A 41,631-nucleotide genomic window follows, 5' to 3' on the forward strand; every position below is an offset into this window, starting at 1 on the left:
GCAGCTCGCCGCGTGACTCGACGACCACCGCGCGGATTCCGGCTTCGACGCAGGCCAGCAGCTCGTCGTCGCTCTTGCCGGGGCCGAGGAAGATCGTCTGCTCCGGCCCGGCCCCGGCCGCCGCGGCCGTCTGCAGCTCGACGAGCGAGGAGACCTCCGCTCCGGCGCCCGCGTCGATCAGCTCGGCGGTGACGCTGATGTTCGGGTTGGCCTTGAGCGAGTAGTAGAGCTCGATGGCAGGGTGCAGCACCCGCCGCAGCGACGTGTACGTCGCGGCGATGACGTCGGCGTCGTAGACGTAGAGCGGGGTGCCGAAGACGTCCGCGATCGTCGAGATCGGGATGGACTGCATGTGCAACTCGGTCATGCGCCCTTCCTGGTCCAGCGGCTCAGCCGGGCGGCGGCCTCCAGCCGGATGTGTGCGACGGCGGCCCGGTCCGGTCCGACCGCGAGCGTGAACAGGCGGCCCTCGAACGGTGTGCCGGCGCCGGCGAGCGCGTTGACCGTGCCGAAACAGGTGATCACCAGCCCGCCCGCGGTGGGATCGATGCCGAGCAGCGGCCCGAGGGCAACCTGGACGTCCGCGAACGCGAGCGGCGCGTCGAGCCGCAGCACGTGCCGGCCGGCCAGCGCCGCGGGCAGCTCGCCGGCGAGCGTCTCCAGCACGCCGCCCTGGTAGGTCGACATGTTGAACCGGGCGTTGATCTCCAGCAGGGGGTGCAGCTCGCCGGCGGTGGTCACGATCGCGTCGACGCCCGCGATGCCGACGTACCCGTCGGCGTGCAGCGCGGCGCCGATCGCCTGCGCGGCCGAGGTGATCTCGGTGTGCTGCTGGGCGGTCAGCTCCGGCGGCGAGACGTGCCCGATGTGCACACCGTCCGCCGTCAGTGCCTCCTTGACGAAATCGAGGTGGACGGCGCCGTCGACGTCGACGGTGAGCTGGTAGTTCAGATCGGCCCGGCGCGGCAGCCAGCGCTCGACGACCACGTGCAGCCGGGTGTCGCCGGTACGTCCGGCCCGCCTGGTCACCTGGCGCACGATCCGCTCGGCCAGCTGCGGGCGGTCGACGACCAGCAAGCCCTTGCCCGAGACGCCGTACGCATCCTTGACGACCAGCGCCGAGGTCGGGGAGCAGTCCGGCCCGATCCGCGTCATCAGCGCGGTGAACTCCTCGACGGTCTCGCAGCACCACCCCGGCACGGTCCGCAGGCCGGCGGCCTCGGCGAGCCGGCGCCCGTAGATCTTGCTGTTGACCCGCGTGACCACGTCGAGCGGCGGGGTGGCCGGGACGAGCCCGGTCGCGCGGGCCAGCTGGCGCTCCGGTCGGGCCAGGCCCATCGGGAGCAGCCGGGCGCCGTCCCGGGCGAGCTCCTGGAGCCGGGCGAGAACGGCGGGCGTCGCCGCGGCGCGGTCCGCCGTCGGGGCGCCCGCGGCACCGCGGTCGGCGACCAGGACGGTGGGCAGCCCGAACCCGAGCGCCTTGACGTACGCCAGGTAGCCGGCGTCGACGGGCTGCTGCACGAGCAGGTGGTCGTCCGGGCCGGCGAGCAGCAGCCCGAGCTCCTCCATGCGCGAGACGATCGCTGCCGTGGGCGAGACCGGCGGGGCCGGCAGCCCGACGAACCCGGTGGCCCAGTGCGTTTCCACCTCGAGGTTGCAGAGCAGGACGAGCGGGGTGTCCGAGTCGCCGGTGACACGTTTCTTGAGATCCCGCAGATACGTGGTGGTCACGTTGCTCCTCCGTGCCGGACGACCGTTGCCACATAGGTGGCACCGAGCCCCACGGCGGTGAGCAGGTAATGCCCACCGGCGCGCAGCAGCCCGCGGTTGCGCATGGTCGTGTAGTTCAAGAACGGATCGGCGCAGAAGCAATGTCCCGATTCCGCGATGTTGTCGAGGAACACCTGCGCCGCGTCGATCCCGAGCACGTCGAGCGTGCGCCGCCACGACGAGCGGTTGACGTTGTGCGGCACGATCCGGTCGATCTCGGCCATCGTCAGCCCGGCCGCGGACACCGCGGAGGCCATGACGTCGGCCAGGCGCTTCGGGTAGTCGGCCGCGAAGTCCTGCGCATCCTGCGGCGACAGGCGCAGGCACCCGGCGTACCGGCCGTCGGTCTGCACCACGTGGCTGCGCACGGCGTCGCCGCTCCCGGAGAGCCCGACGAGGCACGCGGCGGCCACCTCGCCCATGACGGCGGTGTTGGGGATCAGCCGGCTCATCGGCGAGAACGCCAGCTCACCCGTCACGACCAGTGCCAAGGCGTCGGGTACAGCATCGAGCGCGAGCAGCTCACCGGCGGTGGCGACGGCGGCCAGCCCGCTCGCGCAGTACTGCTGGGTGAGCGCGAACGCCGTGGCCGCGGGCAGCCCGAGCCGGGTGCGCAGCTGCGCCGCGATCGACACTCCGAACGGCGCAACGTCCTGCATCGTGTGCGCGTAGATCAGGTACCGGACCCGCGAGGCCACCGCCGGATCGGCGACGAGGCCTGCCGCCGGTTTCGCGACCAGGTCCAGCACCCCGAGCCCGGGGGCGCGGTGCACCCGCTCGACACCGTGCATCCGGCGGAACAGCCGCACCTTCGCCCTGGAGAGCCCGAGCTCTGCTCCGATCTCCTCGATCGTGGCCGAGCCCGCGGGTACGAAGGCATCAACCGCCTCGATGCAAAGTCCGTCGACGGTCACCTTTCGGCGGAGCGGACTCGGGGCATTTCCGGACTCATGCGACCGAAGCTAGCCAGCCCGATCAACGGCTTCCAGGCCCATATTTACCCAGGCCCACATTTACCCACACCCATTTTACCCAGGCCGGTCCGCTGGACTGGACGCAAATGCGGGCGCTGAACCAACCTGGATCGGTGACCGTTCCTGAAACCGAGCTCGCCGTCCCGGATCTCCCATTGATGCGCGAATGCCCGTACGTCCTGCCGGACGGGCAGGCGCAGCTGCGGGAGCAGGGTGCGGTCACCGAGGTCCGACTGTTCGACGGGCGGATCGTCTGGGCCGCGACCAGCCTCGCGGCCGCCCGGGCGCTGCTCGCGGACGACCGCCTGAGCGTCGACCCGGACGTCGGGGACATCCCGAAGCTCTCCCGCGTGCTGGCGCTCGGCCGCCCGGAGCGCAGCCGCACCATGCGCACCCTGCTGCGGACCGACCCGCCGCAGCACCTCGACCAGCGCCGCGCGATGCGTGCCGCCTTCGCGCTGAAACGCACCCACACCCACCGGCCGGCCCTGGAGGCCGCCGCCGACGCCGCGCTGGACCGGATGACGAGCCGGGAAGAGCCGGCCGCCGAGCTGCTTACCGCATACATCCGCCCGCTGGTGACGACCGGTGCCGCCGAGCTGCTCGGCGTCGCGGTGGACGAGCGGCCCGACATCGACACCGTGCTGCACAACCTCAACACCGCGGCCGCAGTCACCGCATACCTCACCGACCGGCTGGCGCGGCCCGACCGGCCGCGGCGCGGTCTGCTCGGCGACCTCGCAGCGCAGGTCGAGGCCGGGGTGATCACACAGGAGGAGATGGTCGAGTACGCCACGGTGGTGCTGGTCGCGGGCGTCGACGCGACGGTGAGCACGATCGCCGTCAGCGTGCTCGCCCTGCTCACGCACCCCGCCGAGCTGAGCCGGTTGCTGGCGGGGGAGGTGTCGTGGCCGGGCGCGGTCGAGGAGCTGCTGCGGTTCGTCGCGCTCACCGCCGGCCTGGTGCGGGTGGCGCGGGCCGACATCGAGATCGCCGGCGTGCGGATCGCCGCAGGCGACGGTGTCGCGGTGCTGAACCCGCTGGCCAACCGCGACCCCGAGGTGTTCGAGCGGCCGGACGAGCTGGACCTCGGTCGCCGCCCCCGCGGCCATCTGACGTTCGGCTTCGGTGGGCACCAGTGCCTCGGCCAGCACGTCGCGAGGCTGGAGGTCGAGGTGGCGCTGCAGCGGTTGCTCGCCAGGATCCCCGGCCTGCGGCTCGACGTCGCACTGGCCGACCTCACCCCGCGTCGCGGGACGATCTCGGGGGTGGGAGCGCTGCCGGTCGCCTGGTGACCGCCCGGTGCCCGAGCGTCAGCCGCGTTGACCATCACCCCGGGCGCATGAATACTCCCGGCGGTGTCGAAGCCTGAGATGTCTGTGAAGTCCGGATACGCGCCGGTCAACGGCCTGCAGATGTACTACGAGACCCACGGCGAGCCCGACAGCGCCGGCGGCACGCCGCTGCTCCTGCTGCACGGCGGCCTCTTCAACATCGACCTGCAGTTCGGACAGGTGCTGCCGGGGCTGGCGGCGGGCCGCCAGGTGATCGCCGCCGACTTCCAGGGCCACGGGCGCACCAACGACATCGACCGGCCGCTCGGCACCGAGGCGCTGGCGTCCGACGTCGTGGGCCTGCTCGCGCACCTCGGCGTCCAGAAGGCCGACGTCTACGGGTTCAGCGTCGGTGGCGCGGTTGCGCTGCACCTGGGGATCAAGCACCCGGAGCTGGTGCGCAAGCTGATCGTGTCGTCGGTGTCGTACCACCCCGACGGCGACCGGTCGGAGAACGCCGATGCGGTCGGCGAGATGACCGTCGACATGATCGCCGGCACCCCGATGGAGGCGGAGTACCTCGCGAAGTCGCCGAACCCCGACAAGCTGCAGGACCTGCTGAACAAGCTCGGCTCCTACGACATCGGCGGCGGGTGGGCCGACGAGGACATCTCCGGCATCGCCGCACCCACGCTGATCACGGTCGGCGACTGCGACGCGGTGAAGCTCGACCACGCCGTGAAGTTCCTGCGGCTGCGCGGCGGCGACGTCAACGGCGACTTCCACGGCGTGCCGACCTCGCAGCTCGCGGTGCTCCCCGGCAGTACCCACTTCTTCGGCATGGCCCGCACGGCCCTGGTGCTCGACATCGTCACGACCTTCCTCGACGCGCCGATGCCCACGTCCTGACAACTTCCCCACCGTTTTGCCAATCCACACGCCCTCGAGGGTCTGCAGATGGGCAAAACGGTGGGGAAGTTTCACAGCTCGTCGGGTGCGAGCCGCGCGTTCGCCTCGGCGCTGCGGGCGACGAGCCTGCGGTCGAAGCGGATGAGGTACGGCATGCAGAGCCAGAAGATCGCGAGTCCGAGGTAGAGCGCGGCGAACAGCCAGTCCTGATCGAGGACGTGCAGGACCGCGCTGACGAGCTGTACGGCGGCCACCGCCCGCCACACCCAAACCGTCCATCCTGCGGTGGCGGCCAGGTAGCTCTGCGCTGCCTCGCCGCGCTGTGCCGCGAGCGCCGCGAGCCGGACGTCCTGCACCGGCAGCCCCGTCGAGTTCGAGCGCAGGATCGCGATCCGGTCGCGCCACGGCAACGTGGCCGCGACACGGGTCCACGCGTCCCAGCCCGACTCCACACGCTGCGTACGCAGCAACCGCCGCGCAACGAGCACGACGATGGCGGCGAGCAGCAGCCCGCCGATCACGGCGAGCAGACCGATCAACCAGGCAGACACGTCACCCTCCAACCCCCAAGTTCCCCACCGTTTTGGGTGGATGCGCGCCCCCACGGCGCGCAGGTGCCCAAAACGGTGGGGAAGTTGCGCTCCGGGACCCGTCGATGACGCTAGGAAGGCGGCGTTTCACCGGGAGAGCACGGACATTTCTCGCCCGCCATCTTTTGACAAACGAGTTTTCCTAGTGGAGGCTGGCGGCATGGCCGAGGCACTGGACGTCCTGCGTGAAGCGGACATGCGCGGCACGCTCTCCCCGCTGCGGCGACAGATCCTCGCCGAGCTGCAGGAGCCGGCGTCGGCGACCGTCGTGGCGGCCCGGATCGGGGAGACCCGCCAACGGGTCAACTACCACCTGCGCGAGCTGGAGAAGGCCGGGCTCGTCGAGTTGGTGGAGACCCGGCAACGGCGGGGGCGCACCGAGCGGGTCGTGCGGGCGACGGCGCGCACGGTCGTCGTCGCGCCGCAGGTGCTCGGAGAGGCCTCGACCGACGACCAGGACCGCTTCGCCGCCGAGACCCTGCTGGCCACGACGGCGCGAGCGTTCAGCGACGTCGCCGCGCTCCGTGACGGTGCCCGCGACGCGGGCAAGCGCCTGGTCACCTTCACGATCACCGCCGACGTCGGGTTCGCGGAGCCGGCCGACATCGCCCGGTTCGCCGACGAGCTGGCCGGCCGGGTCGCGGAGCTCGCCGCCGCCTACGGGTCAGCGCGATCGGAGCGCCGCTACCGGCTGGTGATCGCCGGACATCCCGCAACCCAAACACCGGCACCGACACCGACACCGACACCTGAGGAGGAACCCGATGAGCAGCACAAAACGACCGATCCTGGAGCTGGTGGTCACAGCACCCCGTGAAGAGGTGTGGCGGGCCGTCAGCACCACCGACGGCCTGCGCGAATGGTTCGGCTACGACTACGACGCCCGCGACGGCGGACGCCCCGAGCGGCCGGCGGCCGGGTCGGAGGACGAGCTGCGCTCGTTCGTCGACGACTCGGAGCTGCACCCGCCGGAGCGCATCGCGTTCGACGACGACACCGAGCTCCTGCTCGCCGCCGACGGCGACCGCACGGTCGTGCGGCTCGTCGTGCCGGACGTCTCCGACGCGAACTGGGAGGACCTCTACAGCGGGGTTGCCGACGGCTGGCGCTTCTACCTCGAGCAGCTGCGCTTCTGGCTGGAGGCGGCGCCGCCCGGCCACCGCCGCACCGTCCACATGCAGGGCGAGGCGACCGGACCGCAGGTCGTCGAGCTCGTCGGCGAGGGGGCACCTTGGTACGACGCCAGCATCGTGACCGCCGACGGCTGGCTGGTCTCCGTCGGCGCCGACCCGACCAGCACCGACGTCGGCCCGGTCAACGTGATCGTCTCCACCTACGGGCTCGACGACGAGGCGTTCGCCGCCGTCCGCGACGACTGGTCGGCACGCTGGCACGCCGTGGTCGGCAAGGCCGAGGTGATCACCGCGGAGCGAACGAGCGCATAGAACCCAGAGTTCGGCCTGGCCGTCAGCCCGGCGCCCGGAACCGCTCGTGCGGGACGACCGCGACGGGCACGACCTCCACGAGCAGGTCGGGCGAGACGAGCCCCACGACCTGGATGAGGATGCTCGCCGGCGCGGTTGCGGCCGGGAAGTGCGCGGCGCGCACGCGCTGGATCGCGGGCAGGTCGGCGGGGTCGAGGTAGTAGATCGTCTGCGTCACGATGTCGTCGAGGGTGCCGCCGACCGCCTCCAGGATCAGGCGGACGTTCCCGATCGCCTGCTCCAGCTGCGTGCCGGCGTCGCCGATGCCGACGACGGCGCTGTGCTCGTCCCAGGCGACCTGCCCGGTGATGTGGACGACCACGCCGTCGCCCTGCACGACGCCGTGCGAGAACGCCCGGCCGTTCTGCGGCCAGAGGCCGGGTGGGTTGAATCCGTTCGCCATGCCACCACCTTGCCGCACCCCTGCCGCACCCCTGCCGCACCCCTGCCGCACCCCTGCCGCACCCCTGCCGCACAGGTCGGAGGTGTGTCCGGCTTGAAGGTGGCTGGCGGATGGGTCAACCTTGGCGGGTGGACGCAAGCGAGGAGCCCGTCGTCGAGCTCGACCTCGACGAGGCAGGTGTGGCAACCGAACTTCCCCGGCCGAGCAACAGCGGCGACGCTGTGCAGCAGGTCCCGTACCGGCCGGTCCAGTTCGTCGACGACGACCTGCCGACCGCACTGGAAAGATCGGCCGCCTGGCTGCGCAGCGTCCAGGACTGGCTGGGGGAGCCGGTCGACGTGATCGCCGTGCACCTCGACTACGACGACCGCGACGGTCGCCCGTACTACGACCTCAAGCTGCTGTGCAACGAGGAGGACCTGGCGGGCGCGCCCATCGCCGTGCGCGCGCAGCAGGGCCAGCCGACCGCGCCTTAAGAACCCCACCGGATCTGCGCCGCGCCCCGTCACGGGGCGCGGCGCAAGTGTGGGGTGGTCACCCCTTGACGCTGCCGCCGAACGTGAACGCCCCGCTCAACCGCCGCGACAGCACGAGGTAGAGCAGCACCGCCGGCAGCGAGTAGAGCATCGAGTACGCCGCCAGCTGCCCGTAGATCACGCCCGCGTACTGGCTGAAGAACGTGTAGATGCTGACCGAGGCCGGCAGCTGGTCGTTCGACTGCAGCAGCACGAACGGGACGAAGAAGTTCCCCCACAGCCCGATGAACGTGTAGAGGGCCACCACGGACAGCCCCGGCCACATCAACGGCAGCACGATCGTGCGGAGCGCCTGCATCGCGGACGCGCCGTCGGTCCAGGCCGCCTCCTCGACCTCGATCGGCACCGAGTCCATGAAGTTCTTCGAGAGCCAGATCGCGATCGGCAGCGCCGTCGTCGACATGAACAGGATCGTCCCGGTGTAGGTGTCGATCAGGTTCAGCTGCACGAACAGCCCGTACACCGGCACCATGATCGCGGTGATCGGTAGGCCGGTCATGAACAGGATAGTCAGCAGGAACGGCCGCCGGAACCGCGACCGGTACCGCGAGAGCGGGTAGGCCGCGAGCACCGCGCACAGCATCGTCAAGAGCGTGGCGCCGCCGCAGAGGATGAACCCGTTGCGCATCGGCCGGAAGGTGGTCTCCTCGTCGAGCACCGCGCTGAAGTTCTCGAGTGTCCACGGGTCCGGCCAGCTCACGGAGAGGCCCGCGGTGGCGTTGAACGCCGCGAGCACCACCCAGAGCAGCGGGATGACGTAGCAGGCGGCGATGACGATCAGGGCGGCGTTGACCGCACCCTTGCCGACCATCGCCGTCCCTCGGCCACGCCGGGGTGCCGGCGCGGGCAGGGTCGCGCTCGGCGCGGGGACGCGCACGTCGGTGGTCATGACGTGTTCTCCTCGAGCCGGAGGATCCGCAGGTAGAACAGCGAGAAGATGCCGCCGATCAGCAGCAGGATCAGCGCGATCGCCGTGCCGTAGCCGAGCTGTGAGAACGAGAACGCCTGTTCGTAGGCGAAGATCGGCAGCGTCGTGCTCTTGCTGCTCGGACCGCCCTTCGTCATCGCCCAGATCAGCCCGAACACCGAGAGCGTCTGCAGCGTGATGAGCATCAGGTTGGTCGCGATCGAACGCCGGATCATCGGCAACGTGATCGAGAACAGCGTGCGCCACGTGCCGGCGCCGTCGACCTTCGCGGCCTCGACGATCTCCGTCGGGACGTCGGAGAGCGCCGCCGAGTAGACGAGCATCGAGAACGCCGTGCCCCGCCAGATGTTGGCGATCGCCACCGCGAGGATCGGGGTGGTGTACAGCCAGTTCTGGGTCGGGACGCCGATGGAGGCGAGGATGGCGTTCAACGAGCCGTCGGGGCCGAGGAACGTCAGCCACAGGTAGCCGGCGACGACCTCCGGCAGCACCCAGGCGCCGACGACGATCGCGCTGACGGTCGCCCGCACCGGAGCGCTGCCCGAGCGCATGAGCAGCGCCAGGATCATGCCCAGCACGTTCTGCCCGATGATTGCCGAGACCACCGTGAAGAACAGCGTGTAGAGCACGGCCCGGCCGAACTCGGGGCTGGTGAACGCCTTGGCGAAGTTCTCGACGCCGACGAAGTCGATGCCGGACGAGCCGGTGAGCGCCATGTCGGTGAACGCGGCGTAGATGCAGTAGAGGATCGGGCCGCCGAGGAAGACGGCCAGCAGGATCACCGCCGGACCCAGCGGCAGGCCGCGCAGGAGCGCGCGCCTGCCGCTGGAACGCCGAGGGGTGCCCGCCTCGAGCGTCATGGAGGTCACGAGCCGGGAGCCTCCGCGACCTCGCCGTCCGTGATCGAGCGGACCGCCTCGTCGTACTCGGCGGCTGCCTGGTCGACGCTCGCCGCGCCGGTGATCACCTTCTCGGTGGCGACCTGGATCTCGCTGGAGACCCGCGGGTACTTCGAGTACGCAGGGCGGTACTTCGTGTCCTTCACCAGGCCGGCGAAGAACGCGTTGGTCGGGTTGGCCTCGAGGTAGGTCGGGTCGGCCGCGACGTCGTTGCGCACCGGGATCTGGACGTTCTCGATCGCCCACTTCAGCTGGTGCTGCTTGTCGGAGAGCATGGTGATCAGCTCCCACGCCTTGTCCTGGTTGTCGGAGTTCTGCGGGATCGCCCACGTCCAACCACCGGAGAGGCTGATGCGGCCGGCGCCCTGCCCGGTCTGCGTCGGCATCGCAGTCGGGGACATGACCGTGCTCCACTCCGGCCACGGCACCGCGCCGGTCGGCTGCCAGTTCAACGCGGTGAACGAGCCGTCGACGGCGATCGCGAGCTTGCCCTCCGGGATCAGCTGTTGGCCGACCTTGCTCGTCCAGGTGGGGTCGAGCACCTGCTGCGGGCTGGCGGCGAGGCCTTCCTTGTAGATCGTGTCGAGGAAGGTCAGCGCGTCCTTGAAGCCCTTGCTCCCGATGATCCACTTGCGGGTGGACTCGTCGTAGAGGGTGTCGTTGGTGCCGTAGAGCAGCATCTCGAAGCCCTGCATCGACGCGGCCTCGCCGACGCCCTTGCCGGCGTAGACGTTCAGCGGCTGCACGTCGGGCACAGCCGCCTTGACCGCACGGGCCGCGGTGAGGATGTCGTCCCAGTTCTTCGGCGCCCAGTCGGCCGGGAGACCGGCCTTGGCGAAGATCTGCTTGTTGAACCAGATCCCGCGGGTGTCGGTGCCGTCCGGGATGCCGTAGACCTTCCCTTCGAGCGAGGTGCCGCCCTTCTTCGCGGTCGCGTTGAAGTTCTGCCAGTCGGCCCAGCCGGCGATCTTGTCGTCGAGCGGGCGCAGGTAGCCGGCGTCGATGTCGGAGTTGATCTGGAAGGTGTCCTCGTAGATGAGGTCGGGAGCCGTCCGCGGTGAGCGCATCTGCAGCTGCAGCTTCGTCGGGTACTCGGCCTCACCTGCGACGATCGGTTGCAGATCGACCGTGAGACCGGGGTTGGCCGCCTCGAACTCGGCCTTCACGCCGGTCAGGTAGTTCTTCTGCACCTCCGACTTGCCGAACTGCCGGTAGGTCACGGTGAGGGTGTTCGTATCGCCCGAGCTGCTGCCGCCGCCGCACGCCGTGACCGCAACAGCGGCCAGACCGGCTACTGCGGCCGCGGCGAGCACGCGACGTCTCGTGACTTCGGGTGCGGACCTCGTTGTCTGCCGTGCTTCCATCAGGCGCCAGCCTTTCCTGGGCGGGGGTGTGGGACGGGAAAGATCAAGCGAGCGGGAACCGCAAGGTGAGGATCTGGAACGGCCGCAGCGTGAGCGCGACCGATCCGTCGTCGAGCACGGGAGCCTGGTCGTCGAGCGTGCGCTCCAGCAGGTCGGTCACGACGACCGACGCGGCGTCGAAGCCCAGCGCGAGCGAGCCCTGCGCGCGGGCGCCCAGCGACTCGTAGACACGCACGACCACGTCGCCGGAGCCGTCGTCGGCGAGCTTGACCGCAGAGACGACGATGCCGTCGTGGTCGCAGGTGACCAGCGGCGCCACCGCGGCCGAGCCGGTGACCTGCCGCTGCGGCAGGTTGATCCGGAAGCCCTCACGGGTCGCGCCGTCCACGTCGACGCCGGGCACCAGCGCGTAGCGCAAGGTGTGCACGCCCTGGTCGGTCTCCGGGTCGGGGTAGCGCGGCGCGCGCAGCAGCGAGAGCCGCACGGTGGTCGTCGTGCCGCCGTCCGCGCGGACGGTGCGGGAGACGTCGTGGCCGTAGGTCGAGTCGTTGACCACCGCGACCCCGAAGCCCGGCTCCGCGACGTGCAGGAAGCGGTGCGCGCAGATCTCGAACTTCGCCGCCTCCCAGCTCGTGTTGGTGTCGGTCGCGCGGTGCAGGTAGCCGAACTGCGTCTCCGCCGTCGACCGCTCCGCGCGCACGTCCAGCGGGAACGCCGCCTTGAGGAACAGCTCCGACTCGTGCCAGTCGACCTCGGTCTCGATGTCGACGCGCTGCGCGCCCGGCGCCACCGATGTCACCTGCGTCGCGGTGGACGCACCGAACCGGCGCACCACGCGGACTGCCGCCACGCCCGTTGCCGCATCGACGTCGTGCTCGATCGACACCAGGTCGACGAGGTCGGTGACGGTGTTGCGGTAGGTGTGGTCGATGTCCCACGCGTCCCAGTGGGCCGGGAGGTCGGGGTGGATCTGCAGCAGGTTGCCGGCCTGGCCGGGGGCGATGGTCTCGCGGCCCGATGCCAGCTCGACGACGGACGTGAGCAGGCCACGCGCGTCGACGGTGGCCCGCACGAGGCCGTTGTCCAGCACGAACCCGCCGTCGGCCGCGGTGACGCCGACGGCCTCCGGCGCGTCACCCGCGACGATCGCGCCACCGGCGGCGACGCCGTCGCGGGCGTGCGGAGCGCCGTTGAACACGACCGTGCCGCTGCCCTCGCCGGCCAGCGCCCGCTGCGCGCCGGTGATGATCGTGTCGAGCTCGCCCGTGATCCGCTCGTACGTCTCGCGGCTCTCGCGGTGCACCCAGGCGATCGAGCTGCCGGGCAGGATGTCGTGGAACTGGTGCAGCAGCGCCGTCTTCCAGATGCGGTCGAGCTCGGCGTACGGGTACTCGGCGCCGGTGCGGACCGTCGCGGTGGCGCACCACAGCTCGGCCTCGCGCAGCAGGTGCTCGGTGCGCCGGTTGCCCTGCTTGTTCTTGGCCTGGCTGGTGTACGTGCCGCGGTGCAGCTCCAGGTAGAGCTCACCGACCCAGACCGGGGCGTCGGGGTAGTCCTCGTGCGCCTTCTCGAAGAACCGCTCGGGCGCCTCGATCTCGACCCGCGCGGAGCCTTCGAGGTCGCGCAGGCGCGCGGCGCGGCCGAGCATCTCCCTGGTGGGGCCGCCGCCGCCGTCGCCCCACCCGAACGGCACGAGCGAGCGGTTGGCGCGGCCCTTGTCGGCGAAGTTGCGCACGAGGTGCGCCATCTCGTCGCCGGAGAGCTCGGAGTTGTAGGTGTCGACCGGCGGGAAGTGGGTGAAGACCCGCGATCCGTCGAGGCCCTCCCACCAGAACGAGTGGTGCGGGAACTTGTTGAACTGGCTCCACGAGATCTTCTGCGTGAGGAACCACTTCGACCCCGAGAGGTGCACGAGCTGCGGGAACGCCGCTGTGTAGCCGAACGAGTCGGGCAGCCAGATCTCCTGGGTGTCGATGCCCAGCTCGTCGAGGAAGAACCGCTTGCCGTGCACGAGCTGGCGCGCCAGCGCTTCGCTGCCCGGCATGTTGGTGTCGGACTCGACCCACATGCCACCGACCGGGACGAGCTGCCCGGCCGCGGCCTTCTCCTTCATCCGCTCCCACAGGTCGGGGCGGTGCTCCTGCATCCAGGCCCACTGCTGCGCCGACGACATCGCGAACACGAGGTCCGGGTCGTCGTCCATGAGCGCGGTGACGTTCGCGATGGTGCGCCCGACCTTGCGGACGGTCTCGCGCAGTGGCCACAGCCAGGCCGAGTCGATGTGCGCGTGCCCGACGGCGCTGACGCGGTGCGCGCTGGCGACGGCAGGGGCGGCGAGCGCGGGGGCGAGCACGGCGCGGGTGGCAGCTGCGCTGCCGGAGACGTCCTTGAGGTCGAGGGTGCGGTCGACGGCGTCCTCGAGGGCGCGCAGCAGGTTCCACCGGCGCGGGTTGCCCATTTCGAGGTTGCGCATGAGCTGCGCGAGCACCTCGACGTCGCGGACGAGCTGCCACACCTCGTCGTCGTAGACCGCGAGGTCGATGCGTCGGACGCGGTAGAGCGGGTGATCACCGGCGGTGCGGACGTCGCCGAGGGGAGTGACGGCGTTGTCGGAGACGTCGGGGTTCGCGGCGGCCTCGACGTACAGATCGATCTGCTCGCCGCCCTCGGCCTTGTCGGCGATGCGTACCCACGTGTTGGTCGGGTTGAGGCCCTTGATCGCGGTGCCGTCGGGGCGGTGCACGAGCCCCTCTGCGGAGAACCCGCTGTGCGACTGGGAGAAGCCGAGGTCGATGACGGCCTCGACAGCGCGGCCGGCCCATCCGGCGGGGACCGTGCCGGTGATGTGGAACCAGCTGGTGCCCCACGCGGGGCCCCACGCCTCGTTGCCCTGCAAGGGGCGGTAGTCGGCGGCGATGCCTTCGGCCGCCGGGACCGGCTCGCCGGGCGCGTGCCACACCTCGACCGTCAGGGGCGCGGTCTCGCCGTGCACTGCCGGGCGGATGCGCTCGCGCAGGATCCGGTCGATGCGCTCTTCGACCAGCTGGCGATCGTCGTGCATGCGGTTTGCTCCTCGTCGAGACCCGGATGAAGGACCGCGCAAACCGTTTCATCAATGCTTTAATGCGTCAATGTCTGGCTGTCGGTGAGGGCGCATATGGTTTGCGTGACCAGAGGGCCGATACCGAAGGGGAGTGATGGGAGCACCGCAGGACCGGCCGCAGCCGGCATCGGGTGTCGCGCTGTTCGCGTGGGTCAAGCAGGAGCTGCTCGACTCGATCGCCCGTGGCGAGTTCACCGCTGAGCAGCCGTTCGTCACCCAGCGGGAGATCGTCGAACGCTACGGCGTCTCGACGACGACGGCCGTGCGCGCGCTGAACGAGCTGGTGAGCGACGGTGTTGTGGTGCGCCGCCGCGGCCGGGGGACGTTCGTCGCCGAGCGGGTGCCGCAGCCGGCCGCGCCGCGCACCGCGTCGAACGGGCAGCCGGTGGTCACCTACGTCAGCGCCGACGCCAACAGCCCGCACGAGACGTCGCTGCTCAACGGCCTCGCCGCCGAGTGCGCCCTGCTCGGCTACCGCGTGGGCGTCGAGTACAGCCGCGGCGTCGCGCACGAGGAGGAGGTGCTGCGAGGCATTCACGAGAGCGGCGCCTCGCAGGCGGTCGTGCTGTTCGCCCGCGAGGGCACGACGTCGATGACGGCGATCGACGAGCTGCGCCGCGCCGGCGTCGCCGTCGTGTTGGTCGACCGCTACGTGCCGGGCCTGCCCACCGACGCCGTGCTCTTCGACGACTTCGCGATCGGCTACGAGATCACCGAGACCATGATCGCCCGCGGCCACGGCTCGCCGGTGGTGCTCTGGAGCGAGTCGGACGTGACCTCCGTGCGCGACCGGCTGTCCGGCCACTACCGGGCGCTGCGCGCCAACGGCCTCGCCGAGCTGCCCGAGCGCTCCGCGCTGCGCGGCTACGACTCGCTCGACCCCACAATCCGTCGGTCGCGGCTGCGCTCGTGGCTGGAAGGCGACCCCCCGCTCACCGGCCTGATCTGCGGAAACGCCCCCACCCTCGCGCTGGTCGTCTCCGACATGCTGGCCATGGAGACCGGCTTCACCGGCTCCGTCGAGTTCGCCTGCATGGATCAGTCGCTCGTCGAGGTCTCCCCGCTCGCCGTCGCCTCCGCCCGCCTCCCGACCCGCGAGATGGGCCGCCAGGCCGCCCGCCTCCTGCACGAACGCCTCACCGGCCACGCCGGCCCCCTGCGCCACATCGTCCTGCCCGTGCAGGTGGACGCCGCCGACCGCGGGCAGAACCGCCTCGGGGTGATCGGGACGCCGAGCTGACGAGTCGGTTGGGCCATTTGCGCGTTCCGTAACTGTTCGACAGCGCACCGCGATGTTGTTGTTCGTGACCCAGGCACTGCTCCCCAAGGGAGCCAACATCGCGTTGGTTGATCGTGCGGCAGTCGACGACAGCCGTCTCCAGGCCGTCGTTCGGTGGTCGGACGCCGCAGGTGTCGGAGAGGTCGACGTCGCCGCGCTGCTGCTCGGTCCGGACGGCCGGGTGCGCTGCGATCAAGACTTCGTGTTCTACAACGCGCCGACTGGGGGCGACGGCGCGGTTCGCCTGCTGGGTAAGCGGTCGGAGGAGGACGCCACGGAAGATCGCGTGGCGGTGGACCTCGAGGCGCTCCCGTCCGATGTGTCGACCGTGGTCATCGTGGCCAGCCTCGACGCGCCGGACGGTGTCGGGTTCGGCGACGTCCGGGATCTCACGCTCGACCTGGTTGATCCGTCAGGCCGGTCGCGGGCCCGGTTTCCTGTAGCCGATGCTGGGCCGGAGACGGCGATGGTCCTGGGCGAGGTCTACCTGCGCAACGAGGAATGGAAGTTCCGTGCCGTCGGGCAAGGCTGGGCGTCGGGCCTGGCCGGGTTGGCGACGGACTACGGCATCGACGTGGATGACCCGGTCGAACCGGATGGATCCGGCGATGAACTTGCGAGCGCGATCGTCGACGTCGTTGCTGCGGCGCCGGACGGCGATCACCTTGTGGAGCTGGCGCCGAGCGTCGACATCGAGGAGATCGTGTCGGCCGTGACGGAGGAGCCGCCTGCTGCCGCAGCGGCCGACGCGGCGCCGGCGAAGCGTGCCCGGGCGGGCGTGCGGACCCGCAAGAAGCGCACCAAAGCAGCGACCTTGCCGGCCCTGACGTTGGCGGTCGATCCGAGCTGGCAGCCGTCCCGCCTGTTCTCGATCTCCGGAGTGGGCAGCGCTGAGGAGCAGGAGCGCCGCGCGACCTCGACCTTGCTGTCGATGATGATGGCCGTGCGGGAGTTCGGACGGGCGCTGGTGGCGCGCTTCGGCGGTCCGGCAGGCTCGATCGAGACCTACCTGGAAGTGCCGTTCACCCTGGAGGATCGTACGGCGATCCCGGACGGCGTCATCCGCGTCGCTCGCGCCGGCAGGATCTGGACGGCGCTGGTGGAAGTGAAGACCGGCGCCAATACACTTCGCGCGGACCAGGTCGAGCGGTATCTCGACCTGGCGCGGCAGCAGGGCTACGACGCAGTCGTGACGTTGTCGAATGATCTTGCGCCGGTCGGGGGCGTGCATCCGGTACCTGTGGACGGGCGCAAGCTCCGCAAGGTTGCGCTGCATCACATCTCGTGGTCGGAGATCCTTCACGAAGCGCAGATGCAGCTGGCGCATCGTGGGCTCGACGACCGGCTCCAGGCGTGGCTGCTCGCGGAACTGGTGCGCTACCTGGAGCACCCGAGGTCGGGGGCGGCCGGGTTCGACGACATGGGTGCGGCGTGGGTCCCTGTGCGGGAGGCGGTTGCCGCCAACACGCTGCGGGCCGGGGACGGCAAGGTCGGCACGGTCACGACGGCGTGGGAGAAGCTGGTCCGCCACCTCTGCCTGCAGATGACGAGCCGGCTGGGCGTCACCGTTGCGCCGGTGCTTCCGCGCAGGCTCGCGAGCGACCACGCCGCACGTGCGCAGGCCGCGGCTGCCGAGCTCTCGACGTCCGGGACGCTGTCGGCAAAGTTGCGGGTGCCTGGTGCGGCGGGTCCGGTCGCTGTCGTGGCCGACCTGCGCACAGCGCAGATCCGCGTCTCGATCGAGGTCGAGGCGCCGCGGGCGGGCGGCAACACGCGGCGGGTCAACTGGATGACGCGACAGCTGGCCGAAGCTCCGGACAGTCTGGCGGTCGAGGTGCTGTTCGTGCGCCGCGAGCAGACGTCCTGCGAGCTGCTGAAGGACGTCCGCGACAACCCAGCGCTGCTCCTGCCCGACCCCGCCGCTGAGGTCCGCGCGTTCCGCCTGACCGCGACTTCGCCGATGGGCACCAAGCGCAACGGCCTCCGGAAGGCGTTCGTGCCGAGCGTCAACGACGCGGTAGACGCGTTCTACGCGCGAGTCGTCCAGGTGCTCCGGCCGACGCCACCCCGGATGCCGAGCGAACTTGCCGCAGACGCCATTGATGCCGTCGACCGCGCGGTCGACGCCTAATTCAGAAACCGCCCGCTCCATATCTCGGGACGCAAGAAGGCGATCGGGGAACGTTCCCGTGGCAGTCTCGACTTGCAACTCGGCGATACCATCGAGTGTGGCCGTCGAGACCTGCGGACATGGCTCCATTTTAGTCGAGACGAAGATCATCGGCCAGTCCACTTTCGACTTGCGATGACAGGAGGCCACATTCCAGGCGGCCTCGCCGCACCCCTGGACAAAGCGTCGACAACGACGTTATGGCTGTTTGTGAGCGCTAACAACAGCCAAAACGTCGTTGTCGACGCCCAAGCCCGGCCTGCGCCGACGGCGTGCCGCCACCCATAGGTGGGGCTGAGAGCCGTGGTGGAGGTGTCGACTCGCCCGCCCCACCCCGACCCGCGCAGGGTGGTGCCGCGACTCGCGCATGGTGGTGCCCCGGCTCGCCCCGGCCCCGCGCTCCCTGGTTGCTCGTATAGGATCCTGGTTGTGCATTCAGGAACCCAGGCCGACGCTGCAGGTTCCTTCATCGAGCAGGCGCGGCGGGCGCAGATCGTGCGGGCGACGATCGAGGTACTCGCCGCGCAGGGGTTCGGGGCGGCCTCGTTCGTGCGGATCGCGGAGCGGGCCTCGATCAGCCCCGCCCTGATCAGCTACCACTTCCGCACCAAGGACGCGTTGATGGGCGGCGTGCTCGCAACGATCGAGAAGCGCCTCGACGAGGCGATGGCGGGCGGCGGCGAGGAGGAGCCTGCGTCGTATCCGGACGCCCTGCGGGGGATGCTGGAGCGTTTTGTCGCGCACTGCTCCGCCCACGGCGACGAGATCAGCGCCATGACGGAGATCCGGCGGGCGGCGAGCATGCGCGCGACGGTCGCGAAGAGCCACGAGCGGGGCGCGGCGGAGCTCGTCGCCTTCATCGAGGAAGGTCAGCGGTACGGCCAGTTCCGCGCGACGGACGCGGCTCTCTTCGCATCGGTGCTGATGTCCGCGATGGGCGAGGTGCCCCGGCTGCTGCGGAACCGCCCCGACGAGCACCGGCGGATCGCCGTCGAATGGGCAGCGCTCTTCGTGCACGCCATCTCCGCCGACACCACACCAGCCTGGAGCGAAGAACCATGACCAAGGCCGTCCATCCCACCGTCGTGCGCCACACGGCCGGCATGCACGTCTTCCTCTGGACCGCGTTCCCGCTCGCCGGCGCCGTCGCGGGCTTTGTGCTCGCCCACGTCCCGGAGTGGATCGCCGCGCTGCCGTGGTTCCCGAACCAGACGAAGATCGCCGAGCTGGCCGGGGTGATCGGGCCGAAGGTCACCGCGGCGCTGGTCGTAGTGGGTGTGCTCGCCGGTGTTGTCGTCGCACTGATGGCCCGGGCCGACCTGCTCACGGTCAGGATCGCCGACGACTCGATCACAGTCAGGCGCAACAACGACGAAGCCGCGTTCGGCCGCGACGCGGTGTCCGGCGCCTTCGTCGATGCCAAGGAGCTCGTCCTCCTCGGCCCGTCCGGCGAGGAACAGGCCAGGGAGAAGACCGATCTGAAGCCGCCGAAGCTGCGGGCCGGGTTCGAGGCGCACTGGTACGTCTGGCACGAGCACGACCCGTACGCCGCGCAGTTCACCCGCTGGATCGACGGATCCACCGGGCTGTCCCAGGACGCGAACGCGATCCTGCGCGCCCGCCAGGCCGCGATCGAGAACGACGACGCCGACGACCGCCGCGAGCTGCGCCAGGAGCTGGCCCGCCACGGGGTCTTCGTTCGCGACGAAGGCAAGCGCCAGTACTGGCGCGCCGTCTGAGGTCAGGCCGGCGCGCCAGTACTGGCGGAGCGGTAGGCGCGCTCGACGATCCGCAACGACCGCAGCCCCGACTCGCCGTCGGGTTGCGGCCGGCGGCCTTCGCGGACCGCGGAGAGGAACTCGTCGAGCATCGCGGCGTCGCCGCCCTCGTCGTAGTCGATCCACAGCGGCGACCGGGTCGGCTCCTGGAAGCCGTGGATCTTCTGCCCGAACGCGTCGAGGTCGGCGATCCCGCCCTCACCGACGACCCTCAGCGTGAGCCCACCCCACGTCGGGTAGTGCGCCGGCTTCGACCAGCTGCAGTCGATCGTTGCGATGACGCCGCCCGGGTAGCCGATCGAGAGCAGCCCGCCGGTCTCCAGCTCGGTCTCGTCCTCCCTGATCATCCGGTTGGTCACCGCGTGCACCGACTCCGCCTCCGCGCCGTCGAAGAGCGCGTCGAGCAGGTCGGCGATGTGCACGGTGTGGTCCATCACCGCGCCCCCGCCGGCCAGCTCGGCGTTGCCGAACCACGACCGGGAGTGCGCAGGCAGCTGCCCGTTGTTCGTCCCCGCCACCGCGACGATCCGCCCCAGCTGCGGGTACGCGTCGCGCAGCGCCTGGAAGGGTCGGGAGAACCGCACCGGGTAGGCGACCATGAGCGAAACGCCGGCCGCGGCGCACGCCGCGATCATGGCCTCGCCGTCGGCGACGGTCGTCGCGAGCGGCTTCTCGCACAGGACGTGCGCGCCCGCGGCAGCGGCCAGCTCGGTGAGCTCGCGGTGGCGGGCGTTCTCCGAGCAGATGATCACCGCGTCCGGCCGGCGCGCGAGCAGCTCCGCGTACGTGTCGACGTAGTCGGTGACGCCCAGCCGCTCCGCGAGCTCGCGCCCGCCCGACTCCCCGGGCCGGTCCACCGCGTCCGGATCGGCGACGACGAGCCGCACGTCCGGCCGCGCCGCCAGCAGCCCGATGTAGCCGGCAGCGTGCAGGTGCGCCATCGACATGACGCCAACGGTCAACTCGCTCATGCCGCCACCTCCACCGGTGCGCCGGTCAGGATCGACGTGTTCGCGGCGACGGCGAGCCGCACCGCCGCCACACCGTCCTCCGCGCTCACCCGCGGCGGCGGCCCCCCGCTGAACGAGACGGCGAACTCACGCAGCTCGGTGAGGAACGGGCTCTCCACCGTCGGGCTCACCGAGACCAGCTCACCGCCGGCCCGGGCCGCCCCGGCATCGACGACGAGCGGCGCCGCGCCCGCCGAGTCGTGCTCCAGCAACCCGTCGGTGCCGGCCACCTGGAACCCGTAGCGGAACCGGGTGCCCTGCCGCGCCCAGGTCCCGGAGCAGCTGCTGATGGCCCCGCCGGCGTGCGTGGCCGTGACGTGCGCAGACACGACCCCGTCGGTCGTGCCCGGCGAGCTGTCGACGATCCGCGCGAAGACCGTCTCGATCTCGCCGCCGATCCACCTCGCGAAGTCGAGGTCGTGGATCATCTGGTCCATCACGAGCCCGCCGGAGAGCGCGGGATCGGCGAACCAGCCGCCGAGGGGCCGCGAGCCGCACCGGTGGAACCGCAGCACGGCGGGTGCGCCGACCGCGCCGGCGGCCACCGCGCGCTGCAACGCCGAGTACTCGGCGAAGTAGCGAACCACGTGCCCCGGCAGGAGCTGGACCCCAGCAGAGGCGCACGCCTTGACCATCGCCTCCGCCGTCGCGGTGTCGAGCGCGAACGGCTTCTCGCAGACGATGTGCCGCCCCGCGGCCGCCGCGGCCAGGACGATCTCGGGGTGGGTGAAGGTCGGCGTGACGACGTCGACGACCTCGACCGCGTCGAGCAGCTCGTCGAGCGACTCCGCGACCTGTCCGCCAGCGAACTCGTTGACCAGCGTGCCCGCGGCACCGTCGATGGAGTAGACGGTGACCTGTGCGCCGAGCGCGAGCCATGCAGGGAGGTGCAGGCGGGCTATTCCACCCGCCCCGACGAGCCCGACCCGGAGGCCGGCCTTGATCGTGTTGATGACGGTCATCCCTTCACTCCGGACAGGGCGATGCCCTGCACGAACTGCCGTTGCAGTGCCAGGTAGGCGACGATCATCGGGATCGACGCCATGAACGACCCGGCCATGAGCACCGGGTAGTTCGTCCGGAACTGCCCCTGCATGCTGGTGAGGCCGGCGCTGATCGGCATCGTCGCCGGGTCGGTGTTCACCACCAGCGGCCACAGCAGGTCGTTCCACGCGTGCATCATCGTGATCACGGCGAGCGCTGCGAGCGCCGGTTTCACCAGCGGCAGCATCACCGAATAGAAGATCCGGAATCGGCCCGCGCCATCCAGGACGGCGGCCTCTTCCAGGTCTTTCGGAATGGTCATGAAGAACTGCCGCAGCAGGAACGTGCCGAATGCCGAGAAGACGCCGGGCAGGATCAGCGCGGGCAAGGTGTTGAGCAGTCCGAGCCAGGACATGATCTGGTACTGCGGCAGGATGAGCAGCTGCTTGGGGATCATCAGCACCGAGAGGAACAGCGCGAACAGCAGCCCGCGGCCGGGGAACTCCAGCCTGGCGAACGCGTAGGCGCCGAGCGCGCAGAACGCGAGCTGGCCGATCGTGCAGGCCGCCGCGACGATGATCGAGTTCACCAGCTGCTGCCCGAACGGCAGCGAGGTGAACACCTCGGCGAAGTTGTCCCACACCCATTCCAGCGGCAGGAACGTCGGCGGGACGTTCGTGACCTCCGACTCGGACTTCAGTGCAGTCAGCACCTGCCACAGGAACGGCCCGATCATCAGCACCGCGCCGACGGTCAGCACGGCGTGCGTGACGACGGAGCCGATCCGGGAGGTGCGGGCGGAGATGGCCTCAGACATAGTTCACCCACCTGCGCTGGAGCCGGAACTGCACGTACGTCAACGCGCCGATGACCAGCATCAGCAGGAACGCGAGCGCCGTCGCGGAGCCCTTGTCACCCTCGGCGAACGCCTTTTGGTAGAAGAGCGAGAGGATCGATTGCGTGGCGTTGAACGCCGGGTTCGCCGAGACGCCGCTCTGGCTCATCACGTAGATCAGGTCGAAGATCTGCAGCGTCGCGATGACGTTGACGATCGAGCAGAAGAAGATCGACGGCGACAGCAGCGGCAGCGTCACGTGCCAGAACCGGCGGAAGCCCGTCGCGCCGTCCAGCTCGGCGGCCTCGTTGTACTCGGCGGGGATGTCCTTCACGCCGGCGATGAAGATGATCAGGTAGTAGCCGACCTGCGACCACACCTGCACGATCCCGATCGCCACCAGCGCCGTCGCCGGATTCGACACCCAGTACGTGCCGGGGATGCCGAAGATGCCGAGGAACTGGTTGATCAGCCCGAAGTCGCCGTTGTAGAGCCATTTCCAGACCATTCCGCTCGCGACCGGCAGCGTCACGAACGGGATGAAGTAGAGCGCGCGGTAGATGGCGACACCACGCAGCCCCTTCCGGTTGAGCAGCACCGCGCAGAGGATCGCGATGGGCAGCGTCAGCAGGCCGATCAGCGCGTAGAGCAGCGTGTTGCCCATCGCCGTCCAGAACGTTTCCAGCTGGAAGATCCCGACGTAGTTGGAGACACCGTTGAACGTGTTGCCGCCGAACGGGCCCCACTCGGTGAAGCTCAGCACGAACGTCGTGACGGCCGGGATGATGTAGAGCACGCCGAGCCCGATGCCGACGGGCGCGATGAACAGGTAGGCGCTGCGGTCGATCCGGCGGGGGCGGGACGTCGCGGTCGTGCCGCGAGCCGCGGCCGGCCGGACGGCGAGGTCGGTCATGCTGACTCCTTTGCGAGCACGACGTTCATGTCGTTGGCCAGCAGGCGGGCCGAGTCCGCGATCGGCCTGCTGCCCTGCCCGACCCACGAGAGCCCGAGCACCTGCAGCTGCATCGATTCCCACGACTCCGTGTTGACCGAGGCCGGGTACGCCGTCGCGTCGGGCACCTGGTCGATGAAGGACTGCAGCCGGAACTCCGGCCGGGAGTCCAGGTACGCCTGCTGGGTGCCGGCGAAGCTGGGCAGGATCGTCCCGGACCGGCCCTGGATCTCGCCGGTGACCCGGTTGGCCATGAACCGGACGAACTCGAAGCACGCGTCGGGGTGCGGCGTGCGGGCGTTGACGACGTTCGCGAGCCCGTGGATGACCGTGGCGCGCCGCCGCCCGCGGGGGAGTACGGCGATGCCGGTGCGGGCCCTGGCCTTCTCGTCCTTGTAGAGCGCGTTGGCGTCGTTGGGCAGGCCGGTCATCATCGCGACCTTCCCGCTCTGCATCAGCGATCGTTCGTTCGTGTCGGCGATGGCCATGGCGTTCGGCGAGAAGCCCTTGTCGATCATCTCGGTGAGGTAGCGGAGCCCGCCGATCGTCGCCTCGTCGGCGAAGCCGGAGCGGCTGTCGCGCAGCACCCAGCCGTCGTTCTGGAAGATCGCCGGATAGAGCGCTCGTTGCCGGTCGAGCGGCGCGGCGTAACCGAAGACGGACTGCGCCGGGTCGCGCAGCGCTCCCGCGGCGTCGACGACGTGCTGCCACGTCCACGTCTCGTCGGGGTAACCGATGCCGGCCTTGTCGAACAGCTCGCGGTTGTAGTACAGGCTGATCGTGTCGAAGTCCTTGGGGATGCCGTACTGCTCGCCGTCGAACTGGTAGAGCCGCACCAGGTTCTGCGGGTGGTCGGCGAGGGTCTCGCCGGCCGTCCGCAGCCGCGCACCCAGCGGCAGCAGGGTCCCGTACTTGGCGAACTTCTGGATGTTGGGCGCGTTCATCCAGAACACGTCGGCGGCGCCGCCGCCGGTGATGGACGTGCGCAGCCTCGTCCAGTACGTGACGAACGGGGTGAGCTGGATCGTGATCTCGATGTCGGGGTGGTCCTTGCGGAACTCGTCGACGACCTGCTGCATCGCCGGTACCTGGTCCTTGTCCCAGACGGCGTAGCCGATGCGGGCGCGCCCGCCACCGGCGTTGAAGGCCGGGCCGGCCGAGGAGCACGCCGCCGACGCGGCCATCGGGAGCGGCAGCGCGGCCAGCGCGCGCAGGACGGTGCGGCGGGAGAGCGGCGGGCTCGCAGGCGGGCTCTCAGGCGGGCTCTCAGTCGGGTGGTGCAGAGGGACGTGCGTCATTGCCGACCTCCACGGAACGGGGGATGGGGGGAGCGGTGAGGGGTGGGTGGACGATCGCCGCGATCAGCGGGGTGGTTCGGATGGCCAGCTGCAGCGCGGAACGGACGGCCCCGAGCACGACCGCCTCCGGGCCGAGCTGCGAGAGCACCAGCGGCATGGTGGTGAACACCGGCCGGTCGAGGTGGCGCTCGACGCCGTCGAGCAGCGGCCGGCCCGCGCGCGAGACGCCGCCGCCGATCACCACCATGTCGGGGTCGAACGCCTTCATCACGAACTCGACGTTCTTCGCGAGGTGTCGGTAGAACACCTCGACCCGCTCCGCGGCGCCGGCGTCGCCGGCGAGCGCGGCGCGGAACGTGCCGTCGACGGTCGAACCCGGGCCCGCGAGCAGCTCTTCGGTGTCGAAGAACAGGTCGGGGATGCTGCCGAGCTCGCCGGCCGCGCCGTGGCGGCCGAGGTGCAGGTGGCCGTCGACCATGATGCCGGCGCTGGTCCGGCGGCCGGCCAGCAGGTAGACGACGTCGTCGACCAGCCGGGCGGCACCCAGCCAGTGCTCGGCGAGCGTCGCCATGTTGGCGTCGTTGACGATGCTGACCGGGACGCCCGACCAGCGGTGGAAGTGCTTCTCGAGGTGCACACCCGTCCAGTCCGGGATCACCGAGCTGAGGGTGACGCGGCCGCCGGGGTCGACGATGCCGGAGACGCCGAGGCTCATGGCCAGCGTCTCGCCCGGCTCGACCCCGACGGCGGCCGTGGCGTCGGTGATCAGCGACCGGACCGCGACCAGCCGCTCGGTGCCGGCCGCCGTGCGGTCGATCGGGCGCGACTCGGTGTGGCGAGCGGCGCCGGTGATGTCGGCGACGATCGCGGTGAGCGTGTTGACGCCGACGTCCACCCCTACGACGAACCCGGCGCTCGGGTTGAGCCGGTAGGTGCGTGCCGGGCGTCCCGCCGAGCGGCCGTCGGCCGGCTCGACGGGGTCCTCCTGCTCGACCCAGCCCATGCCGATCAGCTCGGTGAGGATCGAGTCGACGGTCGGACGGGACAGGCCGGTCAGGCGGGCCAGCTCGGCGAGTCGTGTCCCCTCGTCGGGGCGTAGACCGGCGAGCACGCGCACGGTGTTGGCGTGCCGCTCGGCCGATGAGGTCGGAGCCACGGCATTAAGCTAGCCGGGTTGCATAATTGCCGCAAGGTAGGTCATGGTGGTTTTGGACATGTAAGGGTTGACGCGCACTAGCCGGTTACATCAGGGTGGATTCGTGACGTTCCACCTGAAAGGTCCTGATCCACATCCCGACCCGCACAACTGGCGCACGGTCGCCCGCCACCGCACCGTCGAAGGCCGGATCCGCCACCAGATCTGCCGATGCGGCGCGACCCGCGTGCTGCTGGGTCGCCAGGAGCGCTGGCGCTCGACCGAGACCACGTGCTCGGCGCCGCCCGTGACCATCCCGGCGCCGACGGGATGGCCGCACCGCAAGGGCTGGGTGGAGTCGGGCCTGTTCCGGACAGAAGGGCGCTAGCGCGTCTCGCCCGCCCGCACGGGCGCGAGCGCCGCCGCCAGCGCGTCGGTGGCGCTGCGTCGGAACGCGACGACGGTGGGTGCGTCGGGCAGCATCGACAGCACGCCGTGGTACACGCCGGTCACGGCCTCGAGCTGGCACGGCACCCCGGCCTCCGCGAGGCGGCCGGCGTACGCGGTGTCCTCCGCGTGGAACAGGTCGAGGTCACCGACGCCGATCCAGGCCGGCGGCAGCCCGCTGAGGTCCTCGCGGCGAGCGGGGACGGCGTACGGGCGGTTCTCCTCGGCGCCGGGCCGGTGGCCGAGGTAGGACGTCCAGCCGTACATGTTCGACGCCGGGCTCCAGACGAGCGTCCGCGGTTGCGATTCGTCGAGCGTGGTCCGGTCGTCCAGCATCGGGTAGACCAGCAACTGGAAGCACACCGGCACCTCGCCGCGGTCGTGCGCCAGCTGCGCGAGCGCCGCCGCGAGTCCGCCGCCTGCGCTTTCGCCGCCGATGGCGATGCGGTCGGGGTCGACACCCAGGTCCTCGGCGTTGTCGTGGAGCCAGCGCAGGCCCGTGTAGCAGTCCTCCAGCCCCGCGGGGAACGGATCGGCCGGGGCGAGGCGGTAGTTCACGTTGACGACGGTGATGCCGAGGTCGCGCGCGATCCGGCTGCAGAGGGCGTGGTCGCCGGCGGCGTCACCGAGCACGTACCCGCCGCCGTGGATCCAGAGCAACGCACCGGACGGGCGGGCCCGCTCCGCGGTGCCGTAGACGTGCACCTGGACCGGCGGATGACCATCACGCCCCGCGACGGTGTGCGTGGTCAGCTCCACGCCGTCCGCGACCTCGCCCACGGGCAGCGGCAGCGCGTTGATCAGCCGGACGACGACGTTCGACCGGATGTCCAGCGGGATCCGCAGCAAGGGGAGCCCGCGCAGCTCCGGCAGCACGGCCTCCAGTGCACGCGCCTGCGCCCGGATCGCGCGGGCGAGCGTGACCCCGACCGCAACCGTGGCCGCTCCCAGCAATGCCGTTCTGAAATTCATCAGGAGGCCCGTCCCGTCGCCGTCGCCCGTCGTTCCTGATCATTGTGCCCGGGACGGGCAAATCATCATTGTGCCCGGGACGGGCGGATCACCGATCGGTTCAGGTGGGGGAGCGCCGCAGCGCGCGGGCCTTCCCGACCGCCGCGGTGACGGTGTCGCGGCCGACGTGCAGGCCCTTCCGTGCGGCCCGCCCGCCGAGGTTCGCGAGGTAGGAGGCGTGTCCGGGCAGTGTCGGTGGGAACAGCTGTACCCGGTTGATGTCGTGGGCGTGGTCGGCCCACCGCTTCTTGTAGGACTCGCCCGCGCCGAGGAACTCGTAGCTCTTCCCGGCATCCAGGGTTGCGCGGATCATGTCGAGCTGGACGATCAGCCCGGGGGTGAACTGGCGGTAGTTGGGGTCGTGCCCGGCCTTGAGCGAGAAGTGCGACTGCCCGTTCTCGACGCAGATCTCACCGGCGATGACCCTGCCGTCGAGTTGGAGCAGCGGGATCCGCAGCAAACCGGCATCGGCCGCCCAGCGGGCGGTGTCGCGGTAGAAGCGCTCGGTGTCCGGATGGGAGACGATCGCGGTGCCCGACTCGCCCTTCCAGCCCATGCCCTCGACGCGGAACAGTTCGGCGAGCGCCCATTCGAGGTCATCGTGTTTGCCGTGGACGGCGAACGAGACCGTGCCGGCCGCGTGCAGCTTCGCCCGGTTGCGTTCGAGCTGGCGCACCCGGCGCGGCTCGCGTCGGTCGAGGTATTCCTCGACGGTCGTGCCCTGCGGCACATAGGGGGAGCGTTGGACCCTTGTCGTGCGGATGCGGTGGCGGTGCTGACCACCGAGCCGCACCATCCGCTCGACGTCGTCGGGGTCGAGGTGGCTCAGTTCGAGCTGGGCGTGGGGGCGGCGCAGCAGCGCCGCGACGAGCTCGTCGGCCGCCTCCGCGTCGGTCGCGAGCGGGCCGAACACGAAGCTGTGCCAGTTGCTCAGGCTCGCCACCCGACCGGTGTGGTGCCGAGCGACGGGCATGACCGCGACCAGCCGACCCCCGCGTCGAGCCGTCACCAGCTCGGGCGTGCCCGTGCCGAACGCCCGCCACCACGTCCGGAACCAATCAGGCCGGTGAAACGGTGAACCATCGACCTCATCGGCGAGCCGCTTCCACTCATCGAGAACGGACATGTCCGTCGCAAGCAGTCGCGCGGCCGGTTGCACGTCGGCCTCCAAACCGGGCTGCGGCGAGTGGTGCAGCGGCCGGCGCGGTTGTTGCGGGTCGGCGGTGGCCGGCGGCGCGGGTGAGTTCGTCATCTGCGTCGGGATCGCGGCGCTCCTGAGGTCAGCGTCGGACAACTGATAAGTAGTCTGATCGGAAGTTTTGCACGTCTCCGGCGCCGGACTCCGCGCGGCCTGGCGGCGAGGTGCATCTGCGGTGCTGGCCCCGCTGCTCATCCCGCTCCTCCGGCCGTCGTCGTCCGCCACGACGGGCGGTTGAGACACCTAGAGTAAGCCCTCATTACTAAAGGATGGGTAAAGAGGGGGTTGATGGACGTGTCAGCCGCCGGTTGGCGGACATGCCTCGGGTCGATCGTGCGGCCGATCGGCGGCACACGCTGCGCCGGCACAGATCGCCTGCCTGGGCATCTTCGACCGCGGGCATTGCGTTCGCGCGAGCGGTCGAGTTGCACTGACAACAGTGCGTAAAGGACCGCGCCGCGAAGTCCACCCGACCAGAGCGCGTCTCTGCGCAGGCCCTCACATAGGGTGACGAAATGCGGCGAGCATCAGCTGCTCGTGCGCCGCCCCATAGGTCAGGACTTCCTCAGCACGGCCTAGATCCGCGGCAGCATCGTGCGGTCACGTGCCCTGCGCAGCACGGCGAGCAGCGCGTCGCGGACCGACATCCGCGCCCGTGCGTCCACGGTGATCAGCGGGACGTCTTCGTGGACGGCGAGCGCCCACCTGACGTCGTCGAGGTCGTGGCTGAGCCTGCCGTCGAAGAGGTTGACCGCGATCACGAACGGCAGCCCGATCCGCTCGAAGTAGTCGACAGCCGGGTAGCAGTCGCCCAAGCGCCGGGAGTCGACCAACACCAACGCGCCGAGCGCGCCCTGCACGAGGTCCTGCCACATGAAGCCGAAACGGTCCTGACCGGGCGTGCCGAACAGGTACAGCTTGAGCTCGTCGTCGACGGTGATGCAGCCGAAGTCCAGCGCGACGGTGGTCGTCGTCTTCTCGGGCATCTCGCTGGTGCGGTCGATCTCGGCGGCCACCGACGTGATCGACGCTTCCGTCGTGAGCGGGGAGATCTCCGAGATCGCGCCGACCGCGGTGGTCTTGCCGACGCCGAACCCACCACCGATGACGATCTTCACCGGGATCGGTGGCCGGCGGGCGCCGCGGTCAGCGGAGTGCTTCGAGTCCACGAATGATCCTCTCGATGGTGCCGGGATCGGTGCCGAGCTCGCCGTCGGGCCGGTGGACCGTGACGAGCCCTCGATCCGCGAGCTCGGCGATCAACACGCGGGCCACCCCGATGTGCAGCCGGAGCGCGGCGGCGACCTCCGCGACCGCAACGGTGCAACGGCACAGCGCGACGATGTCGCGCAGCTCGAACCGGAGCTGCTCCGCAGCCGCCAGTCCCAACTCGCTGGTGAGCACCTGGGCCTCGATCTCGATCGGGCTCCTGGGCTCCTGGCTGCTGCCCGACGTCATGACGTACGGACGCACGAGCGACACGTCGGATGGCTCGGCGGATCCGGCGTCGGGGTGACCGGTCATGTCGCGACCGTGTGCTTCAGCTCCTCGATGAGCTGAGGGCTGAGGGTGGACGCCGCCCGGTTGGCGAACATCGCCATCTCGTAGGCGAGAGCGCCGAGGCCCGCCTGCTTCGACGCCAGCACCCCGAGCGCGCAGCCGACGCTGACCGTGCACACGATCAGGTAACCCTGCGCCAGTTCGATCACGATCTTGTCGGGACGGCCGATGGGGTGGCACTCGGACACCCCGTTGGCGAGGCTGAGCATCGCCGAGGAGATCGCGCCGAGCCGCTCGGCGTTGCCGCCCTCCATGCCGTCGGACGTCGCGATGAGCAGCCCGTCCGACGAGACCGTGATGGCGGCGACGACCCCGGCCGTCTCCTGCGCGAACCGCTCGACCATCCAGTTGAAGTTCTGGGCCTGCGGGCTGGTTCCGGCAGCGGGGCGGGTCATGGCTGGCGCTCCTTCGTCTGGTGGTCGGGAGGGTCGGGAGGGTCGGGAGGGTCGGGGGTCGCGGCGCGCGTGAACCCGTCGACGAACCCGTCGAACGCGCGGCGCTCGGCCTCGGGGTCGCGGGGGAACGGCGCAGGCGGGCCCGCCGGCTTGTGGTCCGCGTGCTTGTAGTCGGTACTGCGTCGCAGACCCGGCGCGAGGGTGGCTCCCGGCACCCGCCGCGAGAGCCCACCACGTGCCGGGCCGGTCTCAGGACGAGTCTCAGGGACGTTCCCGGTGGCGGTTCCGGCACCGAGCGCGAACGACGTCTCGAAGGCGTCCAGGTCGGCCCGTTCCGCCTCGGGATCGCGCCACCGCTCGGATCCACGTGGTGGCGGAGCGAGGGGTATCGCCTCGGGGAGCTGGGCACCGGGAACGCGCCTGCGCAGCCCTGCCCGGCCGGCAGCCACGGGCTCAGCTCGCTCGGGGACCTGCTCGGGGGCCTGCACCGGATCGTCGAACCACCCGAACCCGGGATCGACGGGCGGCCCGACGACGAACGCGCGATGGGCGACCGGCTCGGCGACCTCCGTCGGGGCGGGTGGATCGGCCACCACCATTCCCGCGGGAACGGTGACGTTCGCGGTGAGCCCGCCGCCGGGTGTCTCGGTCAGCTCGACGCGCAAGCGGTGGCGGCGGGCGAGCCGGCCCACGACGAACAGCCCGAGCAGCCCGGACGGCGCGACGTCGAGCCGCTCGGGCTCGAAGAGACGCCGGTTCTCGGCGACCCGGCGCTCGTCGGGGAGGCCGATGCCGTGGTCGACGACGGCAACCGTGCAGGCGCCGTCGCGACGGAAGCTCGTCCTGATCTCGACCTTGGTGCGGGGCGGGGAGAACACCGTGGCGTTCTCGATGAGCTCGGCGAACAGCAGCACCAGGTCCGTGCCCAGTGCGGACACGAGCGTCACATCGTCGACGTCGTCGAGGCCGACCCGCTGGTACTCCTCGATCTCGGCGGTCGCCGAGCGCAGGACGGTCGTGAGCTTCGCCGGCCCGGTCATCGGCACCGGGTCGGCCGCTCCCGAGACCACCAGCAACTTGTCGGCGTTGCGGCGCAGGCGGGTGGACAGGTGGTCGATCTGGTACAGCCCGGCGAGGATTTCGGGGTTCTGCTCGTGGCGTTCGAGCCCGTCGACGACGGTGAGCTGGCGGTGCACGAGGTTCTGCGTTCGCCGTGCGACGTCGGCGAACATGCTGCTCACGTTGCGCCGGTTGGTGATCTGGCGCTGCAGCATCGCCGCCGCGGTGGCCTGCACGCGGTTGAAGGCCGCCGCGAGCTCCCCGACCTCACCACCCGCGGTCGTGCGTACCTCGGTGAGCTGTGGGAGCTCGCGCTCGATCCCTGTGTCGCCGACCGGGTCGTCGGTGTCGGCGATGCGCTCGAGGTCGCGTCGGGCGAACTCGGCGACGGTGATCGCGGAGCGGGTGAGGCCACGCAGCGGCCGCGCGATAGAGCGGCTCACCCCCGTCGAGAGCAGGACGACGGCCACCAGCAGCGTGGCGACCCCGATGCCGATCAGCGCGGCGTACGTCGCGGCCGTTGAGGCACGCGCTGCCGCGGCCGCCGCGATGTCGGCGGTCACCCGGCCCTGCACGAGCCGCCGCATGCTCGATTGCCGCTCGACGGTGGGCACCGCCTGGGCGCGGAAGGAGTCGACGGCCTGCGGGTTGTCGCCCAGCCGTGCGACCTCCTGCGTGAGCCGGTCCACCTCGCGCCCGTCGTCGCCGAGGACGGCGAGCGCCACGAGCTGCGCGTGCGCGGGTCCGGCCTGCCGGATGAACCGCTGCGTGTAGATCTCCGCATGCGCCGCGGAGTGCTGCCCGCCGACGTCGGTCGACCCCGCTCGCTCGGGCGCCGTGATGAGCGATGCGCCGAACTGGGCCGTCTCGTTGTCGGCCCGCAGCAGCGCCTCGAGCGCGGTGAGGTCCCTGACGGCGGCCGGATCGTCGGCCGCCTCCGGTTCGAGGCGCAGCGCGTCGATCAACGCCTCGCAGACCGAGTGGTGTGTGCGCCGGAGGCTCTCCACGGAGATGCCGTGCAGCTCGGCGCTGCGGCGCAGCTCGTCGAGGGATCCGAGGCGGGCCACTGCCGCGACGAGCTCGTCGGAGCCGTCCGCCCCGAGCTCACCGCGCACGCGCTCGGCGGCCGCGGCGGCGGCTCGCTGCTGCTCGAGCACCGGTCCGACGTCGGCGGCAGGGACGACGAGGAAGGCGGTGGTCACGATCAGCTCGTGCTGCAGCTGCCAGTTGAGGTCCCCGATCAGTTCGGCCTTGCGGGCCAGCGCGGCCGTGGCTGCCGCCGTCTCGGCACGCCACACCTGGCCCATCGCGAACGGGACGGCCACGAAGAGGAAGGCCAGCACCGGCAGCACGAGCAGCAGCGCCAGGCGGCCCCGCACGCCGAACCGGTCGAGGATCATCGGTGCCTCCCACGCCCGTGCGGGGTGCCCGCCGCAGGGCGGCGCGCGTTCGCCCGCACCATGTCCTCGATGGTCGTGCGAAGGTCCTGGAACTCGGGTGACCTCTTATCGGCGAGCGTGCGGCCGGTGGGGTGCTCGATGCAGATGTCGGCCGCGACCCGGCCCGGATCGGTGCTCAGCACGATCACCCGGTCGCCGAGGAACACGGCCTCGTCGACGTCGTGGGTCACCAGCAGGACCGTGGTCCCGGTGTCCGCCCAGATCCGCCTGAGCAGGAGCTGCATGTCCTCCCTCGTCTGCACGTCGAGCGCCCCGAACGGCTCGTCGAGCAGCAGCAGCGCGGGTTCGCACGCCAAACGCCCTCGCGATCGCGACCCGCTGCTGCTGGCCGCCGGAGAGCTTGTGGGGCAGCGAGCCGGCGTGCTCGCTCAGCCCGATCTCGGCGAGGTACCACCGCACCCTGCGGTTGATCTCGGCGCGGTCGAGCCCGAGCAGCTCCAGTCCGAAGGAGACGTTGCGTGCGACCGTCCGCCACGGGAAGAGTGACGCCCCCTGCACGACCAGGCCGCGCTCCGGCCCCGGCCCGGTGACCAGGCGCCGGTCGAGCCAGATCCGGCCGGCGGTCGGTCTCGTGAGGCCCGCGATCAGCGAGAGCAGGGTCGACTTGCCCGAGCCGCTGGCCCCGACCACGCAGACGAACTCGCCGGGGTCGATGCACAGCGAGATGTCGAGCAATGCGTTGCGCCCGGTGCTGTTGACGGGGAACCGCTTCGCGACGGCGTCGACGAACAGGCCGTAGGTCATGTCGTCCACCGCCCGACCCGGAGCCGCAGCAGGCGCAGTGCGACGTCGATGAGGACGCCGGCGAGCGCGATCACGGCCAGCACCGCGAAGATCTTGTCGGTCTGCAGGAACCGCTGGGCCCGCACGATCCGGTAGCCGAGCCCCGCCGTCGCCGACACCAGCTCGGCCACCACGACGAGGTTCCACGCCGCCGCGACGTTGACCCGTACGGCGTCGATGATCCCCGGTAGCGCGTGCGGCACGATGATCTTGCGTACGACCTCGCCGCGCCGCGCGCCGAGCGTCGACGCGACGTCGAGCAGCACCTTCGGCACACCGCGGGCGGCGTCCGCCGTCATGATCGTGTTGTAGAAGATCGTGCCGATGACGAGTATCGCGATCTTCGAGGACTCGTCGATCCCGAGCCAGATGATGATCAGCGGGACGAACGCGCTGGCCGGCAGGTACCGCAGGAGGCTGATCGAGGGCTCGAACGCCGCCTCCGCCGCCTGGTAGCTCCCGATCACGATCCCGAGCGGCACCGACACCAGCACCGCCAGCCCGAACCCGAGCAGCACACGGCGAAGCGTGGCCCACAGGTCGGATACCAGCTCACCGGAGACGGCCATGTCCCAGCCCGCCGACAGCACCGCAGCCGGTGACGGGAGGAACGTCGCGGGGGCCGACCCGGTTGCCGCGACCACCGCCCACACCGCGATGGGCCCGGCCACCGAGAGCACGACGAGCGCCCGGCGCCCGACGATCGGGATCGGGGCCCGAACGGCCAACGTCGCGGGTGCCCGGCGGGGCTTCCGCCGGCGCGGGAGCTCGGCCCACGCGGCGTGATCGGCGGCACGGTCTGCGGCGCCGTCAGCTGCGCGGCCGTCCGCGGGGGGTTGCGGGAACGGCGCGGTTTCCACGTCGAGGCTCGTCTCGCCGGATTCCGGGTCGCCGGATCTCGGGTCGCCGGATCTCGGGTCGCCGGAGCCCGCGCCCGATTGCGTGATCATTCCGGTGTGGCGTTGACGAACCGGTCGTCGAAGAGCCCCTCGACGGCCGGCCTGCTTTCGGTCAGGCCCGAGTGGACGACGAAGTCCGCGATCTTGGCAGCCTGGTAGTTCAGGTGGGCGGGCGTGGTGCCGGTGGTGATGCCTCGATGTTCTGCTGCCGCGTGAAGATCGTCGTTCCGTTGTCGTAAGTGCGGTAGTCGGCCGTGCTCACCCCCGCGCGCCTCGCCATGATCTCGATGGCGGGTTCGGGGTTCTCCTTGATCCAGCGCAGCGTGTCGAACCACGTGTCGACCAGGGCCTGCACGTCGTCGGGCCGGGCGTCGCGGACCGCGGCGGACACCACCAGGTGGTCGGGGATGGCGCCGGGGAACTCGGCCGATGTCGCGATCGCGCGGCTGCCGGGGCGCTGCAGCGCCGTCGACGTGAACGGCGCGAACGCCGCGACGGCGTCGACCTGACCGGCGACGAACGCGGCCGCCGCCGCGTCGGTGAGCATCGGGGTGAGCTCGATGTCGTTGTCGGTCATGTTGGACTCGGCGAGCGCGAGCTGGAGCAGGTAGTGGTCGACGGCGCCCTGCTCGACGGCGACCTTCTGTCCGCGCAGGTCCGAGATGTCCTTGATGCCGTCCCTGGCGATGATCTTGTCGTTGCCGGTGGAGTTGTCGTTCACCAGCACGACCGAGAGCCGTGCCCCGCCGCTGACGGAGCTGAGCGTGTCGTTCAACGTCTGGCTGTTGCCGTCGATGACGCCCGCGGCCAGCGCGTTGATGCTGTCGGTGTAGCTGTCGAAATAGCGCAGGTCGACGTCGATGCCGTGCTTGGCGAACAGCCCTTGCTCGGCTGCGACCTGCCACGGGAACCAGCCGGGCCATGCGCTGAACCCGAGCGTGAAGCGGGCGGCCGGGGCGCCGGTGGGCTCGGTCGCGCCGGTGCCGGCGCAGGCGGTGAGGAGTGCGAGCGCCCCTACGAGGAGCGCACTGGTCAGTGTGCGGGTGGTCCGGCCGGCTCTGCGGGAAGCCATGGTCATGCTCCTGGGCTGGTGGTTCTGGAAGGGGGGTTCACGCGGAGGGGCGGCGCGGGAGGTGACCGGAGCGCACGAGGCAGCCGAGGGTGTCGCAGATGACCCTGGTCGCGATCAACGACGTGATCTCGGCGTTGTCGTAGGGGGGCGAGCACTCGACGACCTCCATGCCGGCGAGCGGCGCGGTATCGGCGATGATCTGGATGAACTGGAGCACCTCGCGGGGGAGGAAGCCGCCCGGCTCCGGCCAGCCGGTGCCGGGGACGAACGCGGCGTCGAGGCAGTCGACGTCGAACGAGAGCCAGACGGCGTCGGCGCCGTCCCACGCGACCTCGAGCGCCCGCTGCGCCGCCTGCGCGATGCCCATCTCGACGCAGTCGGTGACCGTCATGACGGTGGTGCCCCGCTCCCGCCCGACCTTGACCCCGGGCCGGGGCGCCTGCCAGCCGCCGATGCCGATCTGCACGAGGTTCTTCGCCGGGACGTTGGGGATGTCCGTCGCGTGGAACCACGGGGTGGTGTGCATCCGCTCGTCGAGGTCGGTCTCCTGGGTGTCGACGTGCCGGTCGAAATGGATGATCCCGAGGTTGCCGCCGTTCAGGTGCGGGGCGACGCCGCGGACGGTCGGGTATCCGATCGAATGGTCGCCGCCTAGCACCACGGGAAATGCGCCCGACTCGTACACGTGCGACACGGCCTTGCTGATCTGGTCGAACGTCTTCTCGATGTTGCCGGGAATGGTGAAGATGTCGCCGAGGTCGCCGATCTTGATGCTCTCGCGCAGGTCGACGCCGAGCTCGAAGCTGTACGGGCCGTAGAGCGCGGAGATCTTCCGGATGCCCTGCGGGCCGAAGCGGGTGCCCGAGCGGTAGGTGGTGCCGCCGTCGAACGGGGCGCCCAGCACGGCGACGTCGTACTCCCCGCACCGGCGGACGTCCTCGACGTAAGGCGCCTTGAGGAACGTGTTGATCCCGGCGAAGTGCGGCAGCTCGCCACGGGAGAACGTCGGGATCCGCTTGTCGACGATCGACTCGGCGCCCGGCAGCCCGAGCTCGAGGCCGCGGGCCACCTCGCGGTCCCACTCGGTGGTCGGCAGCTCGGCCTCGGCCTGCACCGCGCGCGCGGCTTCCGGCCCGTAGCGGTCGTGCACCGGGTCCACACCGTCTGTGGTCATGCATTCCTCTTTCGGGTCGTGCGCATACGGAAGACTCACGCCGCATGGAGGGAGCATTGCTGGGTGTTATCGGATCGCGGCGAGTTTTCCGGCGACTGGGTGAAGGCTAGTCGACGATATCGGTTGCGCAAGTGGGCCAGAAAAGCACACCGTTGCTTTCTAACGAAGGCAAGTGGAGTGCATTTGCCTTTTCAATGTGGGCCCCGATCGGGGCGGCCGGGCGGATGTGAGCCGAGCGTGTGGAGGTTGTGAGTTCGCTATGACTGACCCGTGATGGGCCGACAAGGGGCGATCACGCTCTTAACGTCGATCACATGGCGCTTTCCCGCAGGTCCGGCTTGGCTGCCGGCTGGCGTGTCGGCGCCATGGTCTGCGCCCTGCTCGCGATCGTGGTGGCCGTGCAGCAGGCCCCTGCCGCGGCGCACGACCCGGCAGGAGACGAGTCGGCTGCCACCCGGGTGCAGGCACCACCGCCGGTCGCGGCCGTTCCCGCACCACTGACGCCGGCCCGCGGCACCGCGGCGAAGGTGGTCGCCGCGGCGACGGCGGCCGTCCCGGCGAACACCGGACTCGTGGTGGCCGTGCTCGACCGCGCGACGGGGGAGCAGGCGCTCGGGCCGGGCGCGACCGACCCCGTGTACACGGCGTCGCTGGTCAAGCTCGTGGTGGCGGTCGACATCCTCGACCGCTCGCGCAGCGCGGGCCCGCCGATCGCCGAAGGCGACCGCGAGCTGCTCCGGCGGGCGCTGAGTCGCAGCGACGACGCCGCGATGAACCAGCTGTGGGTGAGGTTCGACGGCGTGGGCGCGCTGGCGAGGGTGAGCGCCGCGCTCGGGCTGACCGCGACGAGCGCACCGCGCGACCCGTCGCAGTGGGGTGAGTCCCGGGCATCCGCTGCCGACCTGCTGGTGGTCGTCGACCATGTGCTGACGGGCATGGCGCCGGACGACCGGGCGCTCGTCCTCGGCGACCTGGGCGCCGCCACCCCGACCGCCGCCGACGGCTTCGCGCAGGACTACGGCCTGCTCGACGGCGCGTCGCCCGGCGCGGGCTCGGCCGTTCTGGCCAAGCAGGGCTGGATGTGCTGCATCGCCGGCGAGCGGTACCTGCACAGCATCGGTGCCGTGGGAGCCGACCAGCGGTTCGTCGTCGTGCTGCTGAGCACCCAGCCGCAGGGCCGGAGCTGGGACGCCGCGCGGGCCGAGCTGAACACCACTGCGCGGACGGTGCTCGCCGGGGTCGACGGCGGGTGACGGGGCACTAGCTCCTTGTGGCCCGCCACCGCTGCATGAGCGAGGGGATCTCCTCGGCGAGGAAGCGGTAGAAGTCGCGCATCTGGTTGAGGCGTTCGGCCGCGGGCCCGTCGGTCGCGACCACGGCGAGGCCGTCGGCGGCGAGCCCGGCCAGCCCGTCGAGGCTCTCCTTCTTGGCGACGCCCGCGTCGGTCCAGGCGTCGCCGGAAAGGCGGTAATGGTCGCGCCGGCTGCCGGGGACCGGCGTGCGCCGCACGAGCCCGGCCTGCTGCAGCATCCGGATCGCGCCGGAGACCGCCGCGGGGCTCACAGCGAGCTGCTCGGCGATGTCCGTGCCGGTCAGCGTCGGGGCGTCGGTGCAGACGAAGAGCGCGAGCACACGCGCCGACATCCGTTGCATGCCCATCTCCGTCAGCGCCAGCGCGAACCGCTCGACGTACGCGCGGTGCGCGTCCGGTGCCGTGGTGCTCATGGCCACATCATGCCCGAGCGGCTACAGTGTTCACACATTTGTGAAACTTGTTTAGAGTGTGTGGCATGAGGATCCTGTTGCTGACGGCCGGCAGCCGTGGTGACGTCGAGCCGTTCCTCGCCCTGGCTCGGCGCGCGGTGCTCGAGGGCCACGACGTGCGGCTCGGGGTGACCGCCGAGTTCGTCGACACCGTGCGTGCGGCGGGCATCGAGCCGGCGCCGCTGGCCGGTGACTACTCGGAGCTGGTCGCGGAGCAGGGTGTCTCGCCGCTGGCCGCGATCCGCTCGTTCCGCACGACGATCGTACCGATGATGACGGCGTTGCTGCGCTCGGCGGCGCGGGCGGCGACGGACCACCGGCCCGACGTGATCGTGCACCACCCGAAGGTGCTCTCGGCGCCGCTCGCGGCCACCGCACTGGGGATCCCGCACGTGCTGTGCGAGATCGTGCCCGTGGTGACGCCGACCAGGAGCTTTCCCGCCGCCGGAGTGACGACGGTGGACCTCGGCCCGCTGAACCGGCTGACGTACCGGGCGACCGGCGCGGCGAACCGGATGTTCGCCGGGCCGTTGCGCGAGGTCGGCGGCGGGCTGGGGCTGCGCCCCGGCGCCGCGGTCGCGCCCTCCGCCCGCTCGCTGGTGCCGATCAGCCCGGCGCTGCTCACGCGGCCTGCCGACTGGCCGGCGAGCACGGTGATCACCGGCGCGTGGCACCAGCCCGGCACGGAACCCGAGGTGGACGCCGAGCTCGCGGAGTTCCTCGCTGAGGGCGACGTCGTCCACGCCGGATTCGGCTCGATGGCCGCCGGTGATCCCGTCGCCCGCGGGCGGGCCGTGGTGGGCGCGATCCGGGCCGTCGGGAAGCGGGCACTGGTCACCACCGGTTGGGGCGGCATGGACGTCCCGGGCGACCTGCTCGGGCCGGATGTGCTGGTGCGCAGCGCCGTCCCACACGGTCGGGTGCTCCCGCTCTGCCGAGCCGCGGTGCACCACGGCGGTGCGGGCACCGTGCACGCGGTGGTGCGGGCCGGGCTGCCCTCGGTGGTGGTCCCGTTCCTCGCCGACCAGCCGTTCTGGGGGAAGCTGCTGCACCGCCGCGGCCTCGCGGCAGCGCCGCTGCCGGCCCGGAAGCTCACCGAACAGCGGCTGGCCGCAGCGTTGGCGGCGCTCCCACCCGCGGCGGTGGTCCAGCGGGTGGCAGCGGAGATGGCGATGGAGGACGGCTGCGCCGCGGCGCTGAAGGAGCTGGCGGCGCTGTAGTGGCCGCGCGGGGATGCAAGCCCGTGCAGCCGGATGTATGCGTCCCCGCACGCGAGGGCAGGAAAGCCACTTTCCTGCCCTGTGAGGGCCGGAAAGTGGCTTTCCTGCCCTCCACGGGCGCCCCACCTCCCGGCGCCCCGGGTGGTCGCGGCAACGTGTGCGTTGCGCACGCATCCTGCTCGCCGTACGCCGCCGTGCGGGCGAGGTGGGCTCTGGAGGTTGGGTGCGAGGGCCCGCACCTTGCACGCCCGGGGTGTGCTTTGCACATGGCCGGCCATGTGCACGGTGTGTCGACGGTGTGCAACGTCGGGCAGGGGCCTTGCGGCAGCCACCGCCGCGCCGTCCGTGCCGGCCCGCTCGTCCGTGGTGGCCTGCAGCGAGTAGGTGAGCCCGGTCTGTGCGCCCCTGCACGTCTCCGGAAGCACGCGGAATGGGTGCGGCACGCACGCCCGCCCGGCCGGGCCAGGCTGCCGGGAGGGGAAGCGAACGAACGGCACTCTCGTCCAATAGGTGTGGACGAAAGTGCCGTTCGTTCACCGACCCGAGGCCCGGCGTTGCAATCGGCGTGCAAGTGGGGTGAAACGCCGCTTTCGGATCCTTCCAGCACAACACCCCGATCCGGAGGCCACGATGATGACCGCACCGCAGTTCCCGAGCTACCCGACCACGGCAGTGTCCCGCCCGCCAGGGGTGACGATCGCGTTCGTGCTCTACCTCGTCTCCGGGGTGCTGGCGGCGGCCTTCGTCGTGCTCGGCGCTGTCCAGTCGCTCGCCAACCCGCTTCCCACGACCGATCTTGCTTCTGCGGGTCTCACCCCAGAGCAGGTGGAGCAGGCCGAGACCTTCGTCCGGATCTCGCAGATCATCGGCTCCGTCATCATCATGTGCGTGGTCGCGTTCCTGGTGGTGGCGGCCTTCCTGATGCGCGCCGGCCAGAACTGGGCCCGCATCCTGCTCACGATCGTGAGCGGCCTCGCGGCATTGCTGATCACGGTCGGGCTGGTCCTGCTGCCGGGGCTGCGGTCGGTCGCGGGCACCTTCGACCTGATCTTCTTGGTCATGATCGTCGGGCAGGTCGTCGCCTACGTCGTGGCGATCTTCCTGATGTTCCGACCGGCTGCGAACGCATTCTTCCGGCGCAGGTGAAGGGTACTTTCAGGCGATGCAACAGGCTGCATACCTGCGGAGCGTGCTCGACGACCTCTACGCGGAGGGCGGGGAGCATGACGCCGCCCAGCCGGATCGGCTGAGGCGGCGCCGCAACCTCGAGCCCGACGCCGCCGCGCTGCTCGCGTTGACCACCCGCATGCTCGGGGCCCGCCGGATCGTGGAGATCGGGACGTCGAACGGGGTGTCCACGATCTGGCTCGCCGACGCCGCGAGGGCCACCGGTGGCCGGGTGACCAGCGTCGACCTCACGCTGGGCGTCGACGTCGAGGCCAACCTCACCCGCGCGGGCGTGCGCGACCTGGTGGACCTGCGGGAGGCCGACGGGGGAGCCGTGCTCGCGGAGCTGCCGGACGCGAGCGTCGACCTGCTGTTCCTCGACTCCGAGCGGACCGAGTACGAGGGCTGGCTGCCGCACCCGATCCGGGTCGTCCGCCCCGGTGGTGTGCTCGCCGTCGACAATGCGTTGGCGCCCAGCCCCGACGAGCTGCGGGGCTTCTTCGCGCGGATCGCCGTCGACGACCGGCTGGTCAGCACCACGGTGCCGGTCGGCAAGGGCCTCTTCCTCGCCTGGCGGCCGGTCGCCGCGGCGGCTCAGCGTTCGTAGGTGTTGACGACGACGGCGCGGGCGAGGGTGTGGCTGAAGAGGTTGAAGCCGAGGAACGCGGGTGTGGCGGTCGGGGGGATCTCGAGGCTTTCGACGTCGAGGGCGTGCACGGCGGTGTAGTAGTGGTGCGGGCCGTGTCC

General features: G+C 70.8%; 39 protein-coding genes and 2 pseudogenes (1 of these 41 running past the window's edge). 14 read left to right on the plus strand and 27 right to left on the minus strand.

All coding sequences use genetic code 11. The annotated features are described in order from the left end of the window. The 3 genes in view from LL648_RS32585 to LL648_RS45480 are tightly spaced (each overlapping or abutting the next) and all read right to left on the minus strand, a layout consistent with a single transcriptional unit that may run on beyond the window. Window positions 1-367, minus strand: partial view of a phosphopantetheine-binding protein gene (locus tag LL648_RS32585; protein WP_232666641.1) — the start only. The gene continues 1,229 nt to the left of window position 1, outside the view; 367 of the gene's 1,596 nt are visible here — the first part of the coding sequence; its start codon is at window positions 365-367; the stop codon falls past the left edge of the window. After that, on the minus strand, window positions 364-1,731 hold the full coding sequence (locus LL648_RS32590) for an ATP-binding protein (RefSeq protein WP_232666642.1): 1,368 nt from the start codon (window positions 1,729-1,731) through the stop codon (window positions 364-366). The genes LL648_RS32585 and LL648_RS32590 overlap by 4 nt, the downstream gene beginning before the upstream one ends. Further along, window positions 1,728-2,684 (minus strand): 3-oxoacyl-[acyl-carrier-protein] synthase III C-terminal domain-containing protein, encoded by a 957-nt coding sequence (locus LL648_RS45480; protein ID WP_232666643.1) that lies wholly within the window; start codon window positions 2,682-2,684, stop codon window positions 1,728-1,730. Before LL648_RS45480 ends, LL648_RS32590 begins: the two co-directional genes overlap by 4 nt. 173 nt (window positions 2,685-2,857) lie before the next feature. Between LL648_RS45480 and LL648_RS45485 the strand changes: the two genes are divergently transcribed. Next, complete coding sequence (locus tag LL648_RS45485) at window positions 2,858-4,039, plus strand: cytochrome P450 (RefSeq protein WP_232666644.1); 1,182 nt, start codon at window positions 2,858-2,860, stop codon at window positions 4,037-4,039. A 78-nt stretch (window positions 4,040-4,117) separates the two neighbouring features. Further along, window positions 4,118-4,927, plus strand: a complete 810-nt coding sequence (locus LL648_RS32605; RefSeq protein ID WP_232666645.1) for an alpha/beta fold hydrolase — start codon at window positions 4,118-4,120, stop codon at window positions 4,925-4,927. 71 nt (window positions 4,928-4,998) lie between these two features. On the opposite strand, the gene LL648_RS32610 is transcribed toward LL648_RS32605, so the two are convergent. Next, a complete protein-coding gene (locus LL648_RS32610) occupies window positions 4,999-5,478 on the minus strand; it encodes a hypothetical protein (RefSeq protein WP_232666646.1) in 480 nt (159 codons plus the stop codon). Window positions 5,479-5,677: 199 nt separating this feature from the next. On the opposite strand from LL648_RS32610, the gene LL648_RS32615 reads away from it, so the two are divergent. Both LL648_RS32615 and LL648_RS32620 read left to right on the plus strand, forming a co-directional pair. Beyond that, window positions 5,678-6,334 (plus strand): winged helix-turn-helix domain-containing protein, encoded by a 657-nt coding sequence (locus LL648_RS32615; protein WP_232666647.1) that lies wholly within the window; start codon window positions 5,678-5,680, stop codon window positions 6,332-6,334. Then, entirely contained in the window at window positions 6,282-6,962 is a 681-nt protein-coding gene (locus LL648_RS32620) for an SRPBCC family protein (protein ID WP_232666648.1), read from the plus strand. Before LL648_RS32615 ends, LL648_RS32620 begins: the two co-directional genes overlap by 53 nt. A gap of 22 nt (window positions 6,963-6,984) precedes the next feature. Here LL648_RS32620 and LL648_RS32625 read toward each other — a convergent pair whose 3' ends face one another. Further along, entirely contained in the window at window positions 6,985-7,404 is a 420-nt protein-coding gene (locus LL648_RS32625; protein ID WP_232666649.1) for a RidA family protein, read from the minus strand. 128 nt (window positions 7,405-7,532) lie between these two features. Between LL648_RS32625 and LL648_RS32630 the strand changes: the two genes are divergently transcribed. After that, window positions 7,533-7,880 (plus strand): hypothetical protein, encoded by a 348-nt coding sequence (locus LL648_RS32630; protein ID WP_232666650.1) that lies wholly within the window; start codon window positions 7,533-7,535, stop codon window positions 7,878-7,880. Window positions 7,881-7,938: 58 nt separating this feature from the next. On the opposite strand, the gene LL648_RS32635 is transcribed toward LL648_RS32630, so the two are convergent. The 4 genes from LL648_RS32635 to LL648_RS32650 all read right to left on the minus strand — a co-directional run bounded on the left by LL648_RS32635 (window position 7,939) and on the right by LL648_RS32650 (window position 14,192). Beyond that, window positions 7,939-8,829 (minus strand): carbohydrate ABC transporter permease, encoded by an 891-nt coding sequence (locus LL648_RS32635; RefSeq protein ID WP_232666651.1) that lies wholly within the window; start codon window positions 8,827-8,829, stop codon window positions 7,939-7,941. Further along, window positions 8,826-9,728: a carbohydrate ABC transporter permease gene (locus tag LL648_RS32640; protein WP_232666680.1), complete on the minus strand. Its 903-nt coding sequence runs from the start codon at window positions 9,726-9,728 to the stop codon at window positions 8,826-8,828. Before LL648_RS32640 ends, LL648_RS32635 begins: the two co-directional genes overlap by 4 nt. A gap of 5 nt (window positions 9,729-9,733) precedes the next feature. Beyond that, on the minus strand, window positions 9,734-11,080 hold the full coding sequence (locus LL648_RS32645; RefSeq protein WP_232666652.1) for an extracellular solute-binding protein: 1,347 nt from the start codon (window positions 11,078-11,080) through the stop codon (window positions 9,734-9,736). A 94-nt stretch (window positions 11,081-11,174) separates the two neighbouring features. Next, window positions 11,175-14,192 carry an alpha-mannosidase gene (locus LL648_RS32650; RefSeq protein ID WP_232666653.1) on the minus strand — a complete coding sequence of 1,006 codons (3,018 nt, stop codon included), beginning with the start codon at window positions 14,190-14,192 and terminating at the stop codon, window positions 11,175-11,177. A 136-nt stretch (window positions 14,193-14,328) separates the two neighbouring features. Between LL648_RS32650 and LL648_RS32655 the strand changes: the two genes are divergently transcribed. The 4 genes from LL648_RS32655 to LL648_RS32670 all read left to right on the plus strand — a co-directional run bounded on the left by LL648_RS32655 (window position 14,329) and on the right by LL648_RS32670 (window position 19,422). Beyond that, the gene (locus LL648_RS32655) at window positions 14,329-15,474 is read left to right on the plus strand and encodes a LacI family DNA-binding transcriptional regulator (RefSeq protein WP_232666654.1); all 1,146 of its coding nucleotides are present in this window, start codon (window positions 14,329-14,331) and stop codon (window positions 15,472-15,474) included. Window positions 15,475-15,538: 64 nt separating this feature from the next. After that, window positions 15,539-17,644: a TerD family protein gene (locus LL648_RS32660; RefSeq protein ID WP_232666655.1), complete on the plus strand. Its 2,106-nt coding sequence runs from the start codon at window positions 15,539-15,541 to the stop codon at window positions 17,642-17,644. A gap of 468 nt (window positions 17,645-18,112) precedes the next feature. Further along, window positions 18,113-18,745: a TetR/AcrR family transcriptional regulator gene (locus tag LL648_RS32665; RefSeq protein WP_232666656.1), complete on the plus strand. Its 633-nt coding sequence runs from the start codon at window positions 18,113-18,115 to the stop codon at window positions 18,743-18,745. Then, entirely contained in the window at window positions 18,742-19,422 is a 681-nt protein-coding gene (locus LL648_RS32670) for a YqeB family protein (protein ID WP_232666657.1), read from the plus strand. The genes LL648_RS32665 and LL648_RS32670 overlap by 4 nt, the downstream gene beginning before the upstream one ends. Window positions 19,423-19,424: 2 nt before the next feature. Here LL648_RS32670 and LL648_RS32675 read toward each other — a convergent pair whose 3' ends face one another. The 6 genes from LL648_RS32675 to LL648_RS32700 are packed head-to-tail and all read right to left on the minus strand — an operon-like array spanning window position 19,425 to window position 25,696. After that, window positions 19,425-20,432 carry a Gfo/Idh/MocA family protein gene (locus tag LL648_RS32675; RefSeq protein WP_232666658.1) on the minus strand — a complete coding sequence of 336 codons (1,008 nt, stop codon included), beginning with the start codon at window positions 20,430-20,432 and terminating at the stop codon, window positions 19,425-19,427. Continuing rightward, on the minus strand, window positions 20,429-21,433 hold the full coding sequence (locus LL648_RS32680; protein WP_232666659.1) for a Gfo/Idh/MocA family protein: 1,005 nt from the start codon (window positions 21,431-21,433) through the stop codon (window positions 20,429-20,431). Before LL648_RS32680 ends, LL648_RS32675 begins: the two co-directional genes overlap by 4 nt. Continuing rightward, on the minus strand, window positions 21,430-22,272 hold the full coding sequence (locus tag LL648_RS32685) for a carbohydrate ABC transporter permease (RefSeq protein ID WP_232666660.1): 843 nt from the start codon (window positions 22,270-22,272) through the stop codon (window positions 21,430-21,432). Before LL648_RS32685 ends, LL648_RS32680 begins: the two co-directional genes overlap by 4 nt. Then, window positions 22,265-23,203, minus strand: coding sequence for a carbohydrate ABC transporter permease (locus LL648_RS32690; RefSeq protein WP_232666661.1), 939 nt, complete (start codon window positions 23,201-23,203; stop codon window positions 22,265-22,267). The genes LL648_RS32685 and LL648_RS32690 overlap by 8 nt, the downstream gene beginning before the upstream one ends. Further along, window positions 23,200-24,540 (minus strand): ABC transporter substrate-binding protein, encoded by a 1,341-nt coding sequence (locus LL648_RS32695; protein WP_232666662.1) that lies wholly within the window; start codon window positions 24,538-24,540, stop codon window positions 23,200-23,202. Before LL648_RS32695 ends, LL648_RS32690 begins: the two co-directional genes overlap by 4 nt. Next, a complete protein-coding gene (locus LL648_RS32700) occupies window positions 24,509-25,696 on the minus strand; it encodes an ROK family transcriptional regulator (RefSeq protein WP_232666663.1) in 1,188 nt (395 codons plus the stop codon). The genes LL648_RS32695 and LL648_RS32700 overlap by 32 nt, the downstream gene beginning before the upstream one ends. Window positions 25,697-25,799: 103 nt before the next feature. On the opposite strand from LL648_RS32700, the gene LL648_RS32705 reads away from it, so the two are divergent. After that, the gene (locus LL648_RS32705) at window positions 25,800-26,063 is read left to right on the plus strand and encodes a hypothetical protein (RefSeq protein ID WP_232666664.1); all 264 of its coding nucleotides are present in this window, start codon (window positions 25,800-25,802) and stop codon (window positions 26,061-26,063) included. Here the strand turns inward: LL648_RS32705 and LL648_RS32710 are convergent. The 10 genes and pseudogenes from LL648_RS32710 to LL648_RS32760 all read right to left on the minus strand — a co-directional run bounded on the left by LL648_RS32710 (window position 26,060) and on the right by LL648_RS32760 (window position 36,733). Continuing rightward, a complete protein-coding gene (locus LL648_RS32710; RefSeq protein WP_232666665.1) occupies window positions 26,060-27,094 on the minus strand; it encodes an alpha/beta hydrolase in 1,035 nt (344 codons plus the stop codon). The genes LL648_RS32705 and LL648_RS32710 overlap by 4 nt on opposite strands. A 100-nt stretch (window positions 27,095-27,194) precedes the next feature. Then, window positions 27,195-28,385, minus strand: a complete 1,191-nt coding sequence (locus LL648_RS32715) for a GNAT family N-acetyltransferase (protein WP_232666666.1) — start codon at window positions 28,383-28,385, stop codon at window positions 27,195-27,197. Window positions 28,386-28,906: 521 nt separating this feature from the next. Then, window positions 28,907-29,500 (minus strand): GTP-binding protein, encoded by a 594-nt coding sequence (locus LL648_RS32720; protein ID WP_232666667.1) that lies wholly within the window; start codon window positions 29,498-29,500, stop codon window positions 28,907-28,909. Then, window positions 29,478-29,855, minus strand: a complete 378-nt coding sequence (locus tag LL648_RS32725; RefSeq protein ID WP_232666668.1) for a DUF742 domain-containing protein — start codon at window positions 29,853-29,855, stop codon at window positions 29,478-29,480. The genes LL648_RS32720 and LL648_RS32725 overlap by 23 nt, the downstream gene beginning before the upstream one ends. After that, the gene (locus LL648_RS32730; RefSeq protein WP_232666669.1) at window positions 29,852-30,286 is read right to left on the minus strand and encodes a roadblock/LC7 domain-containing protein; all 435 of its coding nucleotides are present in this window, start codon (window positions 30,284-30,286) and stop codon (window positions 29,852-29,854) included. The genes LL648_RS32725 and LL648_RS32730 overlap by 4 nt, the downstream gene beginning before the upstream one ends. After that, window positions 30,283-32,745: a sensor histidine kinase gene (locus LL648_RS32735; RefSeq protein ID WP_232666670.1), complete on the minus strand. Its 2,463-nt coding sequence runs from the start codon at window positions 32,743-32,745 to the stop codon at window positions 30,283-30,285. The genes LL648_RS32730 and LL648_RS32735 overlap by 4 nt, the downstream gene beginning before the upstream one ends. Continuing rightward, window positions 32,742-33,549, minus strand: a pseudogene (locus LL648_RS45875) (ABC transporter ATP-binding protein). Before LL648_RS45875 ends, LL648_RS32735 begins: the two are co-directional and overlap by 4 nt. Further along, entirely contained in the window at window positions 33,546-34,538 is a 993-nt protein-coding gene (locus LL648_RS32750) for an ABC transporter permease (protein WP_232666671.1), read from the minus strand. The pseudogene LL648_RS45875 and the gene LL648_RS32750 overlap by 4 nt, the downstream one beginning before the upstream one ends. Window positions 34,539-34,647: 109 nt before the next feature. After that, window positions 34,648-35,559, minus strand: a complete 912-nt coding sequence (locus LL648_RS32755; protein WP_232666672.1) for an ABC transporter substrate-binding protein — start codon at window positions 35,557-35,559, stop codon at window positions 34,648-34,650. A gap of 37 nt (window positions 35,560-35,596) precedes the next feature. Further along, on the minus strand, window positions 35,597-36,733 hold the full coding sequence (locus tag LL648_RS32760) for an agmatinase family protein (RefSeq protein ID WP_232666673.1): 1,137 nt from the start codon (window positions 36,731-36,733) through the stop codon (window positions 35,597-35,599). Between the two features lie 314 nt (window positions 36,734-37,047). Here LL648_RS32760 and LL648_RS32765 point away from each other — a divergent pair, with 314 nt between their 5' ends. After that, window positions 37,048-37,986 carry a serine hydrolase gene (locus LL648_RS32765; RefSeq protein ID WP_232666674.1) on the plus strand — a complete coding sequence of 313 codons (939 nt, stop codon included), beginning with the start codon at window positions 37,048-37,050 and terminating at the stop codon, window positions 37,984-37,986. 7 nt (window positions 37,987-37,993) lie between these two features. On the opposite strand, the gene LL648_RS32770 is transcribed toward LL648_RS32765, so the two are convergent. Then, a complete protein-coding gene (locus LL648_RS32770) occupies window positions 37,994-38,458 on the minus strand; it encodes a GbsR/MarR family transcriptional regulator (protein WP_232666675.1) in 465 nt (154 codons plus the stop codon). Between the two features lie 65 nt (window positions 38,459-38,523). Here LL648_RS32770 and LL648_RS32775 point away from each other — a divergent pair, with 65 nt between their 5' ends. The 3 genes from LL648_RS32775 to LL648_RS32785 all read left to right on the plus strand — a co-directional run bounded on the left by LL648_RS32775 (window position 38,524) and on the right by LL648_RS32785 (window position 41,491). Further along, the gene (locus LL648_RS32775) at window positions 38,524-39,717 is read left to right on the plus strand and encodes a glycosyltransferase (RefSeq protein WP_232666676.1); all 1,194 of its coding nucleotides are present in this window, start codon (window positions 38,524-38,526) and stop codon (window positions 39,715-39,717) included. A gap of 630 nt (window positions 39,718-40,347) precedes the next feature. Next, complete coding sequence (locus LL648_RS32780; protein ID WP_232666677.1) at window positions 40,348-40,863, plus strand: hypothetical protein; 516 nt, start codon at window positions 40,348-40,350, stop codon at window positions 40,861-40,863. Between the two features lie 16 nt (window positions 40,864-40,879). Beyond that, on the plus strand, window positions 40,880-41,491 hold the full coding sequence (locus LL648_RS32785) for an O-methyltransferase (protein WP_232666678.1): 612 nt from the start codon (window positions 40,880-40,882) through the stop codon (window positions 41,489-41,491). On the opposite strand, the pseudogene LL648_RS32790 reads toward LL648_RS32785, so the two are convergent. Next, window positions 41,479-41,631, minus strand: a pseudogene (locus tag LL648_RS32790) (YbhB/YbcL family Raf kinase inhibitor-like protein); the annotation flags it as partial. The gene LL648_RS32785 and the pseudogene LL648_RS32790 sit on opposite strands and share 13 nt — an antisense overlap.

Source organism: Pseudonocardia sp. TRM90224 (assembly GCF_021245725.1).
GTDB lineage: Bacteria > Actinomycetota > Actinomycetes > Mycobacteriales > Pseudonocardiaceae > Pseudonocardia.

Excerpts from the sequence above, each read along its gene's own strand:
- LL648_RS32725 (WP_232666668.1), bottom strand. The coding sequence starts at position 29,855 with ATGACCGGTCACCCCGACGCCGGATCCGCCGAGCCATCCGACGTGTCG.
- LL648_RS32680 (WP_232666659.1), bottom strand. The coding sequence starts at position 21,433 with ATGACCGTCATCAACACGATCAAGGCCGGCCTCCGGGTCGGGCTCGTC.
- LL648_RS32775 (WP_232666676.1), top strand. The coding sequence starts at position 38,524 with ATGAGGATCCTGTTGCTGACGGCCGGCAGCCGTGGTGACGTCGAGCCG.
- LL648_RS32755 (WP_232666672.1), bottom strand. The coding sequence starts at position 35,559 with ATGGCTTCCCGCAGAGCCGGCCGGACCACCCGCACACTGACCAGTGCG.
- LL648_RS32710 (WP_232666665.1), bottom strand. The coding sequence starts at position 27,094 with ATGAATTTCAGAACGGCATTGCTGGGAGCGGCCACGGTTGCGGTCGGG.
- LL648_RS32780 (WP_232666677.1), top strand. The coding sequence starts at position 40,348 with ATGATGACCGCACCGCAGTTCCCGAGCTACCCGACCACGGCAGTGTCC.
- LL648_RS32605 (WP_232666645.1), top strand. The coding sequence starts at position 4,118 with ATGTCTGTGAAGTCCGGATACGCGCCGGTCAACGGCCTGCAGATGTAC.
- LL648_RS32620 (WP_232666648.1), top strand. The coding sequence starts at position 6,282 with ATGAGCAGCACAAAACGACCGATCCTGGAGCTGGTGGTCACAGCACCC.
- LL648_RS32640 (WP_232666680.1), bottom strand. The coding sequence starts at position 9,728 with ATGACGCTCGAGGCGGGCACCCCTCGGCGTTCCAGCGGCAGGCGCGCG.
- LL648_RS32635 (WP_232666651.1), bottom strand. The coding sequence starts at position 8,829 with ATGACCACCGACGTGCGCGTCCCCGCGCCGAGCGCGACCCTGCCCGCG.
- LL648_RS32650 (WP_232666653.1), bottom strand. The coding sequence starts at position 14,192 with ATGCACGACGATCGCCAGCTGGTCGAAGAGCGCATCGACCGGATCCTG.
- LL648_RS32685 (WP_232666660.1), bottom strand. The coding sequence starts at position 22,272 with ATGTCTGAGGCCATCTCCGCCCGCACCTCCCGGATCGGCTCCGTCGTC.
- LL648_RS32735 (WP_232666670.1), bottom strand. The coding sequence starts at position 32,745 with ATGATCCTCGACCGGTTCGGCGTGCGGGGCCGCCTGGCGCTGCTGCTC.
- LL648_RS32655 (WP_232666654.1), top strand. The coding sequence starts at position 14,329 with ATGGGAGCACCGCAGGACCGGCCGCAGCCGGCATCGGGTGTCGCGCTG.
- LL648_RS32765 (WP_232666674.1), top strand. The coding sequence starts at position 37,048 with ATGGCGCTTTCCCGCAGGTCCGGCTTGGCTGCCGGCTGGCGTGTCGGC.
- LL648_RS32715 (WP_232666666.1), bottom strand. The coding sequence starts at position 28,385 with ATGACGAACTCACCCGCGCCGCCGGCCACCGCCGACCCGCAACAACCG.
- LL648_RS32730 (WP_232666669.1), bottom strand. The coding sequence starts at position 30,286 with ATGACCCGCCCCGCTGCCGGAACCAGCCCGCAGGCCCAGAACTTCAAC.
- LL648_RS32625 (WP_232666649.1), bottom strand. The coding sequence starts at position 7,404 with ATGGCGAACGGATTCAACCCACCCGGCCTCTGGCCGCAGAACGGCCGG.
- LL648_RS32770 (WP_232666675.1), bottom strand. The coding sequence starts at position 38,458 with ATGAGCACCACGGCACCGGACGCGCACCGCGCGTACGTCGAGCGGTTC.
- LL648_RS32675 (WP_232666658.1), bottom strand. The coding sequence starts at position 20,432 with ATGAGCGAGTTGACCGTTGGCGTCATGTCGATGGCGCACCTGCACGCT.
- LL648_RS32670 (WP_232666657.1), top strand. The coding sequence starts at position 18,742 with ATGACCAAGGCCGTCCATCCCACCGTCGTGCGCCACACGGCCGGCATG.
- LL648_RS32695 (WP_232666662.1), bottom strand. The coding sequence starts at position 24,540 with ATGACGCACGTCCCTCTGCACCACCCGACTGAGAGCCCGCCTGAGAGC.
- LL648_RS32750 (WP_232666671.1), bottom strand. The coding sequence starts at position 34,538 with ATGATCACGCAATCGGGCGCGGGCTCCGGCGACCCGAGATCCGGCGAC.
- LL648_RS32785 (WP_232666678.1), top strand. The coding sequence starts at position 40,880 with ATGCAACAGGCTGCATACCTGCGGAGCGTGCTCGACGACCTCTACGCG.
- LL648_RS32690 (WP_232666661.1), bottom strand. The coding sequence starts at position 23,203 with ATGACCGACCTCGCCGTCCGGCCGGCCGCGGCTCGCGGCACGACCGCG.
- LL648_RS32760 (WP_232666673.1), bottom strand. The coding sequence starts at position 36,733 with ATGACCACAGACGGTGTGGACCCGGTGCACGACCGCTACGGGCCGGAA.
- LL648_RS32615 (WP_232666647.1), top strand. The coding sequence starts at position 5,678 with ATGGCCGAGGCACTGGACGTCCTGCGTGAAGCGGACATGCGCGGCACG.